We start from the raw sequence: 57671 nt of genomic DNA on the forward strand, positions 1-57671 counted from the left end.
ATTGTGCGATCATTGGAGAACCTACTTCTCTTAAACCTATCCGAGCACATAAAGGCCATCTTGCTCAAACAGTTCAGGTTATTGGTAAATCTGGCCATTCCAGTAATCCTGCCAATGGAATTAATGCTATTGAAATTATGTATGAGGTGGTGGGTAACTTACTTCAACTCAAAAATAGCTTAAAACAAAAATACCATAATGAGTTATTCTGTGTTTCTTATCCTACCCTCAACTTCGGAAATATTCATGGTGGTGATGCCCTAAATCGTATTTGTGCTTGCTGTGAGCTACAACTAGAAGTTCGACCATTACCTAATTTAGCCATCCAAGATGCAGAGGATTTAGTGCAACAATATCTTGCGCCTCTTATTGAGACTTGGGGGGATCGCATTCAAGTTAAAGCCTTACATGCGGGTATTCCTGGCTATGAATGCGAACATTCCGCCCAGATCGTAAAGGTGGTTGAAAAATTATTAGGAGAAGAATGTAAAGCAGTTAATTACTGCACTGAAGCACCTTTTATTCAACAACTCTGCCCAACACTAATTTTAGGCCCTGGGAACATTGAACAGGCTCACCAACCTAACGAATATTTAGATGCAAAATTTATTGAACCCACAAGAGAATTATTAGCAAAATTAATTCACCATTTTTGCTAGGTAAAAAAAGCCCCTGTACGGGGCAACTCTTTTGATCTAATTCTAGGAGGTATGAATTACTGTTTTATAAAAGGAGACAAATAAAACAAGACCAAAAGCAAAAAACTAAAGGAGGAAATCGTTTGGCTCCTCCTGCTGGACTTGAACCAGCGACATACGGATTAACAGTCCGCCGCTCTACCGACTGAACTAAGGAAGAACATAACGCTTGCATAGTAGGGAAAATCTCTGACATCGTCAAATGTCTAAACCAAACTTTTCAATTCTTGAACAATGAGCGAATTTTAACCTTATTCTTTACTACATATATAACAATTTGACTGTTTAAGCAACTTCATTTCTCGTATAGAAAAATTTAAACCATCAATTACTAAAAGCCGTCCAGACAATATTTGACCAATATTAAGTAAAACTTTAATTGTTTCTAATGCTTGCAAGCTGCCAATAATACCGACAATAGGAGCAATAACCCCAGCTTCAACGCAACTAAGAGTGTTTTCTCCAAACAACTGACTTAAGCAGTGATAACAGGGATCTTGTTTTTGGTAAAGAAAAACACTCACTTGCCCTTCAAAACGAATAGCTGAGCCTGATACAAGCGGTTTCTTTACATTAAAACAAATTTTATTGAGTGTATTACGGATTGTCACATTGTCTGTACAATCCAAAACTACATCAAATTGGGGAATCAATTTAGCCCATTCATCTTCTTCTAAATACGCATTAATGGTTTCGATTTGAATATGGGGATTCAGTTCATGTAAACGCTTTTTAGCCGATTCTACTTTTGGCATGCCGATAGTTGCATCAGAATGTAGTACCTGTCGTTGTAAATTAGAAAGTGAAACCGTATCAAAATCAACTAAGGTTAAATATCCAATACCACTGCTTGCTAAATACTGGCTCGCTGCACAACCTAATCCACCCAATCCAACAATTAAGGCTCGGCTTGCTTTTAACTTTTCTTGCCCATCAAAATCAATGCTTTTCAATATAATCTGACGATTATATCGTAATATTTCTGAATTCAGCATTGTCATTTAACTTTATATCCCTTCTGCTCCAACATTAGCTTAAGCTGATCTCGATTATCTCCTTGGATTTCAATCACACCATCTTTAACTGAGCCACCACAGCCTGTTTTGCGTTTAAGTTCAGAAGCTAGTGCCACCAAATCACGATCATCTAAATCAACACCTGTAATTACGCAAACGCCCTTCCCTTTACGACCACTTGTCTGGCGTTGAATACGCACAATGCCATCACCTTTCGGACGTTCAGCCTTCGGTTTTTCTGGTGTAATTCGACCAATTTCTGTGGAATACACTAAAGTCATTTGTAAAATTTCCTTCTACACGAACCGCTTATTAGGCGATAGATTGATTAATTGATTTTAATACTGCAAGAGGATCAGTGGCTTGGGTAATAGGACGACCGATCACCAAATAGTCTGATCCTGTTTCAATCGCTTGTTTTGGAGTCATCACACGACGCTGATCGCCAAAATCACTCCCTTCAGGACGAATACCTGGCGTGACAAGTTTAAAATCTATGCCACAGTGAGTTCTTAATACCTCAACTTCTTGTGGAGAGCAAACAACACCATCTAACCCTGCACGTTGGCACAAATGGGCAAGACGAATAACTTGTTCCATCGGTGACGCATTAATCCCGATTTGCAATAAATCTAAATCTTCCATACTGGTTAGCACAGTCACACCAATCAATAATGGTGCATCTTTGCCATAAGGCTCTAAAATTTGTTTTGCGGTTTCCATCATTCGTAAACCGCCGCAGGCGTGTAAATCCACCATCCACACCCCCAAATCTGCCGCTGAACGCACCGCTCTTGCGACGGTGTTAGGAATATCGTGATATTTTAAATCTAAAAAGACATCAAATTTGCGGTCTTGTAACTGTTTCACAAAGTGTGTACCCAATGTGGTAAACATCTCTTTGCCCACTTTTAAGCGACAAAGGGACGGATCGACTTGATCAACGAAATTGAGGGCTTCGGCTTCTGTTTCATAGTCAAGGGCGACGATAATTTTGTTGTCCATTTAAATTCTCCTATGTTAAATCACTTCTGTAATACTTTGCATCGGTTTAATGCTTTCCCAAGTTCGACAAGATGGGCAGTGCCAAGACAAGCGGTAACTTTGATAACCACAATGAATACAGCGATATTGAAATCCCTGTTTAATTCGATCACCGACCATTTTATGTAATAGAACTAAACTCTCTTTGCCTCTGCCCTCCTCCGCTTCATTTACTTGATAGTAAATAAAACGATGGAAAGTCATTAAACTTGGGAATTGTCTAACTTGTTGATAAAGCCGTGATTGTGCGGCTTCTACACCATCTTTTTGTTCAATAAATTCAGCTAACGCCAAATCAACACTGCTGTTGTGTTTAATTTGGTTGGCTTTGATTAAGAACAGCTCAAAATTATTTTGTTCATTTAACGCAATATAACATTGCTTAATTTTATGTAAAACTTCGCTGATGTAGTTCGGTTCTTGTTCTAATACCGCTTCAAAATAGCGTAATGCCGTTCGCATTTCTTGTTTTTCAAAGAAAAAATCCCCCAAGAGTATTGAGGCTCTTGCACAGTGAGGAACGTAAGAAAGGGCTTTTTGTAATGCTGTTAAAAATGCTTTTTCATCGTCCGATCTGACCGCTTGTGCATATTCACAATAATAGTGAGATAAAGGGATTTTATCCATTTCAGGCTCTATTCTAAGCCTTTTTTCAGCGACATTAATCGCTTTTTTCCATTCTCGTGTTTTGTGATAAATCACAGCAAGCTGACTTAATGAATTGACTGCAAACTCAGGTTCATCAAGCAAGGTAATATAGTAATTTTCTGCCCGATCATAAAAACCTGCAGCCATAAAATCTTTGGCAAGTTGTTGTTTTGCTAGTAATTTTTGTTCAAAGGAATAGTGAAGACTGTTTTCAATCCCTTGATGAATCCGCAAAGCTCTATCAACCTCCCCTCTTGATCGGAATAAATTGCCTAGAGTAATTTCGGCTTCAAATTGTGATTCTGTTGAAATCTGGTTCTCAGACTCCTGCTTTTGTAGCATAGAAAGGAAAAGATCAACCGCCTTTTCCTGCTGATTAGATAAAAGAAAGTTCAAACCCGTGACATAGTCACGGGAAAATTTGTTATTAATTGCATCTTGATCCTTTTTTGCACTACGTTGCCCCATATACCAGCCATACAAGGCTGCAATAGGCAACAAAAGGAACAACAATTCAAGCATTATTCAGCCTTTGGTAAAGTAAGTTCGCTAATTTGTTGAGATTGGCGTTTTACACGGCGATTTAAGGCAATATTTTGTAATTTCACTTTTAAATAGAAAAATCCCGTGATTAACCAACCTAAAATTAAACCAAATCCAAACAAAATGGCAACAAGGCTAGATAAACGTAATTCGCTTTTTGCGATGATGTAGTTGAATGTAATAAGCTGATCGTTATTTGCCCCAATAGTCACGGCAACAAGAATGATAGCAAGCACAATAATGATGCCCAAAATATATTTCATCTGCGTATCTCCATTATTACATTAGTTTATAAAAAAACGACACCCCACATAGTGTCGCTTTCAGAGAATTAAGCTAAATCAACACGTTCTTTCAGTTCTTTACCTGCTTTGAAGTGCGGAACATACTTAGCATCTAACTTAACGCTTTCGCCTGTTTTTGGATTACGTCCAACACGAGGCTGACGATAATGTAGAGAAAAACTGCCAAAGCCTCTTACTTCAATGCGTTCACCTTGTTCTAACGACCCCATAATCTGTTCTAAAATTTCTTTTACACTTTCATCAACAGATTTAACTGATAGAGAGGGATATTGAGCTACGAGATTTGCTATTAATTCCGATTTAGTCATATTTTCTCCTTATGCGATAGGTGAAGCGGATATGCTTTCACATATCCGCTTACGAAGAGAGTAAATTACTCGCCTTTTGCTGCTTTGAATGCTTCAGCCATTGCACTTGAAATAGCCTCTTCTTGCTTATTCACTTGTGCAAGTGCTGCTGATTCTTCAGCTTCGTCTTTCGCACGAATAGAAAGGTTTACAATGCGAGCTTTACGATCAACACCTGTGTATTTCGCATCGATTTCGTCACCTACAGAGATAACTGTTGTGATGTCTTCTACACGATCACGGGTTGCTTCAGCTGCACGAACATAACCTTCTACACCGTCTGCTAATTCAACTTTAACGCCTTTAGTATCAATTTCAACCGCTTTACCTTTCACGATTGCACCTTTTTTAGTGCCTTCAACGAAGTTTGTGAATGGATCAGATTCTAATTGTTTGATACCTAAAGAGATACGCTCTTTCACTGCATCAACTTGTAATACAACAGCTTCTACTTCGTCACCTTTTTTGTAGTTACGAACAGCTTCTTCGCCAGCCATATTCCAAGAAATGTCAGATAAATGAACTAAACCGTCAATGCCACCTTCTAAACCGATAAAGATACCGAAATCAGTGATTGATTTGATTTTACCTTTTACTTTATCGTTTTTGTTGTGAGTTTCAGCGAAGTGTTCCCACGGATTAGGTTTGCATTGTTTTAAACCTAATGAGATACGACGACGTTCTTCATCAACTTCAAGTACCATTACTTCAACCACATCACCTACGTTTACCACTTTAGATGGGTGAATGTTTTTGTTTGTCCAGTCCATTTCTGATACGTGAACTAAACCTTCAACGCCATCTAAAATCTCAACGAAACAGCCGTAGTCTGTTAAGTTAGTTACTTTGCCAGATAATTTGCTGTTTACTGGGTGGTTTTGTGCAATAGCTTCCCACGGATCTTGACCTAATTGTTTTAAGCCTAATGATACACGCGTTTTCTCTTTGTCGAATTTAAGTACTTTAACAGTAACTTCTTGACCTACTGCAACAACTTCACTTGGGTGTTTAACACGTTTCCACGCCATATCTGTGATGTGTAATAAGCCATCAACACCGCCTAAATCTACGAATGCACCGTAGTCAGTTAAGTTCTTCACAGTACCTTTCACTTCAGAACCTTCAACTAAGTTCGCTAATACTTCTTCACGATCAGCAGAGCTTGTTGTTTCGATTACTGCACGACGAGATACCACAACATTGTTACGTTTTTGGTCTAATTTGATTACTTTAAGTTCTAAAGTTTGACCTTCAAGATTTAAAGAATCACGAACTGGACGGGTATCAACTAATGAACCTGGTAAGAATGCACGAACACCATTTAACTCAACAGTGAAGCCACCTTTTACTTTACCGTTTACAAAACCAACAACGGTTGCTTGTTCTTCGAAGGCTTTCTCTAACGCAGCCCAAGACTCGTTACGTTTCGCTTTTTCACGAGAAAGTTTGGTCTCACCGAAACCGTCTTCTACTGCATCAAGAGCAACATCAACAACATCACCAACTTGAACTTCTAATTCACCTTGTGCGTTGAAAAACTCTTCAGCAGGGATCGCCGATTCTGATTTTAAACCAGCATCTACAAGTACATAGCCTTTTTGAATTGCAACTACAGTACCTTTAACAATAGAACCTAAACGGGTTTCTTGACCTTTTAGTGATTCTTCAAATAGTTGAGCAAAAGATTCAGTCATAATTAATCTTCTTAAATAAAATAAAACGTCCATTTAGCATCCATCTAAATGGGGTTAGGGATAACGACTTAACAATCCTTTGTTAAGCAAACAAAATTACAATTTTTGAGCAATATAATCCAATGCTTGTTGAATAACTTCCTCAATGGATAAATGCGTTGAATCTAAAATCATCGCATCTTTAGCTGGAACAAGAGGTGCAACAGGGCGATTTCTGTCCCGAAAATCACGCTCTTTTATCTCGGCTAAAATCTCGTCAAAGTTAGCATTAAATCCCTTTTCTTGCAACTGTTTTACACGTCTTTTTGTGCGTTCTTCTGCACTTGCATCTAAAAAGAACTTAATTTCAGCTTCTGGAAAGACGACAGTCCCCATATCTCGCCCATCGGCAATTAATCCTTTAGGACTTCTAAAATCTCTCTGACGTTGTAACAAAGCCTCACGCACTTGAGGATAAACCGCAATTTTTGACGCATTTTGACCCGCTTGTGCCGTACGAATTTGATCGCCAACGTTTTCACCGTCCAAAATGACCTGAATTTCATTATTCTCAGGCACAAATTTCACATTAAGATTTCGCCCAAGCTGCGCAAGAGCCGTTTCATTCTCAAAGGCAATCCCCTGTTTTACTGCAGCCAATGCTAAAATACGGTAAATTGCTCCTGAATCTAAAAAATCAAAGCCTAATTTCTCTGCAAGGGCGTGACACAAGGTTCCTTTTCCTGCACCACTTGGCCCATCAACTGTAATTACAATACCCATATTTATCCTTTATAGCTCTGGAAATTCACCAATAACCACTTCAACTTCTTTCTGTATGCCTTGACGAGAAATTAATACCTTTACCTTACTATTTGGTTTCATTTCTGCAATCAATTCCATCATTTGAGCTGGAGTTTGGGCTTCTGTATCATTTAAACGTAAAATCAAATCACCAGCTAAAATCCCTGCTTTATCCGCAGGTCCACCTTCAGCTACTGTAGTAATTAAGATCCCTTTTTCACCGACTCCTAGCTGTTTAGCCGTATAGTACAACGAGCTATTAACACCAAAATAGCCTCGAATAACACGCCCGTCACGAATAATTTTTTCCATCACCTTATTTGCTAAGGAAATCGGAATCGCAAAATTCAATCCTTCTGCCAATTCATCACTGTTTTTTCCTAAACTTAAAGTGTTAATGCCAATCAACTCACCAGCCGTATTTACCAAAGCTCCGCCTGAATTACCCTTATTAATAGAAACGTCAGTTTGAATAAAGTTTTGCCGACCCATTTCAGATAATGCATTGCGCCCCGTTGCACTAATAATGCCTTGCGTAATACTCTGCCCTAAATTTAACGGATTGCCAATTGCTAAAACCACATCACCGATTTTAGCCACGCGTTTTGAATTTTGAGGAATTGTAGGCAAGTTTTCTGCTTGAATTTTGAGAACAGCAAGATCAGTTAAGGTGTCAGATCCTACCAATGTAGCACTCGAAATCGTCCCCGATTGCAGTGCCACTAAAATTTGATCTGCATTTTGGATAACGTGTTTATTCGTTAAAATATAACCCGTTGAGGTCATAATCACGCCCGATCCCAAATTGTTTACTTGTAACTCCCCTGTATCAGAATGGGTAGAATCAAAGGCCTGATTATAAACATTGACTACCGCAGGTGACGCAATTCTTACCGCATCGTGAAAGCTGATAATCTCTGTTTGAGTGCTTTTGTTTAACCAAGGGGCAACATAAAGAATCAAGCCAGCACAAAAAAGCCCAAAACCTACCGCTTGTGCTATTTTTTTGACGATCACATTTGCTCCTTGTTAGCGTAGGGACACACTGCGTGTGTCCACCAACCATTATTAATAAAAATTTTGAACGGACACACGCAGTGTGTCCCTACATTTTATATAAATTTAATTACAGCGACTTCGATAATTTTTTCAAATAATCTTTAAATTCATCACCAAATTTATCGTGGTTCAAACTGTATTCTACAAAGGCTTCCATATAGCCTAATTTGTCACCACAGTCGAAGGTTTTACCTGTCATATGAAAGGCTTCCACCTCTTGTTGTTCAATCAACATATCAATCGCATCGGTTAATTGAATTTCATCACCCACACCGACCGGTGTTTTGGCAAGTAAATCCCAAATTTCTGCAGAGAAGACATAACGTCCCACAACGGCAAAATTAGACGGAGCTTCTTCAATACTTGGTTTTTCAATAATGTTAGCAATCTTCGCTGTACCTGCAGGTTGTAATTCTGCACCTTGGCAATCTACAATACCATAGTTACTCACATTTTCTTTCGCCACAGGTGCAACCATAATTTGGCTTTTGCCTGTTTCTTTGAAACGTTGAATCATTGCTGCTAAGTTTTCTGTTTTTTGATCTGCAGTAAAATCTGCCAATAACACATCAGGCAATACCACTGCAAAAGGCTCATTTCCTACCACAGCTCGACCACATAATACCGCGTGACCTAATCCTTTCGCTTGCCCCTGACGAACGTGCATCAAGGTCACATCTTTAGGTACAATCGAACGCACTTCATCTAATAGCTGACGTTTCACTCGTTTTTCTAACATTGTTTCGAGTTCAAACGATGTATCAAAGTGGTTTTCGATAGCATTTTTAGATGAATGAGTGACAAGCACAATTTCTCTTACTCCTGCAGCCACACACTCATTTACAATATATTGAATCAACGGTTTGTCTGCAATGGTTAGCATTTCTTTTGGGATTGCTTTGGTTGCAGGAAGCATACGAGTACCAAGACCTGCGACAGGAATAATCACTTTCATAGAAAAATCCTTAATATATTTAGATAAAGTAAACCGCCTACCTTAAGTAAGCGGTCTGTTTTGCACAAATTTTTTCAAAAAATTGAACACTGCGTTTCAATTTATCTGTTTGTGACATTTGGTTCCAGACTCAAATTCACATTGCGTTAGATAAAAACCTCAGTAAATATCAATCTACCTTATTCCGAGGGATTTTCATCTGCTAACACTTTGATTCTTTGATAAATTTCTTCACGGTGAACCGAAATTTCCTTAGGTGCTTTCACCCCTAATTTAACTTGACTACCACGAATACTTAGGACAGTAATTTCTACATCATCACCGATCAATAAACTTTCGCCAATCTTACGGGTTAGAATAAGCATAACTATCTCTCCTTTTAGATTTAATCAGGGCAAGCCAAAGTCATTCTAACTTGCCCCTTATAATTAGAGTTTTGCTTGAATCCAATTCGTCGCAACATTGAGGGCTTGGGTTATATTTTCTGGTTGGCTACCGCCTGCCATTGCCATATCAGCTCTACCACCGCCTTTACCGCCAACTTCTTGAGCCATTAACCCAACAAGTTCGCCTGCATTTACTTTGTCTGTAAGATCTTTTGTTACACCTACGATCAAATTAACTTTTTCATCAGTTTGTGTTGCAAAGGCAATCACCGCTGAACCTAGTTGATTTTTCAAGTCATCGACCATCGTTCTTAATGCTTTTGCATCAACGTTTTCTAAACGTTGAACAACCACATTAACTCCGTTGATTTGTTGAGCTTGTTTTGCTAATTCTCCGCCAGCTTGAGCAGCAAGTTTATCTTTGAGCTGTTGTAGCTCTTTTTCTACTTTCTTGCTTTTCTCTTGTAGCTGCTGGATTTTCTCAACAAGGCTTGCCGTATCTGCTTTTAATAACTCAGCACTTTGGTTAAGAATTTGTTGTTGCTGATGTAATAAGCCGATTGCATTTTCGCCTGTCACCGCTTCAATACGGCGAACACCTGCGGCAACCGCACCTTCAGATACCACTTTGAATAAGCCAATCTCACCTGTTTGTTTAACGTGAGTACCACCACAAAGTTCTACAGAAAACGCTGCTGTCATATCTACAACGCGAACTCTATCTCCATATTTCTCACCGAAAAGTGCCATCGCACCTTTTTGCTTCGCTGATTCAAGATCCATTACTTCAGTTGTAACTACAATGTTTTCACGAATTTTCGTATTAATAATACGCTCAATCTCTTCTAAGTCAGCTTTTGAAATCGCTTCACCTTGAGAAAAGTCAAAACGAAGTGAATTTTCTGACACAAGAGAACCTTTTTGTACAACGTGATCACCTAACACTTGACGAAGTGCCGAATGTAACAAGTGAGTTGCACTATGGTTTAAGGTAATAGCGTGACGACGTGTCGTATTCACTTCTGCTTTCACCTTATCGCCGACTGATAAAGTGCCTGAAGCTAATTGACCAATATGCCCAAAGACTTGACCATATTTTTGCGTATCATTGACTTCAAAATTGCAAATTTCTGAAGCAATCACACCGCTATCACCAACCTGACCGCCCGACTCTCCATAGAAAGCGGTACGATCCAAGACAACGACTGCATTTTCCCCCGATTGAATAGCTTCAACCGCCTTACCATTGCTAAATAACGCAACGACAGTCGCTTCACATTCTGTGACCTCATAGCCTTTGAACTCCGTTGAGCCATCAACTTTAATCACATAATTGTAATCTGTACCAAAATTACTGCTTGCCTGCGCTCTTGCACGTTGAGCTTGCATTTCACGCTCAAAGCCAGCTTCATCAATGGTAATACTACGTTCACGGCAAACATCTGCCGTTAAATCCAGTGGGAAACCATAAGTATCGTAAAGTTTAAATGCCACTTCACCTGATAAAACCTTATTCTCCACTTTGGCTAACGCACCTTCTAATAACGCCAAACCACGCTCAAGGGTACGCGCAAACTGATCTTCTTCTGCTTTTAACGCTTTCTGAATATGCGCTTGTTTCTGCGTCAAAATCTCGCCAGCCTGCCCCATTGCTTTTGCAAGGGTTGGCACTAATTGATAGAAGAACGCTGATTTCGCACCAAGAATGTTTCCGTGACGCACCGCACGACGAATAATACGACGCAACACATAACCACGACCTTCATTTGACGGCATCACACCATCAGCGATCAAATACGCACAAGAACGAATATGATCTGCAATTACGCGTAACGATTTATTGTCTAAATCTGTCACATTTAACAAAGAAGCAATCTCTTTGATTAACGCTTGGAAAATGTCGATTTCGTAGTTTGAATTAACGTGTTGCAACACCGCACTGATACGCTCTAAACCCATACCCGTATCTACCGACGGCTTAGGTAATTTCTTTAAAGTACCATCTGCTTGACGATTAAACTGCATAAAGACCACGTTCCATATTTCAATGAAACGGTCGCCATCTTCTTCTGCTGAGCCTGGTGGGCCTCCCCAAATATGGTCACCGTGATCGTAGAAGATCTCAGTACAAGGACCACAAGGACCCGTATCGCCCATTTGCCAGAAGTTATCTGACGCATAAGGCGCACCTTTATTATCACCAATACGCACAATACGCTCAGCAGGCACACCAATCTCTCTATTCCAAATATCATAGGCTTCATCGTCTGTTTCATAGACTGTCACCCACAATTTCTCTTTTGGTAACGCTAACCACTGCGGTGATGTTAAAAATTCCCACGCAAATGCAATCGCATCGGGTTTAAAATAATCACCAAAACTAAAGTTACCTAACATCTCAAAAAAGGTATGGTGACGAGCGGTATAACCTACATTCTCAAGGTCATTATGCTTACCGCCAGCACGCACACAGCGTTGAGAGCTGGTTGCTCTGTTATAACTACGCTTGTCTAATCCTAAGAACACATCTTTAAACTGGTTCATTCCTGCATTCGTGAAAAGCAAGGTTGGATCATTTTCAGGTACAAGCGAGCTACTTGGCACAATCGTATGCCCTTTGCTTTGGAAAAATTCCAAAAAGGCTTGTCTAATCTCTGAAGTTGTTTTCATTAAAGTCACTCAAATGGATATAAAAAACTGTATATCTATGTTTTTACTAAAGTATATTAGTAATTGACCCACCTATTTTACACATTTTTTTCAATACTTGTATTTTTTACTGCATAAATTATTGACATTAAGTCAAAAAATAAACCGCCAGAGTAACTGAATGCGACAACTCAGCTACACAAGCGGTCTTTTTTCACGTTTTATTTACCAATCAATAGCTTGAGTTATTCACTTGCTAAAGGAACAACGAGCATATCTACCGTTATACTGTTCATCACTTGACGAGTAGAAGACATAAATTTGCTCCAAAAATCCTGGTGATGGCCAGTGACCAATAAGTCCACTTGGTACTTCTCTACCGCTTCTTCCAGCACTTGACTAAAATCACCACTACCATTTAAACGTTCAGTAACAGGGTAAGTAATTTTACCAGAGAGTTCCTCTAATGCTTTGATCGTTTCTTCTGACACAGAATCTTGAACAGACGACATATTAATATCAATCAACCCCGTGTAGAGATCCGAAAAGTTCACATCAACGTGGATAACGGATAATTTTGCATTACATTTTTCAGCAAGACTCGCACCTTTACGCAATAATATAAGGCTTTCTTCAGAGAGATCTACGGCAACTAAAATATGTTTATACATAATATACTCCTTGTTGTTTTTAGTAATAACTGAGCCATCTCAGCTTTCGAGCTAATACTACCACACTCCTTGTAGTGAAAATTTGAACTAGTTCTCAATTTTGAAAATTCTTTAAAAAATTTGTCAAGTTATTTGCATTTCTTATCTAACTTTTTAATCTAAATTAAAAAGATATCGTGTTAAAAATCATAACTACAAACAATTTGATATACCAATATTTATTTTTGTGATCCCTGTCGAAAAACATTATTTTTCTACTTTTCTCTCTTTTCATCATTGGCATACTGTAATCTCTTTGATTAGGTATGTTGATGATGTCTATTGATCGTGTCTGTTTAATGCTCTTTTTCGGTTTATTGCCGTTGATTGTTCTGCCTGCTTCGTGGCTTGGCTATGTGATGGTATTTTCTCTTGCCCTTGCATTATGGGGAGTATGGCGTGGGAAATTGGGGATCTTGCTGTTGGGTGGTGTGTTAGCGGTGAGTTACGCCCAGATTATACAACTTGCAAAAAAACATCAGGAACAGACCGCTGTTAAGGTGCAAGAGCGGGTGTTAGTGAAGCAAATTTTAAAACAGCAAGAATATCAAACTGCCGTTGTAGAGCGTGCTAATGGGGACTATGTTTATGTCAATTGGCAAGCAGATGAGCCATTGATACTGGAAGCAAGTTATAACGCGGAACTGGTATTGAAGCCTTTGTCCGCTCGCTTAAATGATGGCAATTTTGATCGACAAAAATGGTATGTGGCTCAACATATCTCAGCAACAGCTACGGTCAAAAAAGCAGTAAAAGTGAACGAACAACAAGGCTTGCGTGCAATTTGGCTTGATCGTATGCGAGAACAGACCGCCCCTTTTGCAACGCAAGGGTTACTGCTTGCCCTTGCTTTTGGTGAACGGGCTTGGTTAAGTCAAAGCCATTGGGAGATCTTTCAGCAAACAACCACTGCTCATTTGATTGCCATTTCAGGCTCGCATATTGTTCTGGTTTATCTGTTAGCCTTTTGGGCGGTGAAAGCCGGGCAGTGGTTATTATTGCGATTTCGTTGTCTAAAAGCGGTGGGGTTGTCCTTGTATTTTGCAAGGGGAGTAGGGTGGTGTGTGGCACTGGGATATAGTTTTTTGGCAGGCTTCCAAATTCCAACGGTACGGGCAATGGTGGCGATTTCATTGGTTTTGCTGGTGCAATATGCTCGTCGTCATTATACGCCTTGGCAGTTATGGCTTCGTGGTGTGGTACTATTAGTCGTCTTTGATCCGCTGACGTTACTGTCTGATAGCTTTTGGCTCTCTGTTTTGGCTGTTGCTAGCCTAATTATTTGGTATCAGGCTTTTCCACTCAAGCGGTTTGATTTTGTCAAAAATATGCAAAATCGAGTGATGAAGTTGCTGTTAGAGTTGTTTCATCTGCAGTTAGGCATTTGGCTAGTGTTCTCGCCTATTCAACTCAGTTTTTTTGATGGCACATCACCTTTCGCTTTATTAGCCAATTTGATCATTGTTCCACTTTATAGTTTTATTCTTATCCCATTGATTTTATTTAGTTTATTAACAGATAACCTATTTCAAACTTGGTGGCTTTGCCATCAACTTGCAGAGTGGGGGATTGATTGGATTGAGCCATTTTCCCATCATTGGCTCTATTTAAGTGTCGATCAACAATGGGGATTAATATGCCTTAATCTATTGATTATAATAGGATTATATGGTGTTTTTCAGCAACGTTTTTCTCTCTATTATGGGTTAGCAACAGTGGCATTGCCTTTAGCATTGTGGATCGGATTTCATTTTGTAAAAGATACACTTAAACCACCGCTTGTAAAATGGGTGAATTTCGATGTGGGGCAAGGGTTGGCAATGGGATTGATTTATCAACACCAAGGTAAACAGAAAGCCATTCTCTATGATACAGGCGTTGCGTGGCAAGGTGGCACAATGGCGGAATTGGAAATACTGCCCTATTTACGCCGTGAAGGGATAGTGGTCGAAGCTATTTTTGTTAGCCACGATGATAACGATCACGCTGGGGGCGTTTTGCCATTACTACAAGCCTACCCAAATGCACGGTTGATCCTTTCGGGTAAAAATCATTATAGTAACCAAGTCGCCGAGCCTTGTATAGCAGGCAATCAGTGGCAGTTCAGCACAATGCACCTTGAAGCGATTTATCCTTTACAACTGAGCGAGCGAGCTAAAAATGAACACTCTTGTGTATTACGAGTGTCGATAGGGCAATATAGATTGCTTCTTACTGGGGATAGTGGGATTGCGGAAGAACGACAATATGCAAGCCAGATCGGTAAGATCGATTTTCTTCAAGTAGGACACCACGGCAGTAAAACCAGTACCAGCCAAACTTTGTTAGCTCACATCCAACCCACTTGGGCGATTATTTCGGCTGGGCGTTGGAACCCGTGGAAAATGCCAAATAGTCAAGTTATTCAACGGCTTGAGCAGTATCAAGTGAAGTGGCTTAATACTGCTCAAGTGGGAATGATCCAAGTCGATTTTTATTCAGATAATTACAACATTTCCACCGCAAGAAACCGCTTTAGTCCTTGGTATCAGGGGATAGGGGCAAATGAATAAATTGAGTTTTGTAGCCTGCGGATAAGATAATTTTACATCAACGATACCCATTCGGATTGTTCTTTTGCCAATGCCACATATCTTTCATCATCTGTGGCAAATCACATTCAGTTTTCCAGCCTAACTTTTCCCACGCTTTTCAAATCACTTGGGTGAACTCCAACTGGATTGAAATAACGTAATACCGCTGCAGAGAATTGTGGATTAGCCTTAACGGTATCTTCTAAAATCCGTTCCACCATATATTTTGATATGCCATAGCAACTGTTTATCGACTATATCTCAATTAGATAAGCACCCAAATAATAACATTACTTGGTTTCTTATCTGCATTGAATCTATATTAATTAAACTAAAACACCTTTTTAAACGGCTTCACAATCACTTCGCCATACACCCCTGCTTCCACATAAGGATCTTGGCTTGCCCACTGTTTTGCTTCTTCAAGTGAATTGAATTTTGCAATAACAGTTGAACCTGTAAAACCTGCTTCACCTGGGTTTTCATCATCAATCGCTGGGTTTGGACCTGCGGTTAAAAGGCGATCTTCGGCTTGAAGTTGTTTTAGACGTTCGAGGTGTTTTCCACGCACGGCTAAACGTTTTTCAAGGGTGTTTGGTATGTCTTGAGCAAAAATTACATAGTACATAATGTCCTCCATTAAGGTTCAATTAAAGCTAAGGCTTGGTCAAGATCTGGGTTGTTTTCTCGTGGGATAACACGAGGTTTGCCGTTGCTATCTACAGCAACAAAGGTAAAGAGTGCTTCGGTGACACAGTGGCGTTCTCTCATTCCTTCATACACTTTTTTGATCCATACTTCGACTTTGATTTGAAGTGAGGTGCGTCCAACTTTGGTGCATTTGCCGTAACAGCAAACCACATCACCGACTGACACAGGCAGTAAGAACGACATTTTATCTACTGAAACAGTCACTACTCTGCCTTTAACTAGCTCTTTTGCTAAAATCGCACCGCCCATATCCATTTGTGACATTATCCAACCACCAAAAATATCGCCGTTGGCGTTGGTGTCTGATGGCATTGCGAGGGTGCGTAAAATTAATGTGCCTTCAGGCTGGCGTTTAGTTTGTGTTTCCATTATTTTCCTCTTTTTGTTCTAGTTGTTTTAGGTGGGGGTAGAGATATAAGCCTGTGCCGATAACGGCAATGAGGCTTAATCCTGTTAAACCGAACACCTTGAAATTTGCCCAAGCATCGTCAGAGAAGAACTCACTGATGATGATGTTGATGATCATACAGAAGATGAAAAAGCCTGCCCAACCTAAATTGAGCTTTTCCCATACGTTTTGTGGCAGTTTGAGTTCTTTGCCAAGTAACATTTGGATAAGAGGCTTTTTGAATACGTATTGGCTAACGAGTAACGCTACCGCAAAAATGGCATTGACAATGGTGACTTTCCATTTAAGGAATGCCAGGTCGTTAAAGTAAGCGGTAAGTAAGCCGAAGAAAACGACCGCTATTCCCATAATCCATTGATTTTTTTCGATTTTTTTATAAAGCAACTGTAAAGCGATAAATTGAACCACGGTAGCGGCAACTAGCACTAATGCTGCTTCTTGTACGCCATAGGTTTTATAGACGACAAAAAAGAGGATCAGTGGAATAAATTCAAGTAACTGTTTCATTGTCAATCCTATTGGCGATACACTTGATAGAAACGGAAACCAAATACAACAACAAATAAGCTGATAAAGGCTCCGACCACTTGTGAAAGAATAATCCCGACATCTCCGCCAATTCTACCGATTAATGAACCTAGCAAGCTAGGGAAGAAATAACTTAAGATACAAAATAGGAAAAGCGGAAACATTCTACCTCGACTTAATCCCCAAGTAAAACGTAGGGTTTGCATAATGCTTTGTGGAGCTTCAAGTAAATAGGCATAGACGACGAGGCTAAGTTTGACAAACAGATAGATACCCGTTGCCATCAGCGGTAAGATCATTATGGCAAGACTGCCTTGTTGCCCGACGGTGCCACCAAATGAGATCCCGATTGAAAGTGGCATTACCATAAAAATCGTCAGTAAAATCACCGGGAAAAAGGCTTTGAGAGTTGCCCCGATATTTTGGCTGAAATGTTGATAAGTGCCACTATTGATAGATTTAATGTTTAAAATCAATAAGATATTGATAAATACACTAATCAAAGCAGAAATAATGGTTGGGGCAAGTTGTGATGTAAGTAAAGTTAACATCTCTTGATTTGATGTATTTCCTGCCTGTATTTCTACTCTAGGAAAGAGAAAAATGGTGGATAATTGTAATAAAATTAATAATGCGGTACCCGTAAGCGTAAAGCTCCCTTGATTACGGATAAAATTCCAACTATCTTGTAACAAACTTGGAAATTTAATCGGCATTTGACTTCCTTAAATTAATGTGGTGAAAATTCAACATAATACAGTATGGTATAGCATTTGCTACATCATTCTGCGTAACTATATGGAAAGTATAGCAACTGTTGTGATAATTCGCTATTGTAGATTTTGTAGAGATGAGTAGAATGTAACTTGAATTATTTAACGATAAAGGCAAATTATGTATCACACCTTGCAAGCAGGACAGCGTTACCTCAATACCTTCCCAAATCAGAAGAAACTCGGACTGTTTATGCCCGATTATCGTTTAATCCGCTTAGTTAAATTTTCGTCACATTTTATGCCTGCTTTTGCTTGTTTTGCGTTAGTTTGGCAATACTTTTTCCACGATCCTGAACAATCCATTCTAGCCAATGCAACCTTAACGGCGTTGTTTGCATTGAGTATTCCATTTCAAGGGTTATTTTGGCTTGGGCGACGGGCGAAATCGCCGCTACCCTTGGGGTTGTTGCAATGGTATGAAGAACTTCGTCAAAAGTTGATCAGTGAGCAACATAATATCGCTGACCAAGCGTTTCCTTCTTATCAAGATTTTGCGAATTTGTTGCAATTAGCTGAAAAGACGTGGGGACAGAGCTATTTTGATGAGTTGTAGTTAACATGCTGATTTTTCTGCTCTTCCCTTCTCTTTCTAAAAAAAGCACTGATTTTTTGGCTACACTCATCAGCCATCACGCCACCTCGAATTTGCAGAAAATGGTTCATTTTATAGTCTTCAAAAAGATGAAAGCGAGAGCCTAGCGCCCCTGTTTTGTAATCCGAGGCTCCAAATACCAACCGCCCAATACGGCTATGTAAAATCGCTCCAGCACACATTGTACAAGGCTCTAAAGTCACATAAAGGGTTGTATCTAATAGGCGATAGTTTTGTATCTGTTGCCCCCCCATTCGGATTGCTTGAATTTCTGCGTGAGCGGTTGGATCAGAGAGAATAATTGCACGGTTCCACCCCTCTCCGATAATATTGCCTGTTTTATCGACCAACACTGCCCCAACGGGAATTTCCCCTTCTGCTTCGGCTTTATCAGCAAGGGATAAGGCGTATTGCATAAAGTAAAAATCCTGTTCGGTTAAGGTTAAATCGCAATGAGATTGGGTTGGTTGGATAAACATAATTTAATTAAAATGGTAGGGACACACTGCGTGTGTCCATAAATCACAATTTAGGTACAAGTAGCGGACACACGCAGTGTGTCCCTACGCATCAGATTATCGACGACCACGCTCGTTAAAACGTTTTTCTTTAAATCCGCCTTCTTTGCGATCTTTAAAGCCACGTTCTTCACGGCGACCATCTCTGCCACGACCTTTACCACGTCCGCTCTTATCTTCATAAGGGTTAGCATTAGTTGCACTGCCCACAGGACCTAAGAAAGACATTTGCATTGGTTTGCTTAACACTCGTGCTTTCTGTGCGAAATGTTGCACTAAATGTTTCGGCATACCCTGTGGTAATTCAATGGTTGAGTATTTATCGTGTAACTTGATATGTCCGATATAACGGCTGTTAATATCGCCTTCGTTGGCAATCGCTCCAACAATGTGACGCACTTCAACACCATCTTCACGACCAAGTTCGATACGATAAAGATCCATTGCCACGCCGTTGTTATCACGATGCTCACGACCGCCACCACGGCGTTCTGCAGAACGTGGATTTTCACGTCCTTTTCCACGCTCAGCACGAGAAGGGCGAATTTCAGGATCTGGCGGAAGAATAAGTTTTTGTTTTTCTTGCAACAACATCATCATTGCTGCAGCTAATTCTTCGTGATCTTGGTCTGCCGTGAATAGATCTTCTAATAATTCACGATAAAGCTCTAAATCGTGATGTTCTAATTGTAATGAAATGCGTGCTTTAAATTTCTCACGACGTTTTTCCATTAAAATTTCGTGATTTGGTACTGGCACTTCATCAATCGGCTTTTTGATTAAGTGTTCAATGTTTTTCAATAAACGACGTTCACGCGGCTCTACAAATAATAATGCACGACCTGAACGACCAGCACGACCTGTACGACCGATACGGTGAACATAAGATTCTGCGTCAAGTGGAATGTCGTAGTTTACTACCAAACTGATACGCTCAATGTCGATACCACGAGCCGCCACATCCGTTGCCACAATCACATCTAAACGACCTGATTTTAGTTTTTCCAATGCTTGTTCACGCGCTTGTTGGGTCATATCACCGTTTAATGCGGCTGCACGATAGCCATTACGCTCACAGAGTTCAGCAATATCAATGGTGCCCGTTTTGGTACGAGTAAAAATAATCGCCGCATCAAACTCTTCTACTTCTAAGAAACGCAATAACGCATCATTTTTACGGAAGCCGTTCACTAACCAGTAACTTTGTGCAATATCTGGTGCAGAACGTTGGGTTGCCTGAATTTTAACCTCTTGCGGATCTTTCATAAAACGCTTGGTAATACGGCGAATTGGCTCTGGCATTGTGGCAGAGAAAAGTGCCGTTTGGTGATCTTCAGGTAATTCCGCCATAACCGTTTCAACGTCTTCGATAAAGCCCATACGCAACATTTCGTCTGCTTCATCTAATACAATCGCTTTTAGCATAGAAAGATCTAAGGTACCACGGCGAATATGGTCAAGAATACGCCCAGGCGTTCCTACCACAACTTGCGCACCATTTTTTAAAGCACGGATTTGAATATCATAACGCTGACCACCATAAATCGTGACCGTGCGAATACCTTTCATATTTTTGCTGAACTGCTCACAAGCATCTGCCACTTGGATTGCTAATTCACGGGTTGGCGCCATCACCAACATTTGTGGGTGACGCTGTTCTGGATCAATTTGAGCCAAAATAGGCAAAGAGAATGCCGCTGTTTTACCACTTCCTGTTTGTGCCATACCTAACACATCACGACCATTTAAAAGGTGTGGGATACAGGCTTGCTGGATCGGTGATGGCGTTACAAAACCCATTTCATTTACAGAATTAAGGATAGATTGTGGTAAGCCTAAATCGGCGAAAGTTAAAGTTGTTTCAGTCATAAAATTCCAAAAATAAAGAACCTGTTCCCCTCTTTGAAAAAGGGGGGTTAGGGGGGATTTAATTCACGCAAATGAAAAATTAAATCTAAAAATCCCCCTCAATCCCCCTTTTTCAAAGGGGGAAGTATTACACAGGAGATAAAAACTACATTGTTGAGCCTTTAGGTAAGAAAAATAAATAGAAAGTAAACCAATGCTTTATATAACTTGTCATACAGTGTAAGCGGTTTGATTTGCAAAAAATTTTGCGAAACCTACCGCTTAAATCGTCCTAATTTTTCCCAACAACAACGGGATCTGTTTGTTTCGCTCTTTGATGTAATTGAGCTAATTCAAACAACGCAAAACGATACTCAACAAAGTTATATACTTGATTTGCACTAGCTAGACGGAAAAGGCTTTTAGCCTCTTCAAGCTGATTCATTTTGAGTGTTTGTTTTGCAAGATAAAAATATGTTTCGGTTAAAATCTCTGCATAAGCTACCGTATTCGGTTCAGCTTGAGCAATCATTTTTAAACGAAGTTGTTCAAGAGTAAAATCCCCTAGCAAGTAAGACACTAAATGTGTCCCCCAAAAGTCTTTTGATAAACGTTTTGCACGTTTTAACAAATTTGCTTTTGCATCACTTGGATTTAATTCTAACTCATTGAAATATAACCATAATACACGGTAAGGATCGGACCTATCTGCTTTATAGAAACGCAATAAATCACGTTCTGCCTCAGAATAACGACCGCTATAATAAAATGCTAAACCACGATTTAAACGGGTATAGTCATAATTTGGATCGAGTTCTAACACGGCATTAAAAGCATCTATAGAGCTGTCATAATCATCTTCAAGCAACAAATATAAACCTAAATAATTATAGGCAGCCGCCATTTTAGGGGCATATTCAACCGCTTGCGTAAAATCATAACGAGCCAACGACCAAAGTCCTAAACTGTCGTAAATAACGCCTCTTTCAAAATGTAATTCGGCACGTTCAGCTTGGCTTAATTTCGCTTCTTGTAACACTTGCGTTAAACGAACAAGCATTACTTCCTGTTCAAAACGCAACTGAGGATTGAGTTCCGAGAGAGGTAATTTTGTCGGGGCAATCATATCTGACACTCTGTTCACACAGCCTGTCAAAAAAATCATTACCAAAACTAACCAGCAAAAACGAAGATTAAACAACTTAAAACGTTGTGGCATTAATAAAACCTTAGGTATTTATCATTCTTAAAATGAAGATCCCTTCCTCAATGTGAGGAAGGGACAGAAGTGATTATTCTGCTAATTCTTGAATTTCTTCAACAACTTCCCTAGCAGTTGCATCACCATTCAGATCTTTCATTGTTAAGCGGATACGGCCTTGACGCTCGATTTCTACCACTTTCACCTGAACGTCTTGACCAACAGATAGGTAATCCGCAACACGTTCTACACGAGCGTCAGTGATTTGAGAAATATGCACTAAACCTTCTTTACCACCAAGGATAGACACGAATGCACCGAAATCTACTACACGGGTTACTTTACCTTTGTAGATCGCATTGACTTCAACTTCTGCAACGATCTCTTCGATACGTTCCATCACACGTTTCGCGGCGTTGTTGTCTGTTGCCGCAATTTTCACTGTTCCGTCATCATCAATGTCGATTGATGTGCCAGTTTCTTCGGTTAATGCACGAATTGTCGCACCACCTTTACCGATCACATCTTTGATTTTCTTCGGATCGATCTTCATTGTATGAATACGAGGTGCGAAGTCAGAAATTTCTGAACGTGGTGCAGGGATCGCTTGTTCCATTACGCCTAAAATGTGCATACGCGCACCTTTTGCTTGATTTAATGCGATACGCATAATTTCAGGGGTGATCCCTTCAATTTTGATGTCCATTTGTAATGCAGTTACACCTTCACGGGTACCCGCTACTTTAAAGTCCATATCGCCTAAGTGGTCTTCATCACCTAAAATGTCTGAAAGTACCACAAATTTCTCTTCTTCTTTCACTAAGCCCATTGCGATACCAGCAACAGCCGCTTTGATTGGCACACCAGCGTCCATTAACGCAAGAGAAGCACCACATACAGAAGCCATTGATGAAGAACCGTTTGACTCAGTAATTTCAGATACTACACGCACAACATACGGGAACTCTTCTGCCGTTGGCATTACTGCTAACACACCACGTTTCGCTAAACGACCGTGACCGATTTCACGACGTTTCGGCGAACCGATACGACCTGTTTCACCTACTGAATATGGAGGGAAGTTGTAGTGGAATAAGAAGCGATCTGATTTTTCGCCTGTTAATTCGTCAATGATTTGTGCATCACGCTCTGTACCTAATGTCGCAACTGCTAACGCCTGTGTTTCACCACGGGTAAACAATGCTGAACCGTGAGTACGTGGTAAAACGCCAGTGCAAATATCTAATGCACGCACGGTATCCACTGTACGACCGTCAATACGCGGTTCGCCTGCGATAATACGGCTACGCACGATTTGGCTTTCTAATGCGGTAATAATATCTACAATCTTGCCGCTTGAAATGGTTTCATCTTCTGCGGTTAATTGAGCGATAACATCAGCTTTGATTGCGTCAATTTGTTCATAACGTGCTTGTTTTTCAGTAATACGGTAAGCATCGCCCAGACGAGCTTCTGCTAATGCTTTAACTTTATTGATTAAATCTGTATTTGGCTCTGGAGCAACCCAATCCCAACGTGGTTTGCCCGCTTCTTTCACAAATTCTTTGATGTTTTCAATCACCACTTGTTGCTGTTCGTGACCAAACACCACTGCGGCTAACATCTGTTCTTCAGTTAAGATATCTGCTTCAGATTCAACCATTAATACCGCTTTGTCTGTACCAGCTACCACTAAATCTAAACGGCTTAAACGCTGTTCTGATGTAGTTGGGTTTAAAACGAATTGGTTATCAATAAAACCAACACGTGCTGCACCGATTGGGCCGTTGAAAGGCACGCCGGATAGAGATAATGCTGCTGAAGCACCGATCATCGCCACTAAATCCGGGCTGATTTGTGGATTGACAGAAACCACCGTTGCAATCACTTGAATTTCGTTGAAGAAACCTTCAGGGAAAAGTGGGCGAACCGGGCGGTCGATTAAACGAGCAATTAAAGTTTCACCCTCAGATGGACGACCTTCACGTTTGAAGAAACCACCTGGAATGCGGCCTGCTGCGTAAGTACGCTCTTGATAATCTACAGTTAATGGGAAGAAGTCTTGGCCTTCATTCACCTCTTTTTTTGCCACAACGGTAACAAAAACGGTAGTGTCGTCCATACTTGCCATTACTGCTGCTGTTGCTTGACGAGCAATAGCCCCTGTTTCTAAAGTTACGGTATGCTGACCGTATTTAAATTGTTTAACGATTGGAGTCATTTGAATGTTCCTTATGAATTTTTGGATTTGTTGTTGTTTTATTTCCTAAAAATTGCGACTAGCAAAAGTAATCTCACACATCAAATTACTTTTGATAGCCGCCTCTTAGAATGCGAAGAAATAAAACTTGGCTATTATACAGAGATTTTCTGAAAAATCGCCTGTTATTTCGGAATTTGTGAGAAATTTATAATGGTCAAGTTGATGATAAACCTAAATCTGCTTTTATTTACCTTCTATATCATTATTTCCTCACTTCGTTGTCTATTCTGCCAAATCTCCCCTACCCCCTCTTTGCTAAAGAGGGGAACTGGTTTAGATGAAAATTCTAGTGTATCTACAGAATTAAACATCATTTTGGGAGATCTTCAATCTTTAAATTTACAGATGAACAAATCCCCCTCTTTAGCAAAGAGGGGCTGGGGGAGATTTGGCAGAAACAAAGTCAGAGTGAGAGGTAAGAACAGCCTAAATAACTTTATCATCGTACTGAAACAAGGCTCTCCCCTCTGTTTTCTACCTATTCATACAACACTCTTCCACCCCACAACAACCCGCAGTAATATTAATCCGCTTGTTATGATAAGGGTACAAGGTGCAACGGTGTCCGACACTGATAATGGTGCTGTTTGGCAGCGCTTCCCGAATGGTACGGTAAAGAATAGACTCCGTCGGTTCATCAAGGGCGGAAGTTGTTTCATCAAGGAAAATCAACTCTGGCTTACTGAGTAAAATTCGCACAAAGGCAACCCGTTGCAATTCACCTGGGGAAAGGGTAAGTTGCCAGTCGTTATCATCATCAAGTGCGTGGAGATATTTATCCAAACAGCATTTTTCCATTGCCTGTTTAATTTGCTCGTCCGTTGCTTCAATATGTGGATAACAAATGGCTTCTCGCAATACCGCAGAAAATTTTGCCTGTAAATTTCGGTGTTCTTTGGCTTCGCCCGAATAAAAGGCGATACTTTCGGCGTTATCTCGCACACGGATCAGAGAGTAACGGTAATCCCCTTGTAGCTTCTCTTTATTGAAATTCAATGCAATCAGTGGGCGACCGATAATCACAGAAAGTAAGGTAGCAACAATAATAAAAATATAGATAAAGAACACCACACCTTTCGGGATTTCTACACCGAAGATCGCCAAGATCCCCGATAGCCCCCACAGGATAATGGTAAATTCAATGGTGGAAACGACCGCATTAATCACCCCATGCACTACGTCTAACGTACCGCCGATAAACTCTGTCGCTTTGGTGAATAAATAGATCCTGCGGAAATTGCACCGTTAGTTTTACTGCTTTGATCGTGGTCACGCTGACGTTCTACTGAATCAAACGCTAGACTCCAATTGTGAAGAATCGGTCCTGTTTCAGTTTCACCTTGTAATTTTAAGTTCCCGCTTGTTGTACGAGAAACAAAGTCCATTCCACGAATACCCGATACTCTAAAATCACCATTTTGCTTAATTGAGTTAATTTGTCCAAATGCACCTGAGTAACGAGATTTCATATGTCCAAAGCCACCTGAAACCATCATATTGTAAGGCAGATCATACTCAAAGGTTGCCATTGCGGTTTTATCTTCGGTCGTCTGTCCAAGCCAATCTGGGTTAAGATTAATTTTTCCATTTGGCGCAACTGGCATTGCAAATTTTAAGTTTTGCATATCTTGGATACGAGCTCTGCCGCCGTCTGTTTTACGCTTACTTTGCATATAATCTACGCCAACTCGTAATTTCTCACCACGATAATCTGCTCCAATCGCAATTTCTTTCGCTCGCTCATCGTAATCGTGACGAGCCGTATCACCATCACGGTATTTGCCACTTACACGAATGCCCCACTCTTTATTCGCACCAAAACGACGACCTAAATCGAACGACTCTTGTAAGCGATTGTTACTAAACCAAGCAAAACCGACTTTGTTAATATCTTCGTCCGTTGCACGCTTCGTTTCGATGTTGATTGATGCACCAACAGAACCTTCAGGGGGTCCATACCAACCGTTGCTGTCGAAGCACCTTTAATTAATTGAGCAGATCCAACCGCTGTTGTCGGTGTATTGTATGCAGAATAAAGCCCTGCTAAACCATTTACACTAAATTGGCGTGCACCAAGCTGTAAGCCACGAACATAAACCCCCTGTAAGGTAGCGGATTCACCACCGAAATTCATTACTGAAGCATCTGTTTTTGCAAGCACATCTACGATATTTCTCGGCTCTTTGTCAGCAAAGGCTTTTTCATCATAATTCACTACGGTAATTGCATTGCTTTACAGTAATTATTACATTAAAAAAGCGACAAAGTTAAAAATAACTTTGTCGCAGATTATTACATAGTATTGTTTTGTAAATTTTTATTTAAAGATCACATCATCTTTTGGATCATATTTTGACGCATCAATTGGTGAATTTTCTTCAAAGTATTTTTTCAACATTTCAGCATCAATAAAGCCTGTATTCACATAGCTTGGGTGTTTTTTCAGGATTGGATAACCATCACCACCTGCTGCACAGTAATCAGGCACAGACACTTTGTAAGTTTTATTGAGATCAAGCGGTTTACCACCGACTTTCACATCAGACACCTGTTTTGCAGTACGATCAACAACCATAGACACGCCTGCAAATTGTGGATACGCACCCATATCGACTTCTTTTAGGGCAACAACATTGAGGTAATCAATTAACTCTTTACCTGTTAAATCAACGGTTGCAATCATATTACCGAACGGCTGAACAGTAAGCAGATTTTTGTAAGTGACCTCACCTTCATTGATTGAAGCACGGATACCGCCAGAGTTCATAATACCAATATCGGCTTTCACACGTTCCATTTGTGCTTGAGCAATTAAGCGACCTAAATTCGTTTGGTGGAAACGGATAACTTTACGATCACCCTCAAGGATACCACCTTTCACTTCACCGACTTTCACACCCAATAATTTATCGCCTTCATCTTGATATTTTTTCAAGTGCTCAAATACAGCTTTATCTTCAGGGATCTCTTCTTGATACAGTTTGTACTCGCTCTTACCGTCAGCTAACTTAATTTTTTGTTTAAGATTGACAGGGATAAGCTCATATTTGACTAGTTTCGTTTCACCATTTTTAAATTCAAAATCAGCACGACCCAAGAATTTACCCCATTCACCTGCTTGAACGATCCAAGTGCCGTTTTGGAAATCAGGTTTACACTCTTCACCCGGTGTATATTTGAGTTTAAATACGCCTTTCTCATCAACACAAACGGTATCGTGAGTATGTCCGCCGATAATCAAGTCAAAAGCCCCTTTATCCAAGCCACGAGCAAGAGATACATCGCCTGGAGCATTCATACCGTGTTGTTCATCAAAGTAGTAGCCCATATGAGTAAGCGCGATACTTACATCTGGTTTTTCGGTTTTCTTCACTTGGGCAAGGGTTTCTTTTGCGGTTTTAATTGGATCATTAAACACCACATTTTCAGTCACATCAGGGTTACCAAGTTTTGCCGTATCTTCTGTAGTTAAACCGATTACCGCAAATTTCAAGCCACCTTTATTAAGCGTAACATAAGGTTTTACAAGGTGTTTGTTTGTTTTTTTGTTGATAACGTTTGCAGAAATGAACGGGAATTTAGCCCATTTTTCTTGCATATCAAGCACTTGCAGAGGGAAGTCAAACTCGTGATTACCCAACACTGCCACATCAAAACCAAGCATATTCAAGCCTTCAATATCTGGTCTTGCATTTTGCATATCAGACTCAGGTACGCCCGTATTGAAGTCACCTGCGTGAAGTAAAACAACCTCACCGCCTTTTTCAGCCACTTCCTTACGGATTTTGTCGATCAAGGTTTTTTGAGCAGCAAATCCATATTCACCCTTATCATTTTTCCAGAAATGACCGTGGGTATCATTAACGTGTAATACGGTAAACCTATAGGTTTTATCCGCTTCATACGCCATCGCAGTAGTAGCTCCCATAAGAGCCAAAGCAAGTGGAGTTTTATTAAATTTCATATAAGCTCCTTTAGTTTTGACAGAAATAAGTGAAAAACTCACTGGATTACAAACATAAAATCAGTAACCAAGTAAGCCCTGTGATAAGCATTGCAACAAAAACAGCGGCAGAGCCAATATCTTTCGCACGACCTGATAATTCATGATATTCAGACCCGATACGATCCACCACAGACTCTACAGCACTATTGAGTAGCTCAGCCACTAACACAAGCAACACCGAACCGACTAATAGAATTTTTTCGATTGCCCCATCGCCTAAATATAAACCGACAGGAATGAGAAAAAAAGAAAGCCACACTTCTTGACGAAATGCGGCTTCGTGAATATATGCACTTTTCAGACCTTTCATTGAATAGCCTGTAGCACGGACAATGCGTTGAAAATTTGCTTTGTTTTCAGGTTTCATTAACTTTATAAATAGAATACGACTAATTAGTCTTATTCTAACGCAATTACCTGTTTATGGAAACAATTCATTTAATAGTGAATATGTATTTATTTTTGCAATGGAAATCTAACCAGTGCTTGATATTACATATTAATTGTATTAAAAGCAGAAATTCCTATAATTTTTCCACATTATCTATTTTGCTAACCCACCTAACCGCTTCATTCCAATCTTCCCTCCAATCTTTCAATAATTCAACCCAAGAAACGAGATTATTTTCCCACTCATTTCCATTATCACTTTGAGCTAATTGCGCAATTTGTTGTAAATGAACTAAGCCCACAGATGCCAATGCCCCCTTGATTTTATGCGCTTCATCCGCAACACATTTACGTTTCTGTATATCACCAGTCTCTTGCCAATCCTGTAAATAATCATTTAAATTCTCTAAATAATTAGGCATTAAGTTGGCAAAGAGATCTAATGTTGATAACACATTCTTTTTACCCATTACCTCAACCAACTCTTGAAGCATTTTAGGATCAAAAGACATTTTACTTATCGGTTCTGACAAGACTACATCGTCCGAGGATTCCTCTAAAAACCCTTCATCAAAATATCTATTTAAGCATTCAGATAAAGCCTCTAATGATAGTGGTTTACGTAAAACATCATCCATTCCTTGTTGCTGATATTCAGCTTTGGTTTGCATAATATTTGCTGTCAAAGCAATTAATAAAGGCAGATAATCAACATCTCCGTCCTCATACCTCTGACGTAATTTTTGTGCTATTTCTACTCCCGTAGTATCAGGCAACTGAATATCTAATAAAATTAAGTCATAACTATTTTTATCAAATAACTCAAATGCTTCTGCTCCTGTCATTGCAACATCAACATTACACCCAAACTTATCCAACATAGCTTTTGCGACGACAATATTGACTTCAATATCCTCTACCAGTAATACTTTTAGTGCATGTGTATTTATTGCTACTTCTTTATAATGATTTGCTTCATCAGCTTGAATGATAAGAGTAAAAACAGAACCTTGATTTAATTCACTCTCAACAGTTAAATCTCCGCCCATTAAGCGAGCTATACGTTTCGATATTGCTAAACCAATACCACTTCCCTGAGCTTTCTTACCCTGGGAATTTTCTGATTGATAAAACATTGCAAAAATTTTACGCTGCTCACTTTTCTTTATGCCAATCCCTGAATCTTTCAAAATAAAAGCATAATGATCATGATCTCGACGTTCCACTTTTAGTGAAATCTCTCCCCCAGAAGGGGTAAATTTGACGGCATTATTCACTAGATTCCATAAAATTTGACTAAGTCTAGCATTATCTACACAGACAAAATCAGGTAAATTATCATCGTACTGAATTGTAAATTTAATTTTTTTCTGCTCTGCCATTAAATTAGCAAAATGGCTGATGTTACTGATTAATTGTGAGAATTCTACTTCACTACGAAATAACTCAATGCGGCGACTATCAATTTTTTCCAAATCAATAATATCACTGAAAATATGCCCTAACGATACAGCACTAATATTAATTGTTTTTAAATACTCTCTTTGTTGTGCAGATAATTCACCTTCTAATAAAATACGGCTTAAGCCAATGATACCATTTAGAGGTGTTCGTAACTCATGACTGATTGTGGCCATCAACGTTGACTTATCTCGGCTATTTTTTTCAATCATTTCTTGATATCTTTTACGCTCAGTAATATCTCTTCCAAACCCCATAATACAGTGACATTCATTTACTCTATCATAGTAAGGCACCTTACGAATTTCAAAGCAGGAAAGTTTATTGTTAGAATGGCGAATCCACTGTTCGTAAGTAACTCCAGTATTACTAATTAGAGTATCTCTATCTGTATCTAGAATTAATTTAGCGGTTTCTTTAGGATAAATATCTTTTGGAGTAAGATGAAGTAACTCTTTTTCTGAACGTCCCGTTAAAACTTCCATTGCCCTATTACATCCGAGAAATTCCCCATGTTGATTACGATAAAAAACAAGATCTGGAGAAGCATCGAAGAAAGAACGTAAAAATTCAGCCTGTTGTTCTAACTCTACATTTAAACGAGCATCTTGTTCACGTAACAAGGAAAGATCATTCAACGATTGCTCCAAACGAATACGAGAACGTTCAAGTTTTTCTAAAATTAGATTAAAAAAATAAATCACGAAAGGAGCCGATGTTAGACCAAAAATAATAGAACGAAAAATATCGCTAGTATTTATGCTCCCAGTAAATATCCAGCTCAATAGGCTTTGTGTAAAAATTGCAAACACCGCTAAAATAATCAAACCCAATAATGCGGATTTCCCTTTACCTAAACGTAATACCCAATTGACATAACGCTGGGCATATTGCTTTGGATTTTTCATTATTACCTCATCAATATTCGCCACTACTCATAAGAACCAATCTTAGTTGATTGATTCTTTTAATTCATCAAAGAGGCTAAAAAATTTAATTGATATTAAACGCTTCAATATAAGGAAGAATTCCTTTTTTAAGCATCTTAGGCACGGTATGTTCATAATTTCCATTAAATCTAACTTCAAAATTAATACCAAAACGATTATCATAGTAGAAATCATTTATTGTATCGCTTTTCCCCATCGGAGTTGAAATCAAATGTCTAGAAGTATAAAAATTTGCACTCCAACAACAAGTGCTATAATTTAAACCCAATTGACTCTCAACCAGTTTTTTTAAAGCAATATCTTGATAGTGGCTCATTACTATTGATACATTATTGCTCAATGACCAAGCTATAATACCTCCAACTTGCTTAATATCCTGCCCATAGCGATTATCACTTAAATTTTGATCTATATAGTTTTTGCTTGCATAACGATAATTAAGCTGAATCACGTTATTATTTTTAGGCTTAAATTGTAATGAAACATTTGCTAACGATGTTTCGTTTAGACGTGTATCATATTGATAACTTCCATGCCAATTCCAGTTTGAATGAAATTTCCAGTTAGATTCTAATGACCAAGAAGATGAGTGTTTTGTATCGCTATTTAACGACTCACTATCAACTCTTGAAGGAGATAAATATTGAATCTGTCCTGCACTAAAGTTAAATACTTCTTTTCCTGTTTTGTCGCTAAAAAATCGTGTAGTACCGCCTAACGTAACCTGATTCGCAGAGGCAATGCGGTCCAACCCACTATAACTGCGCTCATTAAATAAAGAGTAATAATCCTGCTGCAATAAAACGGAGTCATAACCTAAACCTAAATATTTAGGATTTCTAACTCCAATATTTCCTTGATTTTTATATGGACGATATAAATATTGTATTGTTGGCTCAAAAACTTGTGAAAACCCATTAAACAAAGGTCTTTCCTTTTCCAAGACAGTTTTAAAATCCAACTTAAATTGAGGTAATACCCGGAGTATATGTGACTCTATCGGTATTGCTTGTGCTTGCCCCAGTTTCTGTAAATAATAGGTGGTATATAGCTTAGTTTCTAAAGCTAAACTTCCTAACTGGTTAACAAAAGGAACATTTAAACTAGGTTCTAAATGAAAACGCCACGCTGATGGCATGAGTTTATTTTGATTAACAAAATGCGCCATCTGCCCAAACATCTTGAAATCAACATCAGAAACTAAATTATTTTTATAGTAATTAAGCTCAATCTTTGGTAACACATGATAGGTAGTGCTATCATTTTTTACGTAAAATGACTGAAATTTTTTTCCTGAAATAGAAAAATTATAATCTGAATGATAGTACCCTAATTTAAACTGCTGTACCGCATAACCATCAGTACTATTCCCGTACATAGAATTAAAATCAGAAAAGTACCGACTATCACTAACTCTTGTATAATCAACAGCTAATCTCCAATTATTAAAAAAACTCATATCATGTTGCCAAAATAGCATATAACGAGATTTACTATGATTTGCCCAATTTTCAAGTCGATCCTTACCTAAATATTCACCGGCTATTTTACCTTCTCCTAAATAAGTTAAATAACGCAGTTCAGGTGCAATCTGCCAACCACGTTTTGAATAGTATGTTGGTACAAATGTCATATCCATGTTAGAAGCAATATTCCAATATATTGGCTGTGCATATATATAACCATCTCGTCTTGAATGACCAACACTCGGAGCCAATAAACCAGAACGACGACGATCCCCTATTGGAAATTGCAAATAAGGAGAATAGAAAATAGGTATACCCAATACTTTAAAACGCGCATGCCATAATTCAGCATATTCCTCTTCAACATGCTGAACCATTTCATTAGCTTCAATAGCCCAGGAGTTATCATGAGGTAAACAAGCTGTAAAAGTTGCATTTTTCATTCGACGGGCTTGTTCAGCTATCATGACTTCATCAGCAATACCTCTTCCTTGTCGACCAACTAAATGGTAATCGACCCCGCCTAACTGAGCATCATAGTTGTTCAAATTAATCTTTGCATTATTACCTATCGCATTAATGAAATTATCCCGATAATCGAATTTACCGATTAAATAAGCAAAACGCATCTGTTCGTTATTCTGTTCTACCTTAGCTTTTTCTGCAATAAGAGAACGATTACCTTGCTTAACACTAACTTCACCAAAATATGTTGCCTCAGAAGGATAATTCATTTCCATACGATCTGACTCAATATACACAGGTAGAAGAGTCTGATCACCTTGTATAATATCCCCCTGAAAAGTAGGAATTCCTTGTAAACATTGCATTCTCAAATCTGCTATTACATATTGACTACAGCAAGCTGCAACAATAGCAATAGAAAGTAAACTATAACGATATGGTTTCATAATTTGATTCTACTCACATTTGTAAACAAATAAGCCTATGTAACCGCCTTATTTGCAAACATTATCATTAAATGATTCTTGAAAATTGTTGTCTTTTAGCTTGCTGTCTTGAATAAATATCAAAGCACATACAGATATTTCTGATCAATAAACGCCCTCGAGGCGAAACAACAATCCCCTTTTCACCAATCTCTAGCAAACCATCTTTTGCTAACGGTGCTAATAGTGATAAATCCTCTGCAAAGTACTGATTAAAATCAATCTGATAATCTTGCTCAAAGCGGTCATATTCTAGCTTAAAATTACAAATTAGGGCTTTGATCACATCACGGCGTAAACAGTCATCTTTAGTCATACTCAAACCTTTGTGTAATGCAATACCACGCATTTCCACCTCGGTATAATACTGTTTCAGCTCTTTATGGTTTTGAGCGTAGCTATCCCCCAGTAAACTAATTGCCGATACCCCTAAGCCTAACAAATCCGCATCTTCTTGGGTAGTATAGCCTTGGAAATTACGGTGTAATTCCCCTTTTGCCTGAGCACTCGCCAGTTCATCATTAGGCTTTGCAAAGTGATCCATACCGATAAATTTATAACCTGCGTTACCTAAAGTTTCAATCGTTTTCTGTAAAATTTCGAGCTTCGTTTCAGGGGCTGGCAACATTTCATCTTTAATTTTGATTTGTGCTGCAAAACGACTTGGTAAATGAGCATAGTTAAACACGCTCATTCGATCAGGATTTAACTGAATCACACGTTCTAAGGTAAACATAAAACTTTCTACCGTTTGTTTCGGTAAACCGTAGATCAAATCAATATTCGTTGAGGTAAAACCTAGCTCTCTTGCACGTTTCATTAATGCAAAAATAAATTCCTCGTCTTGCTCACGATTAACCAGCTTCTGAACCTCTTTATTGAAATCTTGGATCCCCATACTAATACGGTTAAACCCAATTTCACGCAAATGCTCGAGCATTTCTAACTCAATCTCTCGCGGATCCATTTCAATACTGATCTCTGCATTATCGCTCACGTTAAAATGTTTGCGTAACATCGCCATCAAACGTAACGATTGATCTTCATCAAGATAGGTTGGCGTACCACCGCCCCAGTGAATTTGAGTTACTGTTCTATCCTTAAATAAATCCGCACGGTATTTAATCTCTTTTTCTAAATAATCCAGATAAATATCGACTTTATGCTGGTGGCGTGTAATGATTTTATTACAAGCACAGAAATAACAGAGCTTATGGCAAAATGGAATATGCACATAAAGTGAAAGTGGCTTATTAGGATAACGTGCAGCAGCAGCTTTAAAATCATCATCATTGTAAGACTCGTTAAACTCTAACGCTGTTGGGTAAGAGGTATAGCGAGGTCCTGATTGATTATATTTTTGGATAAGATTAATATCCCAAATGATGTCTGTCATTGTTATTTTAACTCTTGTTTAAATTGCTCTATGTCGCTTAATAATTGATGAAGTTCCTGCTTAATCTGCTCAGATAACTCGGCCTCTTTCGATTCACGCTCTAGGTCAAGTCTCATTCGTTCATTACGTTTTAATTCCTTACGAGCCTCTAAAATTGGCATTGATTCAACCACTTGATACAGTGCCCACATCGCTGGATATTGACTTAATTTTTTGCCCAATACATCAAGTAATGGTTTCAATCGTAATACCCCTTCAGAAAAACCGCATTGCTCTGCCAGCATTGCTCGCCCAATAACATCAATGCTCTCTATAATCGAACGATAGCGATTAAGTTGTGCCTCTTTTAACTGTTTTTTCTGTTTTTTTAATTTAAGCCATAAGGAAATTGCGTAACCTGCCATCGACAGCACAATCAAAATAGCCAAAATAATTAGAAAAAATCGCATTATCATTTTTAACGGAATTTATTAATGTCCATCGTTTCAAATTGACGTAGCAAATCTTCTGCTTCGTCTTCTTCATCTTGAATCCCCAATTCAGTCATCAATTCGTGAACACGGTCTAAACATTCATCAACAAATTTCTGATCCTGGGCAGATAATGTTTTACCTGCTTCCAAATCATCTAATAGCTGATTTAAACATTCATTATTTTCTAACTGTTCTAACTCTTGTTCAGGGCTTAAACGAGGTTTTTCAACTTCAATTGGCACAGGTTTAATAACACGACCTTTTTCTGGTTGATTAACAAATTCCACCATCAAAGGCACTTTTTTACGGCTACCAATACGCGGATCTTTTACCTCTTTCTCAACTTTTTGTTTTTGCTCATTCCCTTCATTCGTTCGAGAGCCTGACGGTAAACCTTTATGCTTACGTTTTTTCTTTTCCTCACGCGCAGCTAAATCTAGTTCATAACGCGTTGGTTTACGACTTTTAGAAGGTTTTGCTTTAGGTTGTAAGGGTTTATCTGCCTTTCTTGCAGGCATAATGTCGGTAAGACGACGACTTTTCTTTTGACGACTCATAATGTAATTAGTGAATAAAAATAAACTGAGATTGTATCACTAACTGGAAAAAATAGAAAAGGGTGATATAAATCAATCCATGCCTATACTCAGGAATTTAATTATTTTTTATCATCTTCATCTGTGAAGGTTCCAAGGTTGTCGCCTCTTTCCCCAACAATAAACTCACTGCCATCGCACTTCGTGCAAAAAATTCACGAATCCGAACTTTATAGTGAGCATCTGGATATTTTGCCGCAAAACAGACCGCTTCAATTTGGTGAAATTTTGCAATAAATAAGGCTCGTTCACAATGAAACTGCTGAGAAATGATGATAAAGGGTTGTAATTGAAACACTTTATCCGCCCGAATAATCGAGTCTAATGTATTGTAACCAGCATAATCTTGTCTAATTCTCTGCCACGGAATCCCCATTTGGCGTAAATCACGGGTCATCATTTTTGGCTCATTATAGTAAGCGGTCTTATTATCACCGCTCACTAATAAATAATTGACCTTGTTATGCTCAAATACCGCTTTAGCTGCATCTAAACGATATTTGTAGTAAAGATTAGGCGAACCCGACGGATAATACTTTGCTGTTCCCAAAACCAACGCATATTCCCGTTGGGGTAATTGACGTACATCAGTATAAATTTGATCTCGCACCCAATACCCTGTTGCAAAATCAATGGCAAACATCAGCAAAAAAAGAGGAAAGCACAATCCCAATATGCCTTTCATCAGCCAAATGCTTACGCGAGCTACCCAACGTCTCCCCGTTGTTTTTGCTGTCGATTGCTCTGTTTGAGATTGTTCCGCCATCATCTACTTCTGCTGAGATTGTTTCGCTTCGGCGTGTGTAATATACATCGTCGCCCCAATAATAATTGCTGCCCCTAACCATAGCTTACCTGGCGGCACCCAGTTAAAGACAAGCCAACCTGCCAAAACGTTCAATGGCAACTTAATAAAATCAAAAGGTTGAATATAAGACGCATCGGCTAAACTATAGGCTTTAGCCACAGCAAGCTGTGCTAACGCCGTAAAAAATCCCAGTAAAATTAAGAAACCAAAATCACTAAATGATGGCAAACTAAATCCTTCAGGGCTTAAATTAGTCAATGCAATCAACAAGTTAAATGGCGTAATTAAAATAAATAGATAGGCGACCATTGTGGTTGGCGAATCTTCATTAGACAGTTTTTTCACCATCAACGAATAGCACGCCCAGAAAAATGCGGCAGCAACAGGCAATAACACCACCCACTCAAAATTTTCTGACCAAGGCTCTAAAATAATCATTGCCCCCACAAATCCCAAGAAAGTCACAATCCAGCGTTTTGTATCCACTTTCTCTTTCAAAAACAGCCCAGAGCCAATAGTCACAAACAGTGGTGATGTCATCAACAACGCAATCCCCTGCCAAATGGGAATAGGATAAGCTAAAGCCATTGTCCAACACTGAATACCGATTGCCGACAAAAACACCCGAAAACAGTGCATACCAAAATGCTTCGTCCTCAACGACTGAAAAAAGCCCATATTTGCCATACTTGGCATTAAAAAGACAAAAGCAACAAGGTATTGCACCAGAGCAATAACACTGGCATCAATTGTTGAAACGGAAGTTAATTTAGGAATAAGCGTATTGACACAAGCAAATAAAAAGCCTGCGGTAATAATTGCAATAGCGCCTTTGACGGGGTGGTGATGTGACATAACTACTTAAAAATGAAAACAAAATAAGCCACTAGCATAGCCGAGCTATAATAAATTGCAAGTTTGATTTTCAGGTTACACATTACCAATCGATATATAACATAGTAAATAACGTAATAATCTCAACCTAAAGCGTTATCGTCTAACTTCCTGAGCAATTTGATAATCGTCAAAACTTCATCAACGGAAATCTCTATATTCCCTACGAACGACTTAATCGGGTCAATTTTCTATTTTGTGAGGAAATTATATGAAACATCAATCAGACAGCAGCCATTTTTCGGCAGAACGACGTTCGTTTCTCAAAGGTGGTGCTGCGTTAAGTGGGGCGGCACTTGCAGCAAGTGCTGTTCAAATTCCAATTGCAAAAGCTAATCCAAAACCAACCGCTTCTACAGCGAATGAAAAACTTGTTTGGAGTGCTTGTACCGTAAACTGCCACAGCCGTTGCCCGTTGCGTATGCACGTTCAAGATGGAGTGATTAAATATGTAGAAACTGATAATCTTGGTTTAGACAATTACGGCGATTTCCACCAAGTGCGTGCTTACCGCTTGTTAGCTTTGTTTCATCTATTGAACACAAACTACCAACAGCGTGGCAACCGTTAGGGCGTGTAGTGGTTGCTATTTCAGGTTTAATTTTTATCGGGGCAATGGCAAAACTCTACCTAATCCCAACTGTGCCAACGTGGAATAGCGTCTATACGCCAGTATCGTTTTTCTTAACGGTTATATTAGCTGGTTCTGCTTTGGCAGTCGGCTTATTACAAGCGGTACGTTGCGGTGAGTATTTACAAAAAACCTTGGTTGGTATTGCAATCGTTGGGGCGATTGCCACTGCAATTAGCACCTACTTGAACTATCAATATCTCTTAGGGGTAAAAACGGCGATATTCACTGCATTAGATCTCGTACCTGATTATCTCACTATCACCTTTATCCACTTTGGATTGATTATTGTCGATATTGTCTTATTGCTAGTAGCACTGAAAAAACGCACTACACTCATCAGCTTCAGCGGATTTGCGTTAATCCTGATCGGCGAATTACTCGGTAGAACCTTGTTTTACGGATTACATATGACGGTAGGATTGAAAGCGTTAGGGGGCTAACTTATATAGCATTTCTTTCACTTCCCTTCCCTCTTACGAGGGAAGGTGGAATAGCATAACCTGATAACATGTCAAAGATACTTGAATTAAACAAGAAAAATTTGACAGAAGCAAAGGCAAAGTGAGATGGTGGTAAGAACGCTCCAAATTACTTTGTCATCGTCCCGACCAAAAAAGTAGATTACTTCTTCCACCCCTTCAACGCATCTGCAAAAGCATTGTTGCCAAAACTTTGACGTTCAGACTTTTGCGAGCGGTCGGATTTGCCAAACTCTTTGCGTTTCTCACCGCTTGTATCACGTTTATCCGTTGGCTTATCGTCCAAACGCATCGTTAAGGCAATACGTTTACGAGCCACATCCACTTCTAACACCTTCACTTTAACCACATCACCTGTTTTCACCACTTGGTGCGGATCTTCAACAAAACTGTTCGACAACATTGAAATATGCACTAAACCGTCTTGATGAACGCCAATATCCACAAACGCCCCGAAGTTAGTTACGTTAGTGACAGTGCCTTCTAAAATCATACCGACTTTCAAATCGCTGATTTCTTCTACGCCGTCCATAAAAATTGCCGTTTTGAACTCACCACGAGGGTCACGCCCTGGCTTTTCAAGCTCTTTGAAAATATCGTTTACCGTTGGTAAACCAAACTGTTCATCAACAAAATCTTTGGCATTCAAACTATGAATTTTCGTTGAATTACCCATCAACTCACCTAACGTAGAAGCGGTTGCTTGCAAGATTTTTTCCACTACAGGATAGGCTTCTGGGTGAACACTTGAAGCATCAAGCGGGTTCTTTCCGCCTAAAATTCGCATAAAACCAACACACTGCTCAAAGGCTTTTGGACCTAAGCGAGCGACTTTTTTCAGATCAGAACGGGAATTAAAACGCCCGTTTTCATCACGGTAAGCCACAATATTTTGAGCTAAGGTTTTCGTCATACCTGCCACACGCGCAAGCAATGGTGCAGAAGCGGTATTTAAGTCCACACCTACCGCATTTACACAATCTTCGACTACCGCATCAAGTTTACGCGCCAGTTGCGACTGATTGACATCGTGCTGATATTGCCCTACACCAATCGCTTTAGGTTCAATTTTCACCAATTCCGCCAACGGATCTTGTAAACGGCGAGCAATCGACACTGCACCACGCAAGGATACATCAAGTCCAGGGAACTCCGCCGCCGCTAATTCTGAAGCCGAATAAACCGATGCTCCAGCTTCACTCACCACCACAGTTTGCAGTTTATTCTCTTTGATCTCTTTAATCACTTCTTTGGCAAAGCGTTCCGTTTCACGGGAAGCCGTGCCGTTACCAATCGCAATTAAATCCACATTATGCTGTTTAATCAGCTTATAAATGGTCACCATTGCAACGTCCATCTGTCCCGTATGAGGATAAATCGTGGTGCTATCCAATAATTTACCCGTATTATCGACCACAGCCACTTTCACCCCAGTACGCAAACCTGGGTCTAATCCCATTGTATTTCTTGCCCCTGCTGGTGCAGCCATTAATAATGCTGATAAATTACGTGCAAACACATCAATCGCTTCTTCTTCCGCTTTTTCTCGCAATGCCCCCATTAATTCCGTTTCAAGGTGTAACAACGCTTTGATTTTCCACGTCCACGCAATCACCTGTGAACGCCAGCTGTCTGCCGGTTGCTGACGAAGTTGTACGCCTAAATGTTCACGAATAATCTCTTCACAATAACTTGAACGGCTACCTTCTTCCGCATCAGGATCGGCATTCAAATTAAGCGACAAAATGCCTTCATTCCGCCCACGGAACATCGCTAAGGCACGATGTGACGGAACATTTTTCAACGGCTCACTGTGAGCAAAATAGTCACGGAATTTCTCGCCTTCTTCTTCCTTACCGTCAATCACCTTGGCTTCAAGGGTGGCATTAGTGGTCAGATATTGACGTAATTTTGCAAGCAGATCTGCATCTTCGGAAAAACGTTCCATCAAAATATATCTTGCCCCATCAAGTGCAGATTTCACATCTGCCACACCTTTTTCTGCGTCCACATAGGCTTCGGCGACTGTTTCAGGCACTTGGCTAGGATCGTTCCAAAGACTGTCCGCCAACGACTCAAGCCCTGCTTCAATCGCAATTTGCCCACGAGTACGGCGTTTTGGTTTATACGGCAAATAGAGATCTTCAAGTTCCGTTTTACTCTGCGTTTGTTCAATTTTCTCACGCAGTTCATCGGTGAGCTTGCCTTGCTCTTCGATGGATTTCAAAATAGTTTGACGGCGGTCGTTTAGCTCACGCAAATAGAGTAAACGAGTTTCAAAATGGCGAAGTTGAGTATCGTCCAATCCGCCTGTGACTTCTTTACGATAACGAGCGATAAACGGAATGGTATTTCCTTCATCAAGTAAAGTCATCGCTGCAAAAATTTGTTCAGATCGCACCGCTAACTCTGCGGCAATAATTTGGCTGATTTGGTGGTTGAGTTCTGTCATTGGGTATCCTGTAAAAACACACTAAATTTACAAGGCATATTTTAGCAGGGAAATGGGAAAATTTCTGAGAAAAAAGAGGTTACATATTAGTATAAAACCTCTCATTCCGAGAGGTTTTATTGCACTCTAATTATCTTTTCTTCGCTTTTGGATTTGGAAGGTCTGTGATAGAGCCTTCAAATACTTCTGCTGCAAGACCTACAGACTCGTGTAGAGTTGGGTGCGCGTGGATAGTTAATGCAATATCTTCTGCATCACAGCCCATTTCAATCGCTAAACCGATTTCACCTAACAATTCACCGCCGTTAGTACCCACAATTGCACCACCAAGTAAACGATGTGTATCTTTATCGAAGATTAATTTTGTCATACCGTCTGCACATTCAGACGCAATCGCACGACCTGAAGCAGCCCAAGGGAACTTCGCCACTTCGTAGTTTAAGCCTTCTTGTTTACACTCTTTCTCAGTTTTACCTACCCAAGCTACTTCTGGCTCAGTATAAGCAATAGATGGGATCACTTTTGGATCGAAGTAATGTTTTTGTCCTGCAATTACTTCTGCAGCAACGTGACCTTCGTGAACACCTTTGTGTGCTAACATTGGCTGACCCACGATGTCACCGATAGCGAAGATGTGTGGCATGTTAGTTCGCATTTGTTTATCTACCGCGATAAAGCCACGATCATCAACATTCACACCTGCTTTACCTGCATCTAATAGTTTGCCGTTCGGTACACGACCGATAGCTACTAATACTGCATCATAGCGTTTAGTATCGTTGCACGCTTTGCCTTCCATTGAAACATAGATACCGTCGTCTTTTGCTTCAACTGCAGTCACTTTAGTTTCAAGCATTAATTTGAATTTCTTCTCAATGCGTTTGGTGAAAATTGCTACAACGTCTTTATCCGCTGCTGGAATAACTTGGTCGAACATTTCAACCACTTCCACTTCTGAACCTAAGGCTTGATATACCGTACCCATTTCTAAACCGATGATACCACCACCCATAATGAGTAATTTTTTCGGAATTTCTTTTAATTTAAGTGCGTCTGTTGAGTCCCAAATACGCGGATCGTGGTGTGGGATAAATGGTAATTGAATTGGGCGAGAACCTGCTGCAATAATCGCATTGTCGAATTTAATGGTTGTTGGGTGTCCATCGCGGTCACGAGCAACTAGCGTATGTGGATCAGCAAAGGTTGCCTGACCTTCAACAACAGTCACTTTACGCGCTTTTGCCATACCTGCTAAACCGCCAGTCAGTTTTGCAACTACCGCTTCTTTACCTGCACGCACTGTGTCTAAATCAATGGTTGGTTCGCCAAATGTAATACCATTATGCTCTGCGCGTTTTGCTTCTTCAATGATTTTTGCAACGTGTAATAATGCTTTAGACGGAATACAACCTACGTTTAAGCACACACCACCAAGGGTTGAATAACGTTCAACTAAGACTGTTTCTAAACCTAAATCGGCACAACGGAAAGCCGCAGAATAACCTGCTGGACCTGCACCGAGTACCACTACTTGTGTTTTAATTTCTTGGCTCATAAAATTTTTCCTCTTATGTAGGGACACACTGCGTGTGTCCGCGGACGCAAGCATTGCGTCCCTACAATAAGCGGTCTTTTTTGCAGAAAATTTTGCAAATCTGACCGCTTATATCAATTACATTACTAAACGACGAATGTCCGCAAGTACACCGTTAATGTAGCTTAAGAAACGAGCACCATCCGCACCGTCAATTACACGGTGGTCGAAAGATAATGATAACGGAAGCATTAAGCGTGGCTCAAACTCTTTACCGTTCCATTGTGGCATCATTTCTGATTTCGATACGCCTAAAATTGCAACTTCAGGGGCATTCACGATTGGTGTGAAGTGGGTTGTACCGATACCGCCTAAGCTTGAAATGGTGAAACAACCGCCTTGCATATCTGCTGCAGTTAATTTACCTTCACGCGCTTTCTTAGACACTTCCATTAATTCACGAGAAAGCTCAACAATGCCTTTCTCGTTCACATTTTTAAATACTGGAACAACTAAGCCGTTTGGTGTATCTACTGCAACGCCGATATTAATATATTTCTTAAGGGTAAGTTTTTGACCGTCTTCAGAAATTGAGCTGTTGAAACGTGGGTACGCTTCTAACGCTTTCGCTACCGCTTTCATAATGAACACCACTGGCGTGATTTTCACATCTAATTTTTGTTTTTCAGCCAGTTTGTTTTGTTCTTTACGGAAATTCTCTAAATCTGTGATGTCCGTACGATCAAAGTGTGTAACATGTGGAATCATCACCCAGTTACGATGTAAGTTCGCACCTGAGATCTTATTGATACGGCTTAATTCAACTTCTTCAATTTCACCAAATTTGCTGAAGTCCACTTTCGGCCACGGTAATAAGCCTAAACCTGCACCGTTCGCTACGCCATTGCCTGCTGCTGGAGCTTTACCTGATTTCACATCTTCAAATACTTGAACCGCAGTTTTCACATAAGCTTGAATATCTTCTTTAACGATACGACCTTTGCGACCTGTACCTTTGATACGATCTAAGTTTACACCAAACTCACGCGCTAAGCGACGAATCACTGGGGTTGCGTGAGCATAAACTGCACTTGCAACCACTTGTTCTTGGCTTAAACCAGATACATTACCTGATTGTGCTGGCTCTGCTGCAACCAGTGCAGGTGTTGCCACCGATTGTGGAGCTGGCTCAGCTGCAACAGGTGCTGGAGCAGCTGCCGGTGCTGCACCTGCGACTTCAAATTTCATAATTAATGAGCCAGTTGAAACTTTATCGCCAACATTGATTAAAATCTCTTTAACTACGCCTGCGACCGGTGCTGGCACTTCCATAGATGCTTTGTCACCTTCTACGTTGATGATAGATTGATCAACGGCAACGGTATCACCTACTTTGACCATAATTTCAGTCACGTTGACTTCATCGCCACCGATATCTGGTACATTGACATCAACAACTGCACTCGCTGTCGGTGCTGCCGCTGGAGCTGGTGCAACTTCTGCGACCGCTTGTGGTGCTGGTGCTGAACCTGCTGCTTCTAAAACTAACATTGGTGAACCTGTGGTCACTTTATCGCCCACTTTCACTAAAACTTCTTTTACCACACCTGCTTCTGGTGCTGGTACTTCCATAGAGGCTTTGTCACCTTCTACATTGATAATAGATTGGTCAGCAGCAATAGTATCGCCCACTTTGACCATCACTTCGGTTACGGTAACTTCATCACCACCGATATCTGGAATTTGAATTTGTTTTGACATTTTTATTTTTCCTTAATCATTCCCCCCCTTTGAAAAAGGGGGGCAAGGGGGGATTTTATGCGTATAACGGATTAATACGATCTACATTTAAGCCAAATTTCGCAATAGCATCAGCAACAACTTTGGTTTCTACTGTGCCTTCTTTCGCTAATTGACTTAACGCAGCAACAACAACATAACGTGCATCTACTTCAAAGTGTTCACGTAAGTTTGCACGGCTGTCTGAACGACCGAAACCGTCTGTACCTAAAACGTGGTAGTGTTTGCTTGGCACATACGCACGGATTTGCTCTGCGTAAAGTTTCATATAGTCAGTTGACGCAACTGTTGGTAAATCCGCTAACACTTGTGAAACATAAGGTACGCGTGGGGTTTCTGTTGGGTGTAATAAGTTCCAACGAGCAGCATCCGCACCGTCACGACCTAATTCGTTGAATGAAGGTGCTGAGAAGACATCTGCAGTGACACCATATTCATTAGCAAGGATTTGTGCCGCTTCACGTACATGGCGCATGATTGCACCTGAACCTAACAATTGAACGTGGCCTTTGCCTTTACCTTCTACTGTTTCAAACTTATATAAACCTTTACGGATACCTTCTTCCGCACCTGCAGGCATTGCTGGTTGTTCGGTAATTTCATTTAATGTCGTGAGGTAATAGAACACATCTTCTTGTTTTTCACCGTACATACGGTTGATACCGTCTTGAACGATAACAGCCACTTCAAAGGCAAATGCTGGATCGTAAGTGATACAGTTCGGGATAACGCCTGCTTGGATATGGCTATGACCATCTTCGTGTTGTAAACCTTCACCGTTTAAAGTTGTACGGCCTGATGTACCACCGATCATAAAGCCACGTGCTAATTGGTCACCCGCTAACCACATCATATCGCCAACACGTTGGAAGCCGAACATTGAGTAGTAGATGAAGAATGGGATCATCGGTTGGTTGTTTACAGAGTATGAAGTTGCTGCTGCAACCCAAGATGCCGTTGCACCTAACTCGTTGATACCTTCTTGTAACACTTGGCCGTCTGTTGCTTCACGGTAGTAAGCCACTAAATCACGGTCTGACGGCACATAGTTTTGACCATGTGGGTTATAAATACCGATTTGACGGAATAAACCTTCCATACCAAAGGTACGAGCTTCGTCCGCAATGATTGGTACGATAGTTTGACCGATATTTTTATCTTTTAATAAGATATTTAATACACGAGAGAATGCCATTGTGGTTGAAATGTCACGTGGTTGTGCATCTAATAATGCTTGGAATTCTGATAATGCAGGTACTTGGTACTCAATATCGAATTTCGGTTTACGTGCTGGTAAATAACCATTTAATTCTTTACGACGACCGTGTAAGTAGTTGTACTCTTCTGAACCTTCTGGGAAAGTTACATATTCTAAGTTTTCTACTTGTTCGTCCGTTAATGGTAAATGGAAGTAGTCACGGAAGCCTTTTAAGCTATCTAATGACATTTTTTTCGATTGGTGAGCAGTGTTTTTACTTTCTGCTTCAGGGATTTTATAGCCTTTTACTTGGTGAGCTAAGATAACCACTGGTTTATTTGAACGTTTCGCACGCTCAAATGCGGCATACATTTTCTCTGAATCGTGCGCACCACGACGTAAGTGCCAAATTTCATCATCAGTCATATCAGCAACTAATGCAGCAGTTTCTGGATAACGACCGAAGAAGTGTTCACGTACATAAGCACCATCTTTTGATTTGAAGGTTAAGTAGTCACCATCAACTACTTCCATCATTAATTGTGCTAACTTACCTGACGTATCTTTAGCGAATAATTTATCCCAGTTGCTGCCCCATAAGACTTTGATGACTTCCCAGCCGGTACCTGTAAATAAACCTTCTAATTCTTGAACGATTTTACCGTTACCATTTACTGGACCGTCTAAACGTTGAAGGTTACAGCTAATAACGAAAATCAAGTTATCTAATTTTTCACGACCTGCAACGGTTAATGCACCTTTAGACTCGATTTCATCCATCTCACCGTCACCTAAGAAGGCATAAACGGTTTGACCTGATGTATCTTTAATACCACGGTTATTTAAATATTTTAAGAAACGTGCTTGATAAATCGCATTAACTGGACCTAAACCCATAGATACGGTAGAGAATTGCCAGTATTCAGGCATTAATTTCGGGTGAGGATAAGAAGATAAACCATCAGCAAAAGCTTCTTGACGGAAATTATCTAATTGCTCTGCGGTTAAACGGCCTTCTAAGAAAGAACGTGCATAGATACCTGGTGCGGCATGACCTTGAGAATAAACTAAGTCACCTCCGTCTTTATCTGTGGCTGCTTTGAAGAAATGGTTAAAACAAACTTCATACATGGTTGCAGCAGATTGGAAAGTTGAAATGTGACCACCAAGATCCAAATCTTTCTTCTGGCTACGTAACACCATTGCAATCGCATTCCAGCGAACTGCTGAACGAATACGACGCTCAATTTCTTGATTTCCTGGATAAACAGGCTGTTCAGACACTGGAATGGTGTTTACATAATCAGTTGTTACGCCTGATGGAAGCCCTACACCCTGAGTGCGAGCATGTTGCATTACTTGTTGAATAATAAATTGAGCACGCTCAGTGCCCTCTTCTTTAACTAAAGAGTTTACTGAGTCTAACCATTCTTGCGTTTCGAATGGATCTACGTCATGTGCTAACATTTCTGACATAGTCTTTTCCTTTTTTTATCTGATGAATAAAACATTGCAAAATTGTTACAATTTTGCCAACCGTTGAAACTTTAACCAAAAGTCCGTTATTTATTTTTGTTTTAGATCAATAAAACACGGCAAATAGCCCTACTGACATTCGTAGAGCTACTTTTAGGAAAGCGTCTATCGCCTTGATTTTCAACGACTTTTTTTTGATTTATCAAAAATTGTTGAAAATTTATAGACAAATTTGACCTCAAGATAGCAAAAACCACTTATTTTGTCTATTTTTCAAAGCCTAAAATGTTAGCTTCATCACAGATTATTTCTTTAGGCAAACGTTTGCTTTTTGTGATACACTTCTCACCGCTTGTATTACACTCAATCCAAAGGGACAAAATGACAACCAACATCGAAATCGCCATTGTAATGGGTTCAAAAAGCGATTGGGCAACTATGTCCGAAGCAACCCAAATTCTCAACCAATTTAACATTCCTTATCACGTTGAAGTCGTTTCAGCTCATCGTACGCCCGACAAACTGTTTGAATTTGCCGAAACCGCAGAACAAAAAGGTTACAAAGTGATTATTGCAGGAGCTGGCGGGGCGGCTCATCTACCTGGTATGATTGCAGCGAAAACCATTGTTCCTGTCTTGGGTGTACCTGTAAAAAGCTCAATGCTCAGTGGCGTGGATAGTCTTTACTCTATCGTTCAAATGCCAAAAGGCATTCCTGTCGGCACTCTTGCTATCGGTCCAGCTGGAGCGGCAAATGCAGGATTATTAGCGGCACAAATTTTAGGTGCATTTAACCCTGAAATTGCACTAAAATTACGTTCTTTCCGCAATGAACAAACACAATCTGTGTTAGACAATCCAGACCCACGAATTTAAATGAGTAAAAAATTATTAATTCTCCACACAGGTGGAACTATTTCAATGAGCGAAGGCGAAGACGGCAAAGTATCGCCTTCAGCTCAAAACCCACTTTTAATGGCGTTAGCTAAACTCAATCACCCTGCTCAACTTTATCAAGAAGCGATTTTACACGTTCCTTCGCCCCATATTACCTTGGCACATTGGCAGTTGCTAAAAGATCGGATCGAACAGGCAGTGTTAGCCGAAGGTTATGATGGCATCGTGATTACACACGGCACAGACACCTTAGAAGAAACAGCCTATTTCCTTGATTTAGCCTTGAAAGTGAATGTTCCCGTTGCCATTACAGGGGCAATGCGTTCTAGCAATGAATTAGGCTCTGACGGTTTAATTAACCTACAAAGTGCTATTTTGGTGGCATTAAGTAATGAAAGCCAAAACAAAGGTGTTTTGGTGGTGATGAATGATGAAATTCATAATGCCAAATTTGTGACCAAAACCCATACCACTAACGTAGCAACCTTCCAAACGCCCACATTTGGGCCTTGTGGTTTGGTTACCAAAAACCGTGCAATTTATTTCCAACATCTGACCGCTTACGAACGCTTTCCGATTGATCGTTTGGAAAAATCAAACATTCAACTGGTCAAAGCCTATGTCGGTATGGATAGCTTCTTACTAGAACAACTGGCTCAAAGCCGTTGTGACGGCGTAGTGGTTGAAGCTTTAGGGGCAGGAAACCTACCGCCATCTTGTCTAGCGGGGATTTCCGCCCTATTAAATGCAAATATCCCAGTGGTATTGGTGTCCCGTGCCTTTAACGGTATTACGCAAGATGTGTATGATTATCTTGGTGGCGGTAAGCAACTGAAACAACAAGGGGTCATTTTCACCCAAGGATTAAGCGGACAGAAAGCTCGCATTAAGTTGATGGTTTTACTCAATCAAAAACTAGATAAACCATTGGCAGAGTATTTTTAATGTAGGTCGGGCATTTATGCCCGACTTATATATGATCATAATCGTTGGGTATCAATGCCCGACTTCGTATATTTGGTAATTATTGTCGGGCATAAATGCCCGACCTACACGGGATAACTATGCAAAAAAGCACACTCTACCCCCCTATTTATGTTCTTGGTAACGGGCAACTTGGCAGAATGTTACGTTATGCAGGTATGCCATTAGACATTGAAGTTCAGCCATTAGCCTTTGATGATCCCGTATTCGATCTCGCAGAAAACAGTTTGATTAGCGCTGAAATTGAACGCTGGGCAGAAACGCCTTTAACAAATTTATTGAGCAACCATAAAAACTTTGTCAATCTTTCCGTTTTCAGACAACTTGCCGACCGTTTTACCCAAAAATCATTGCTCGATCAGCTTAATCTCTCTACATCGCCTTGGCAGTTATTAAGTTCTCCTGAGCAATGGCAACAAGTCTTTGAAAACATTGGTGAAAAAGTGGTAGTGAAACGTCGTACAGGGGGCTATGACGGTCGTGGGCAGTGGATTGTCACTAAAGATAATGTCGAACAAATTACCTCTGATTTATTTGGTGACGTAATTGCAGAAAAATTTATTCCCTTTGATGGCGAAGTTTCCTTAGTGGGTGCAAGGTTCCGTAATGGCGAAACTCACTTCTACCCTGTAACCCATAACTTACAACAAAACGGCATTTTACGTTACAGCGTTGCGGATATCACGCTACCCCATCAACAAATATTCCAACAACAAGCAGAACAAATGCTGTCTGCGATTATGCACGAACTCAATTATGTTGGTGTAATGGCAATGGAATGTTTTGTAGTAGGCGAAAAACTGCTGATAAATGAACTCGCTCCACGCGTACACAATAGTGGACATTGGACGCAGTTAGGCTGTTCAATCAGTCAATTTGAATTGCATTTGCGTGCATTACTTGATTTACCAACCCCAGAGCTTAAACCTATTGCACCAAGTGTAATGGTGAACCTTATTGGGATCGAACATCATAATGAATGGTTAGATATTCCATTTAGCCAACTGCATTGGTATGGAAAAGAAGTTCGAGCAGGCAGAAAATTGGGGCATATTAACCTTTGCCACCCTGATAAAACCGTTATCATTGAAAACTTGCAAAAACTCAAACCTTATCTCTCTGAGGATTTTTATTCGGGGTTGGATTGGGTAAAAAATATCATCGAACATACGTAATTTCGTTAGCCATTAAGAAAGTTTTTGTAATTTCGCCAAAACTTATAATAATATACTGTACTTCTACTTACATTTCATATTTAAGGAATAAAAATGGTTATATTACATACTAATCTTGGTGATATCAAAATTATGCTAAATTTTGAGAAAGCACCTATTACTTCTGCAAATTTTGAGTCTTATTGTAAAGAAGGTTTTTACAATAATACTATTTTCCACCGTGTTATTGATAATTTCATGATTCAAGGTGGAGGCATGGAAGTAGGAATGATAGAAAAACCAACCAGAGAACCAATTAAAAATGAAGCAAGTAACGGTTTAAGTAATAAACGGGGTAGTATTGCGATGGCTCGTACAGCAGATCCTCATTCAGCCACCTCACAATTTTTCATTAATGTTGTAGATAATGCTTTCTTAGACTACCGAACAAAAGAACTATTTGGCAAAACTGTAGTTCAAGAATGGGGGTATGCTGTTTTTGGAGAAGTTGTAGATGGTATGGATATTGTAGATAAAATAAAAGTTATCTCTACACATAATTATGGATGGCATACTGATGTCCCTAAACATGATATAGTCATTACTTCTGTAAGTATTGAATAAATCACAATGTCCTCTATTCCTCTCTCAATCTAATTATTTTCTACTTTAAAATAATCGTGAGTAATTTATGAATAATATTGATCAACAAGAAGTGGAGAAATTTGAAAAAATGGCAAAAACTTGGTGGGATCCTCAAGGAGACTTTAAGCCTATTCATCTACTTAATCCACTAAGGCTTGCCTATATCAATGACAAAACAAATGGGCTATTTGGAAAAAAAGTACTTGATATCGGATGTGGGGGAGGAATTCTAAGCGAATCAATGGCTGGTTTAGGAGCTATTGTCACTGGCATTGATATGGCAGCAGATGCTCTACTAGTTGCTAGACAACATGCAGAATCTAATCACTTAAATATTTGCTATCAGCAAATTACTGTAGAAGACTTTCTAAAACAACATTGTATAACGGATACTGAAAAATTTGATATTATTACCTGTATGGAGGTGCTTGAACATGTACCCAATCCTCATTCTATTATTCAGAGTTGTAAGAATTTATTAAAGGAAGATGGTTTACTCTTTATTTCAACCATTAATAGAACAGCGAAAGCATACATGTTGATTATTATAGGCGCAGAATATGTTCTCAAAATGCTTCCTAAAGGCACTCACAATTTCGAAAAATTTATTAAACCCTCGGAGTTGCTAAGATGGTGCTCTCAAGAAGATTTTGAATGTAAAGAAATCGTCGGATACCATTTTAATCCTTTAACAAAGAATTTTTGGATCAATAAGGATATAAATTGTAATTATATTGCCGTACTACAAAATAGCTAAAACTAGCTACAGTAATGGCAAAAAGAGAAATGATAAAGTATTAAGTCAATAGCATAAAAGGCATAGTAGACAAAAGTGTTGGTAAAAAGTGGGCTAAAGCCTTATAGTACAAGGCTTTAAGCCCACTTTTTGAAATATGAACAAAAAACTGTCCTTTTTGCCTTAAGCACAATATCCAAAAGCATGGAAAGAAAAATAATATTCAGAGATACTTTTGTTCGTCCTGTCATAAAACCTTTTCTTCCACAAATAAATTAAATCCAATAGATATTAATGCCATTGTTAAAATAACAATGGCATTGAGCATGAAATTCTAATTTATAGGTGCTAGATTACCACACAAAACTTACCCCTCCTCCAATCGCAGTATCCCGCTGAGTATTACTGCCAACAGACGCTCGAATAAGCCATTTGCCATTATCAGAAATTCTGGAATAACCTATAGCATAGGCAGATTGCCCGCGATATTGTGCATTAGAAACAGAAATAGCACTTTTACCTGGTAAATAAATTTGTGGCAAATTAGCCATCGCTACAGCAGAAGCAATACCCGCTCTTGCATTAACATCAACACGACCAATATCTCTTGATAATTGATTAAATCCTGTATTCACAGAAGAAACCACTTTGTTGAGCTGACGAACATTCACAATATCGCCCTCAGCACTACCATCTCCAACGTTGGTAATTCTGGCGCCATTCATATTTACAACTGGATTTCCTTGCATATCTTTACCTAAAGATACTTTGGTATCGCCATTACTAATTGAAGTAATGCTGCTTAAATCTCCAGACACGCTCACATTGTAAATATTCTGACCATTTGCACCCGTTTTTGAAGTCACTTTCACATTTTTACCCGCTTCAACTTCAGTTCTTGCGGCTGCGGTTGCGGTATTAATTGCTACTGCGACTTCATCTCCTGTCGCAAAATGGTTGCTTTTATCTGCTGCACTAATGGTGCGTTTATCCTTAGAGGCAGTGAGTTTCGTTTTAGCAACCGCCAAATCATACACGATTTGCTGATTATCGCCCTGACGCTCTTTTATCACCACACTGTGATCGGTAGATTCCACTTCAGTTTTCGCAGATTTCAACTGTTTCACATTAACAGCGTCCGTATCTGCTACCCCTTCAGCGACATTACCTAATACCATCGGAGTTTCATTTGCCAAATTCACTTTTACTGCTAATGACTTAAGCGTAATACTGCCATCTGGATTTTGCGTTTTGGTTGAGAATTTACCTTTAACATTCACCACTGGAATTAACTTAATCGAACCATCTTTAGCAGGTTCTTCCAAATAGAAATTACCGCCCATATTGATAATTGATTTGCCGTCTTCCGTTGTATACTCCATCGGTAAACCGCTGACACTCACATTTCCTCGCTCACCCTTAGGTCCCTGAGCACCCGCTGTTCCCTGCGGTCCTTGTGGTCCCGTTGGACCCGTAGGTCCTTGAATACCTTGTTCACCTTTAGGACCCTGTTCACCCCTAGGCCCTGCTGGACCCACAGGGCCAGCTGCACCCGCAGGGCCAGTTTCTCCTCGGTCACCCTTAGGTCCCTGAATACCCGCTGTTCCCTGCGGTCCTTGTGGTCCCGTTGGACCCGCAGGTCCTTGAATACCTTGTTCACCTCTAGGACCTGGTTCACCCTTAGCCCCTGCTGGACCCGCAGGACCAGTTTCACCTTTATCTCCCCTAGGACCCTGCTCGCCTCGCTCTCCCGCTGGGCCTGCTGGACCAGCTGCACCCGCAGGACCTTGAGGGCCCATTGGTCCTGCTTCACCAGTGTCACCCTTATCGCCTTTTGCTCCTGCCTCTCCTTTTGGACCTGCAGGACCAGGTGCACCTTGTTCCCCCCTAGGACCCTGCTTGCCTGGCTCTCCCGCTGGACCTGTTGGTCCTGTTGCACCCTGTGGTCCAGCTGGACCTACTGGACCCGCAGGTCCTTGAATACCTTGTTCACCTCTAGGACCCGGTTCACCCTTAGCCCCTGTTGGACCCGCAGGGCCTATTTCTCCTTTTGGACCAGCAGGTCCCACTGGACCCGCAGGGCCAGTTTCTCCTCGCTCACCCGCAGGGCCTCGTGGTCCTGCTGGACCCGCAGGACCAGTTTCACCTTTCTCTCCCCTAGCACCTGGAGCTCCATCATTTCCTTTTGGACCTTGTATGCCCTGAGCACCCGCTGGGCCTGCTGGACCCGTAGGTCCTTGAATACCTTGTTCACCTTTAGGACCCTGTTCACCCCTAGGCCCTGCTGGACCCACAGGGCCTTGAGGGCCCTCTGGTCCTGCTTCACCACGGTCACCCCTATCGCCTTTTGCTCCTGCCTCTCCTTTTGGACCCACAGGACCAGTTTCTCCTTTATCTCCCCTAGGACCCTGCTTGCCTGGCTCACCCGCAGGGCCTCGTGGTCCCGCTGGACCAGCTGCACCCACAGGACCTTGAGGGCCTACTGGTCCTGCTTCACCAGTGTCACCCTTTTCGCCTTTTGCTCCTGCCTCTCCTTTAGGACCCGCAGGACCAGGTGCACCTTGTGGTCCAATTGGCCCCGCTGGACCCGCAGGGCCAGTTTCGCCCCTATCGCCTTTTGCTCCTGCCTCTCCTTTTGGACCTGCAGGACCAGGTGCACCTCGTGGTCCCGCTGGACCTACTGGACCCGCAGGGCCAGCTTCTCCTCGCTCACCCCTAGGACCCGCAGGGCCAGTTTCGCCACGATCTCCTTTTTCACCTTTCTTGATAGTGTCACTCGAACCATCTGTATAGTTAATTTTTAGATTGCCATCTGGTTCATTTTCCGTACTTTCAATTAACTTACCCATAGCGGCAATCCTATCAATTTTATCTTTGAGATCTTGATCTAATTTAACCGTAATCGTACTGTCTTTAACATCGGAAGTAATACCATTTTCTCCTTTTACAGTGAGCATACCACTCCAAATGCCTACCTTGCCACTGCTGCCGTTATCGCCTCCTATTTGCATGGTGAGCGATTGAAGCTGTGCCACGTTTACTGCATCGGTTAATTCTTTACCTGCCGCAACGTTGACGATTTGGCGTTTGATTATGCTACTACCATCCTTTCTAAAAGTATTGCTACCAACAGAAACCGCACCAATCCGATTATTATTAGCACTTTCTGTGGATTTAAATCCATTCTCAACAGTGCTTTCTCCCTCTGTCACAGAAAAAGTTTGTTTTGCTCCTTCAATACCCCCTTCCGTGTCTGCTTTAGAGTAATAACCCAATGCAACACCACCTAAAACGTTAACAGATGAATTGTTACCCAATGCAGTGCCTCTATTTTGATTTGCAATAGCATTTTCACCGACTGCAACAGAGCCTATTCCTCGTGCTTGTGCTCCATAACCATAAGCCGCAGAATACTCGAATGCTTTTGCAGTTGCCCCAACGGCTACGGCTTTGGTTTGGTAAAGGACTGCTTCAGCTTGATAACCTATCGCAATAGAAGTCCTACCTTCAGCTTTTGCGCCCTGACCGATGACAATAGAACCAGGCCCAACCCTACTATCTTGACCAATACCAATAGTACCACCGTCAGCTGATTCATTCCTTCCGGGTCCAGAACCATCTTGATACCATGCAGCTAAACCTACTGGACTAAAAAATATACTTAGTAATACTAGACTTAAAAAACTTAATTTAAATTTATCTTGCTGTTTATCTAAAAAATAATCTGAGGTGCATACTTGAGCTCTTTTATCCGTGTAAGTGGATGTTTTGGTGTGAGACTTTACTAACTCAGATACAACCACCCAAGCCTGTTGAACATGACTCCAAATAACTCTAAATATTTTATTCATAATAACTTTCCATAATAACTTTCTCTAACGCTTTTTCTAATAAAGCATCATAAACTTTTATTTACATTTTCAGGGTGTACAGATGTCCCCACTCCATTGTAAAAAAAAAAAAAAAAAACAACATTTACATAAAATAAAGAATAAAATAACAAGCATTTTTCAACTTTTATTGTCAATTATTAAAAAAGTTAGAAATAATAGGCGGAAATCTAATGAAAGCGGTGATTTAGATAAGGTATCTATTAAAACTGATACACCAAATTCACGACCAAAGAAGGTCACGTCTGCAATAATATTGAGATAGGTTTGTTGTAAAGGAATTAATTTAGCTTTGGGGGATTTTTCAATATAACGTTGAATAGTTCTAATGGAACAGTGATATTTTTGGATATTGTTCTTAAGGCAAAAAGGACAGTTTTTTGTTCATATTTCAAAAAGTGGGCTTAAAGCCTTGTGTTATAAGGCTTTAGCCCACTTTTTACCAACACTTTTGTCTACTATGTCGCATACCAAATGCTTAAAAAGTGATTGAAGTAGACTAATCCCAGTATAATCTACTTCAATATTTTCATTATCTTAGTGCACTCTTCAATGCTTCTGCTTTATCCGTTTTTTCCCAAGGGAAATGCTCACGACCGAAGTGTCCGTAAGCGGCAGTTTCACGATAAATCGGACGGATTAAATCTAACATTTTGATTAAGCCGTATGGACGTAAATCGAAATGTTCACGCACTAAACGCACTAACACTTCATTACTCACTTTACCAGTACCGAAGGTTTCCACCATAATTGATGTCGGCTCTGCAATACCAATAGCATAAGAAAGCTGAATTTCACAACGATCTGCTAAACCTGCTGCGACAATATTTTTCGCAACATAACGTGCAGCGTAGGCAGCTGATCTATCCACTTTTGACGGATCTTTACCCGAGAAAGCCCCGCCACCGTGACGAGCTGCACCGCCGTAGGTATCAACGATAATTTTACGACCCGTTAAACCACAGTCGCCCATTGGACCGCCGATCACGAAACGACCTGTCGGGTTGATAAAGTATTTGGTGTTTTGGCTTAACCATTCGCTTGGCAATACTGGCTTGATGATCTCTTCCATCACACCTTCAAACACGGTTTTCTGATCAACGTGTTCTGCGTGTTGGGTTGAAAGCACCACAGCATCAATGCCTTTAATTTTGTTATCTTCGTAAATAAAGGTTAATTGGCTTTTCGCATCTGGGCGTAACCAATCTAATTTGCCTGACTTACGCACTTTCGCTTGTTGTTCCATTAAGCGGTGAGCGTAAGTGACTGGAGCTGGCATTAACACTTCCGTTTCATTTGTCGCATAACCGAACATAATCCCTTGGTCGCCTGCACCTTGCTCTAACGGGTTAGCACGATCCACACCTTGATTGATGTCTGGCGATTGTTTACCGATAGCATTTAATACCGCACAAGAGTGTGCATCAAAGCCCATATCTGAATGGGTATAACCGATGTCGCAAATCACTTGGCGAGTTAAGTTTTCAATATCCACCCAAGCAGAAGTGGTGATTTCACCGCCCACAAGCGCCATACCTGTTTTTACATAGGTTTCACACGCTACACGTGCTTTTGGATCTTGTTTGAGAATTTCGTCTAATACGGCATCTGAAATTTGGTCTGCGATTTTATCTGGGTGACCTTCAGATACCGATTCTGATGTAAATAGATTGATAGCCATAATTATTCCTTGTAGGGTACGCAACTAACGCACCATGATTGTTATTTGGTGCATTAACGCACCCTAAGAAATTCAACAAGCGGTAAGATATTGCAAAAAAATACGTCAATACTTACCGCTTGTAAGAAATTTGTTTTAGAAGTTTTTCCGTCTAGATGGCTATAATACGTTGTTTAAGTAATAATGACAAATATTTTTTGAATATTTATGCTTTCTAAACATAGAAATAATTCTCTAGCTCTTAGAAGAAAAAAGGAGGAGGATCATTTATGAAAATCTCTTAAGAAACATAGGAACAATAGTATATTTATTGCTTTTTTCAAAAATCACCTTAGAATGTCTGAGTTATTTATTTCTACAGGAGTATAAAAATGGGTACACTAGGCTATGCATTATTAACAGTCGTTGGTGCATTGGGCATAATCGTGATGTTTGCAATCAACATTTTCTAATGTTGCATTTTAT

Annotated in this window: 47 protein-coding genes, 1 tRNA gene and 3 pseudogenes (1 of these 51 cut by a window edge); 11 read left to right on the plus strand and 40 right to left on the minus strand. The window is 40.1% G+C overall.

Annotated elements, in window-relative coordinates:
• A protein-coding gene (gene argE / locus J1G47_RS06345; RefSeq protein ID WP_176443658.1) for an acetylornithine deacetylase crosses the window boundary here: on the plus strand, positions 1-659 show its 3' portion. Its footprint begins 484 nt before the window's first position; 659 of the gene's 1143 nt are visible here — the last part of the coding sequence; its start codon lies beyond the left edge, outside the window; it ends in the stop codon at positions 657-659.
• A 123-nt stretch (positions 660-782) separates the two neighbouring features.
• Here the strand turns inward: argE and J1G47_RS06350 are convergent.
• The 14 genes from J1G47_RS06350 to uspA form a co-directional block, all read right to left on the minus strand.
• Positions 783-858: transfer RNA gene (locus tag J1G47_RS06350), tRNA-Asn, on the minus strand.
• 91 nt (positions 859-949) lie between these two features.
• A complete protein-coding gene (gene moeB / locus J1G47_RS06355) occupies positions 950-1699 on the minus strand; it encodes a molybdopterin-synthase adenylyltransferase MoeB (protein WP_164689487.1) in 750 nt (249 codons plus the stop codon).
• Complete coding sequence (yciH, locus tag J1G47_RS06360; protein WP_035522776.1) at positions 1696-1995, minus strand: stress response translation initiation inhibitor YciH; 300 nt, start codon at positions 1993-1995, stop codon at positions 1696-1698. Before yciH ends, moeB begins: the two co-directional genes overlap by 4 nt.
• Positions 1996-2026: 31 nt before the next feature.
• Positions 2027-2719 (minus strand): orotidine-5'-phosphate decarboxylase, encoded by a 693-nt coding sequence (gene pyrF / locus J1G47_RS06365; RefSeq protein WP_207326513.1) that lies wholly within the window; start codon positions 2717-2719, stop codon positions 2027-2029.
• Positions 2720-2734: 15 nt separating this feature from the next.
• Positions 2735-3928, minus strand: a complete 1194-nt coding sequence (gene lapB / locus J1G47_RS06370) for a lipopolysaccharide assembly protein LapB (RefSeq protein ID WP_016527843.1) — start codon at positions 3926-3928, stop codon at positions 2735-2737.
• Positions 3928-4212 carry a LapA family protein gene (locus tag J1G47_RS06375; RefSeq protein ID WP_010786908.1) on the minus strand — a complete coding sequence of 95 codons (285 nt, stop codon included), beginning with the start codon at positions 4210-4212 and terminating at the stop codon, positions 3928-3930. The genes lapB and J1G47_RS06375 overlap by 1 nt, the downstream gene beginning before the upstream one ends.
• Before the next feature lie 68 nt (positions 4213-4280).
• Positions 4281-4562 (minus strand): integration host factor subunit beta, encoded by a 282-nt coding sequence (locus tag J1G47_RS06380; protein ID WP_005711533.1) that lies wholly within the window; start codon positions 4560-4562, stop codon positions 4281-4283.
• A 65-nt stretch (positions 4563-4627) separates the two neighbouring features.
• Entirely contained in the window at positions 4628-6295 is a 1668-nt protein-coding gene (gene rpsA, locus J1G47_RS06385) for a 30S ribosomal protein S1 (protein WP_207326514.1), read from the minus strand.
• Positions 6296-6391: 96 nt separating this feature from the next.
• Entirely contained in the window at positions 6392-7057 is a 666-nt protein-coding gene (gene cmk / locus J1G47_RS06390) for a (d)CMP kinase (RefSeq protein ID WP_010786906.1), read from the minus strand.
• A gap of 9 nt (positions 7058-7066) precedes the next feature.
• Complete coding sequence (gene degS, locus J1G47_RS06395; RefSeq protein WP_035494758.1) at positions 7067-8092, minus strand: outer membrane-stress sensor serine endopeptidase DegS; 1026 nt, start codon at positions 8090-8092, stop codon at positions 7067-7069.
• 112 nt (positions 8093-8204) lie between these two features.
• A complete protein-coding gene (gene galU / locus J1G47_RS06400; protein ID WP_160428375.1) occupies positions 8205-9092 on the minus strand; it encodes a UTP--glucose-1-phosphate uridylyltransferase GalU in 888 nt (295 codons plus the stop codon).
• 179 nt (positions 9093-9271) lie between these two features.
• A complete protein-coding gene (gene csrA, locus J1G47_RS06405) occupies positions 9272-9457 on the minus strand; it encodes a carbon storage regulator CsrA (RefSeq protein ID WP_005711547.1) in 186 nt (61 codons plus the stop codon).
• Positions 9458-9520: 63 nt separating this feature from the next.
• On the minus strand, positions 9521-12148 hold the full coding sequence (alaS, locus tag J1G47_RS06410) for an alanine--tRNA ligase (RefSeq protein WP_160414253.1): 2628 nt from the start codon (positions 12146-12148) through the stop codon (positions 9521-9523).
• A gap of 224 nt (positions 12149-12372) precedes the next feature.
• Positions 12373-12798 (minus strand): universal stress protein UspA, encoded by a 426-nt coding sequence (uspA, locus tag J1G47_RS06415; protein ID WP_005711551.1) that lies wholly within the window; start codon positions 12796-12798, stop codon positions 12373-12375.
• Between the two features lie 314 nt (positions 12799-13112).
• Between uspA and J1G47_RS06420 the strand changes: the two genes are divergently transcribed.
• Positions 13113-15389: a DNA internalization-related competence protein ComEC/Rec2 gene (locus J1G47_RS06420; RefSeq protein ID WP_207326852.1), complete on the plus strand. Its 2277-nt coding sequence runs from the start codon at positions 13113-13115 to the stop codon at positions 15387-15389.
• Between the two features lie 140 nt (positions 15390-15529).
• Here the strand turns inward: J1G47_RS06420 and J1G47_RS12205 are convergent.
• The 5 genes and pseudogenes from J1G47_RS12205 to J1G47_RS06445 form a co-directional block, all read right to left on the minus strand.
• Positions 15530-15649: pseudogene (locus J1G47_RS12205) on the minus strand (NAD-dependent epimerase/dehydratase family protein); the annotation flags it as partial.
• A 92-nt stretch (positions 15650-15741) separates the two neighbouring features.
• The gene (locus J1G47_RS06430) at positions 15742-16038 is read right to left on the minus strand and encodes a YciI family protein (protein WP_021110790.1); all 297 of its coding nucleotides are present in this window, start codon (positions 16036-16038) and stop codon (positions 15742-15744) included.
• Positions 16039-16049: 11 nt separating this feature from the next.
• Positions 16050-16490 (minus strand): acyl-CoA thioester hydrolase YciA, encoded by a 441-nt coding sequence (gene yciA / locus J1G47_RS06435; RefSeq protein ID WP_005711558.1) that lies wholly within the window; start codon positions 16488-16490, stop codon positions 16050-16052.
• Complete coding sequence (locus J1G47_RS06440) at positions 16474-17037, minus strand: septation protein A (RefSeq protein WP_021113566.1); 564 nt, start codon at positions 17035-17037, stop codon at positions 16474-16476. Before J1G47_RS06440 ends, yciA begins: the two co-directional genes overlap by 17 nt.
• Positions 17038-17045: 8 nt before the next feature.
• Positions 17046-17774, minus strand: a complete 729-nt coding sequence (locus tag J1G47_RS06445) for a hypothetical protein (RefSeq protein WP_026917083.1) — start codon at positions 17772-17774, stop codon at positions 17046-17048.
• 178 nt (positions 17775-17952) lie between these two features.
• Between J1G47_RS06445 and yfbV the strand changes: the two genes are divergently transcribed.
• Positions 17953-18387 carry a terminus macrodomain insulation protein YfbV gene (gene yfbV / locus J1G47_RS06450; RefSeq protein WP_005711563.1) on the plus strand — a complete coding sequence of 145 codons (435 nt, stop codon included), beginning with the start codon at positions 17953-17955 and terminating at the stop codon, positions 18385-18387.
• Here the strand turns inward: yfbV and tadA are convergent.
• The 15 genes and pseudogenes from tadA to J1G47_RS06525 all read right to left on the minus strand — a co-directional run bounded on the left by tadA (position 18369) and on the right by J1G47_RS06525 (position 37607).
• Complete coding sequence (tadA, locus tag J1G47_RS06455; RefSeq protein ID WP_207326515.1) at positions 18369-18905, minus strand: tRNA adenosine(34) deaminase TadA; 537 nt, start codon at positions 18903-18905, stop codon at positions 18369-18371. The two genes, yfbV and tadA, sit on opposite strands and share 19 nt — an antisense overlap.
• A gap of 96 nt (positions 18906-19001) precedes the next feature.
• The gene (locus tag J1G47_RS06460) at positions 19002-20813 is read right to left on the minus strand and encodes a DEAD/DEAH box helicase (protein WP_207326516.1); all 1812 of its coding nucleotides are present in this window, start codon (positions 20811-20813) and stop codon (positions 19002-19004) included.
• 271 nt (positions 20814-21084) lie between these two features.
• Positions 21085-22011, minus strand: coding sequence for a lipoprotein NlpI (gene nlpI, locus J1G47_RS06465; RefSeq protein WP_035490557.1), 927 nt, complete (start codon positions 22009-22011; stop codon positions 21085-21087).
• 73 nt (positions 22012-22084) lie between these two features.
• Positions 22085-24214 carry a polyribonucleotide nucleotidyltransferase gene (pnp, locus tag J1G47_RS06470; protein WP_005711570.1) on the minus strand — a complete coding sequence of 710 codons (2130 nt, stop codon included), beginning with the start codon at positions 24212-24214 and terminating at the stop codon, positions 22085-22087.
• A 516-nt stretch (positions 24215-24730) separates the two neighbouring features.
• Positions 24731-25465, minus strand: a pseudogene (locus J1G47_RS06475) (SbmA/BacA-like family transporter); the annotation flags it as partial.
• Positions 25466-25467: 2 nt separating this feature from the next.
• Positions 25468-26489: pseudogene (locus tag J1G47_RS06480) on the minus strand (TonB-dependent receptor plug domain-containing protein); the annotation flags it as partial.
• A gap of 84 nt (positions 26490-26573) precedes the next feature.
• Positions 26574-28220, minus strand: a complete 1647-nt coding sequence (gene ushA / locus J1G47_RS06485; RefSeq protein ID WP_112062923.1) for a bifunctional UDP-sugar hydrolase/5'-nucleotidase UshA — start codon at positions 28218-28220, stop codon at positions 26574-26576.
• A 46-nt stretch (positions 28221-28266) separates the two neighbouring features.
• Positions 28267-28629, minus strand: a complete 363-nt coding sequence (locus tag J1G47_RS06490; RefSeq protein WP_005711576.1) for a diacylglycerol kinase — start codon at positions 28627-28629, stop codon at positions 28267-28269.
• Positions 28630-28786: 157 nt separating this feature from the next.
• A complete protein-coding gene (locus J1G47_RS06495; RefSeq protein ID WP_010786895.1) occupies positions 28787-31021 on the minus strand; it encodes an ATP-binding protein in 2235 nt (744 codons plus the stop codon).
• A gap of 85 nt (positions 31022-31106) precedes the next feature.
• Positions 31107-33440, minus strand: a complete 2334-nt coding sequence (gene lptD, locus J1G47_RS06500; RefSeq protein WP_005711580.1) for an LPS assembly protein LptD — start codon at positions 33438-33440, stop codon at positions 31107-31109.
• A 67-nt stretch (positions 33441-33507) separates the two neighbouring features.
• Complete coding sequence (gene hemN, locus J1G47_RS06505) at positions 33508-34875, minus strand: oxygen-independent coproporphyrinogen III oxidase (protein WP_010786893.1); 1368 nt, start codon at positions 34873-34875, stop codon at positions 33508-33510.
• Between the two features lie 2 nt (positions 34876-34877).
• Entirely contained in the window at positions 34878-35327 is a 450-nt protein-coding gene (locus J1G47_RS06510; RefSeq protein WP_026917088.1) for a DUF2489 domain-containing protein, read from the minus strand.
• A gap of 5 nt (positions 35328-35332) precedes the next feature.
• On the minus strand, positions 35333-35905 hold the full coding sequence (yihI, locus tag J1G47_RS06515) for a Der GTPase-activating protein YihI (RefSeq protein WP_010786892.1): 573 nt from the start codon (positions 35903-35905) through the stop codon (positions 35333-35335).
• 97 nt (positions 35906-36002) lie between these two features.
• Positions 36003-36710, minus strand: coding sequence for a SanA/YdcF family protein (locus tag J1G47_RS06520; protein WP_021118970.1), 708 nt, complete (start codon positions 36708-36710; stop codon positions 36003-36005).
• A gap of 3 nt (positions 36711-36713) precedes the next feature.
• Positions 36714-37607, minus strand: coding sequence for a DMT family transporter (locus tag J1G47_RS06525; protein ID WP_160403121.1), 894 nt, complete (start codon positions 37605-37607; stop codon positions 36714-36716).
• Positions 37608-37857: 250 nt separating this feature from the next.
• On the opposite strand from J1G47_RS06525, the gene J1G47_RS06530 reads away from it, so the two are divergent.
• Positions 37858-38217, plus strand: a complete 360-nt coding sequence (locus tag J1G47_RS06530) for a twin-arginine translocation signal domain-containing protein (protein WP_021118971.1) — start codon at positions 37858-37860, stop codon at positions 38215-38217.
• Positions 38181-38720, plus strand: coding sequence for a dimethyl sulfoxide reductase anchor subunit family protein (locus J1G47_RS06535; RefSeq protein WP_080698202.1), 540 nt, complete (start codon positions 38181-38183; stop codon positions 38718-38720). Before J1G47_RS06530 ends, J1G47_RS06535 begins: the two co-directional genes overlap by 37 nt.
• A 181-nt stretch (positions 38721-38901) precedes the next feature.
• On the opposite strand, the gene J1G47_RS06540 is transcribed toward J1G47_RS06535, so the two are convergent.
• The 4 genes from J1G47_RS06540 to aceE all read right to left on the minus strand — a co-directional run bounded on the left by J1G47_RS06540 (position 38902) and on the right by aceE (position 47219).
• The gene (locus tag J1G47_RS06540) at positions 38902-41211 is read right to left on the minus strand and encodes a Tex family protein (protein WP_207326517.1); all 2310 of its coding nucleotides are present in this window, start codon (positions 41209-41211) and stop codon (positions 38902-38904) included.
• 130 nt (positions 41212-41341) lie between these two features.
• Positions 41342-42766 carry a dihydrolipoyl dehydrogenase gene (lpdA, locus tag J1G47_RS06545; RefSeq protein ID WP_075605593.1) on the minus strand — a complete coding sequence of 475 codons (1425 nt, stop codon included), beginning with the start codon at positions 42764-42766 and terminating at the stop codon, positions 41342-41344.
• A gap of 117 nt (positions 42767-42883) precedes the next feature.
• Positions 42884-44506, minus strand: a complete 1623-nt coding sequence (gene aceF, locus J1G47_RS06550) for a pyruvate dehydrogenase complex dihydrolipoyllysine-residue acetyltransferase (protein ID WP_207326518.1) — start codon at positions 44504-44506, stop codon at positions 42884-42886.
• A gap of 55 nt (positions 44507-44561) precedes the next feature.
• Positions 44562-47219, minus strand: coding sequence for a pyruvate dehydrogenase (acetyl-transferring), homodimeric type (gene aceE, locus J1G47_RS06555; protein ID WP_207326519.1), 2658 nt, complete (start codon positions 47217-47219; stop codon positions 44562-44564).
• A gap of 381 nt (positions 47220-47600) precedes the next feature.
• Here aceE and purE point away from each other — a divergent pair, with 381 nt between their 5' ends.
• The 6 genes from purE to J1G47_RS12310 all read left to right on the plus strand — a co-directional run bounded on the left by purE (position 47601) and on the right by J1G47_RS12310 (position 51973).
• Positions 47601-48095, plus strand: coding sequence for a 5-(carboxyamino)imidazole ribonucleotide mutase (gene purE / locus J1G47_RS06560; protein ID WP_010786883.1), 495 nt, complete (start codon positions 47601-47603; stop codon positions 48093-48095).
• Positions 48096-49061 carry an asparaginase gene (locus tag J1G47_RS06565; protein ID WP_207326520.1) on the plus strand — a complete coding sequence of 322 codons (966 nt, stop codon included), beginning with the start codon at positions 48096-48098 and terminating at the stop codon, positions 49059-49061.
• Positions 49062-49180: 119 nt separating this feature from the next.
• Positions 49181-50275, plus strand: a complete 1095-nt coding sequence (purK, locus tag J1G47_RS06570; RefSeq protein WP_075620751.1) for a 5-(carboxyamino)imidazole ribonucleotide synthase — start codon at positions 49181-49183, stop codon at positions 50273-50275.
• A 93-nt stretch (positions 50276-50368) separates the two neighbouring features.
• Positions 50369-50878: a peptidylprolyl isomerase gene (locus J1G47_RS06575; protein WP_005711608.1), complete on the plus strand. Its 510-nt coding sequence runs from the start codon at positions 50369-50371 to the stop codon at positions 50876-50878.
• A 67-nt stretch (positions 50879-50945) separates the two neighbouring features.
• The gene (gene ubiG / locus J1G47_RS06580) at positions 50946-51656 is read left to right on the plus strand and encodes a bifunctional 2-polyprenyl-6-hydroxyphenol methylase/3-demethylubiquinol 3-O-methyltransferase UbiG (RefSeq protein ID WP_005711610.1); all 711 of its coding nucleotides are present in this window, start codon (positions 50946-50948) and stop codon (positions 51654-51656) included.
• 173 nt (positions 51657-51829) lie between these two features.
• Positions 51830-51973 (plus strand): IS1/IS1595 family N-terminal zinc-binding domain-containing protein, encoded by a 144-nt coding sequence (locus tag J1G47_RS12310; RefSeq protein WP_416054583.1) that lies wholly within the window; start codon positions 51830-51832, stop codon positions 51971-51973.
• A 15-nt stretch (positions 51974-51988) separates the two neighbouring features.
• Here J1G47_RS12310 and J1G47_RS12045 read toward each other — a convergent pair whose 3' ends face one another.
• Positions 51989-55486 (minus strand): ESPR-type extended signal peptide-containing protein, encoded by a 3498-nt coding sequence (locus J1G47_RS12045; RefSeq protein ID WP_207326521.1) that lies wholly within the window; start codon positions 55484-55486, stop codon positions 51989-51991.
• Positions 55487-56057: 571 nt separating this feature from the next.
• Positions 56058-57206 carry a methionine adenosyltransferase gene (gene metK, locus J1G47_RS06590; RefSeq protein ID WP_035497013.1) on the minus strand — a complete coding sequence of 383 codons (1149 nt, stop codon included), beginning with the start codon at positions 57204-57206 and terminating at the stop codon, positions 56058-56060.
• Positions 57207-57671 lie beyond the last annotated feature (465 nt).

The organism is Glaesserella parasuis (assembly GCF_017352235.1).
In the GTDB taxonomy this organism is placed as follows: domain Bacteria; phylum Pseudomonadota; class Gammaproteobacteria; order Enterobacterales; family Pasteurellaceae; genus Glaesserella; species Glaesserella parasuis.

Bases quoted from the DNA above. Each gene is read 5' to 3' on its own strand.
- purK (WP_075620751.1), top strand. From the start codon at position 49,181: ATGCAAAAAAGCACACTCTACCCCCCTATTTATGTTCTTGGTAACGGG.
- yciH (WP_035522776.1), bottom strand. From the start codon at position 1,995: ATGACTTTAGTGTATTCCACAGAAATTGGTCGAATTACACCAGAAAAA.
- cmk (WP_010786906.1), bottom strand. From the start codon at position 7,057: ATGGGTATTGTAATTACAGTTGATGGGCCAAGTGGTGCAGGAAAAGGA.
- J1G47_RS06460 (WP_207326516.1), bottom strand. From the start codon at position 20,813: ATGACTGAAACAACTTTAACTTTCGCCGATTTAGGCTTACCACAATCT.
- J1G47_RS06565 (WP_207326520.1), top strand. From the start codon at position 48,096: ATGAGTAAAAAATTATTAATTCTCCACACAGGTGGAACTATTTCAATG.
- lapB (WP_016527843.1), bottom strand. From the start codon at position 3,928: ATGCTTGAATTGTTGTTCCTTTTGTTGCCTATTGCAGCCTTGTATGGC.
- J1G47_RS06495 (WP_010786895.1), bottom strand. From the start codon at position 31,021: ATGAAAAATCCAAAGCAATATGCCCAGCGTTATGTCAATTGGGTATTA.
- pnp (WP_005711570.1), bottom strand. From the start codon at position 24,214: ATGACTCCAATCGTTAAACAATTTAAATACGGTCAGCATACCGTAACT.
- lptD (WP_005711580.1), bottom strand. From the start codon at position 33,440: ATGAAACCATATCGTTATAGTTTACTTTCTATTGCTATTGTTGCAGCT.
- J1G47_RS06575 (WP_005711608.1), top strand. From the start codon at position 50,369: ATGGTTATATTACATACTAATCTTGGTGATATCAAAATTATGCTAAAT.
- yihI (WP_010786892.1), bottom strand. From the start codon at position 35,905: ATGAGTCGTCAAAAGAAAAGTCGTCGTCTTACCGACATTATGCCTGCA.
- tadA (WP_207326515.1), bottom strand. From the start codon at position 18,905: ATGTTTATCCAACCAACCCAATCTCATTGCGATTTAACCTTAACCGAA.
- metK (WP_035497013.1), bottom strand. From the start codon at position 57,206: ATGGCTATCAATCTATTTACATCAGAATCGGTATCTGAAGGTCACCCA.
- lpdA (WP_075605593.1), bottom strand. From the start codon at position 42,766: ATGAGCCAAGAAATTAAAACACAAGTAGTGGTACTCGGTGCAGGTCCA.
- J1G47_RS06540 (WP_207326517.1), bottom strand. From the start codon at position 41,211: ATGACAGAACTCAACCACCAAATCAGCCAAATTATTGCCGCAGAGTTA.
- J1G47_RS06520 (WP_021118970.1), bottom strand. From the start codon at position 36,710: ATGGCGGAACAATCTCAAACAGAGCAATCGACAGCAAAAACAACGGGG.
- galU (WP_160428375.1), bottom strand. From the start codon at position 9,092: ATGAAAGTGATTATTCCTGTCGCAGGTCTTGGTACTCGTATGCTTCCT.
- J1G47_RS06490 (WP_005711576.1), bottom strand. From the start codon at position 28,629: ATGAAACCTGAAAACAAAGCAAATTTTCAACGCATTGTCCGTGCTACA.
- J1G47_RS06525 (WP_160403121.1), bottom strand. From the start codon at position 37,607: ATGTCACATCACCACCCCGTCAAAGGCGCTATTGCAATTATTACCGCA.
- hemN (WP_010786893.1), bottom strand. From the start codon at position 34,875: ATGACAGACATCATTTGGGATATTAATCTTATCCAAAAATATAATCAA.
- uspA (WP_005711551.1), bottom strand. From the start codon at position 12,798: ATGTATAAACATATTTTAGTTGCCGTAGATCTCTCTGAAGAAAGCCTT.
- aceE (WP_207326519.1), bottom strand. From the start codon at position 47,219: ATGTCAGAAATGTTAGCACATGACGTAGATCCATTCGAAACGCAAGAA.
- J1G47_RS06430 (WP_021110790.1), bottom strand. From the start codon at position 16,038: ATGTACTATGTAATTTTTGCTCAAGACATACCAAACACCCTTGAAAAA.
- nlpI (WP_035490557.1), bottom strand. From the start codon at position 22,011: ATGCCACAACGTTTTAAGTTGTTTAATCTTCGTTTTTGCTGGTTAGTT.
- ubiG (WP_005711610.1), top strand. From the start codon at position 50,946: ATGAATAATATTGATCAACAAGAAGTGGAGAAATTTGAAAAAATGGCA.
- J1G47_RS06375 (WP_010786908.1), bottom strand. From the start codon at position 4,212: ATGAAATATATTTTGGGCATCATTATTGTGCTTGCTATCATTCTTGTT.
- alaS (WP_160414253.1), bottom strand. From the start codon at position 12,148: ATGAAAACAACTTCAGAGATTAGACAAGCCTTTTTGGAATTTTTCCAA.
- csrA (WP_005711547.1), bottom strand. From the start codon at position 9,457: ATGCTTATTCTAACCCGTAAGATTGGCGAAAGTTTATTGATCGGTGAT.
- J1G47_RS06530 (WP_021118971.1), top strand. From the start codon at position 37,858: ATGAAACATCAATCAGACAGCAGCCATTTTTCGGCAGAACGACGTTCG.
- J1G47_RS06445 (WP_026917083.1), bottom strand. From the start codon at position 17,774: ATGCCGATTAAATTTCCAAGTTTGTTACAAGATAGTTGGAATTTTATC.
- pyrF (WP_207326513.1), bottom strand. From the start codon at position 2,719: ATGGACAACAAAATTATCGTCGCCCTTGACTATGAAACAGAAGCCGAA.
- J1G47_RS12045 (WP_207326521.1), bottom strand. From the start codon at position 55,486: ATGAATAAAATATTTAGAGTTATTTGGAGTCATGTTCAACAGGCTTGG.
- rpsA (WP_207326514.1), bottom strand. From the start codon at position 6,295: ATGACTGAATCTTTTGCTCAACTATTTGAAGAATCACTAAAAGGTCAA.
- purE (WP_010786883.1), top strand. From the start codon at position 47,601: ATGACAACCAACATCGAAATCGCCATTGTAATGGGTTCAAAAAGCGAT.
- J1G47_RS06420 (WP_207326852.1), top strand. From the start codon at position 13,113: ATGTCTATTGATCGTGTCTGTTTAATGCTCTTTTTCGGTTTATTGCCG.
- moeB (WP_164689487.1), bottom strand. From the start codon at position 1,699: ATGACAATGCTGAATTCAGAAATATTACGATATAATCGTCAGATTATA.
- J1G47_RS06380 (WP_005711533.1), bottom strand. From the start codon at position 4,562: ATGACTAAATCGGAATTAATAGCAAATCTCGTAGCTCAATATCCCTCT.
- yfbV (WP_005711563.1), top strand. From the start codon at position 17,953: ATGTATCACACCTTGCAAGCAGGACAGCGTTACCTCAATACCTTCCCA.
- ushA (WP_112062923.1), bottom strand. From the start codon at position 28,220: ATGAAATTTAATAAAACTCCACTTGCTTTGGCTCTTATGGGAGCTACT.
- aceF (WP_207326518.1), bottom strand. From the start codon at position 44,506: ATGTCAAAACAAATTCAAATTCCAGATATCGGTGGTGATGAAGTTACC.
- yciA (WP_005711558.1), bottom strand. From the start codon at position 16,490: ATGGAAACACAAACTAAACGCCAGCCTGAAGGCACATTAATTTTACGC.
- J1G47_RS06440 (WP_021113566.1), bottom strand. From the start codon at position 17,037: ATGAAACAGTTACTTGAATTTATTCCACTGATCCTCTTTTTTGTCGTC.